The following is a 53,482-nucleotide window of genomic DNA, read 5'->3' on the forward strand; positions in this document are numbered from 1 at the left end:
GTCATGGTCGCGTACGAGGCGGGGCTCGTCGTTCCGGGGACCACGCCCTGATACCGGGGTAGGGGTAAGCCCGAAAGCGGGTACCGGGGTAGTGGCGCCAAGACGGTTCCCGGGGGCGATGTTTCCCGGCGTGGTTCCGGAGATCGTTTCCCCATGGAGTTCTCAAGAGGTCGACGCGCCGACCCGGCGCTGATCGTCGTCGGCGGAGCGATGACCGTATGCGCCCTGGTGGCGCTCGGCTGGTGGATCGCGGATCTGCCGCTCGGCGTCGATTCGGCGGTGTACCGGGCAGGCGGGTTCGCGGTGGTGGAAGGGGAAAGTCTCTATTCACCGCTGCGGGCGCTCCCCGAATGGGCGCCGGAGCTGCCGTTCACCTATCCGCCGTTCGCCGCGCTCCTGTTCACCTCGCTGACCGCGTTGCCCACCCAGCTGTGCTGGGGCCTGCTGGCACTGGCGGCCGCGCCGTCGCTCTACCTCGCGCTCCGGCCGTTCGCCGACCGGGCTCACCTGCCGCTTCTGCTGCTCGGCGCCTTCGCGCTCCAGCCGGTGTGGCAGACCATCGGCCTCGGCCAGGTCAATCTCGTGCTGATGGCCGCCGTGGTGACGGACCTGCTCCTCCTGCGTGATTCGCGCTGGCGCGGGATCACGATCGGGATCGTCGCGGCCGTCAAACTGATCCCGCTGATCTTCATCGTCCATCTCCTGGTGGTGCGGCGTACCGCCGACGCGGCACGCGCCTTGGCGGCCTTTCTCGGCGCGACGGCGTTCGCGGTGGTCGTCCTGCCCGCCGACTCCGTGCGCTTCTGGACCTCGGCGATCTTCAACGACCATTTCGCCGAGATGAAGGGCTGGGTGGGAAACCAGTCTTGGCAAGGATTCGTCGCGCGGACCGTCCAGGAAGGACGGACGGCCACGATGCTGATCGTGGTGTCCGGAGTGGCGTTCGCGGCCGTGTCGATGTGGCTCGTGCACCGCCTCCATCGAGCGGGTGACGACCGAGCAGCACTGCTGGTCACGGCGGGATGTTCCCTGCTGATCAGTCCGATCTCCTGGACTCACCACTGGGTGTGGGTGGTGCCCGCGATCGGCCTCCTCGCCGCCCGAGGACGTCGCGGGGCGGCGCTGATGGCCGCCGTCCTGTTCACCGGGTGGACGGTGGCCGTGGTGCCGGGCGGCGGGGGAGCGGAGCGCGACTGGAACATCGCGGAGGCCTTGATCGGCAACGCTTACTTGATCTGCCTTCTCCTCCCGGGACTCACCCGCCTACCCCGGCGTATAACGCTATATACGCCGGGGCGACGCGTGTTATTCGTCCGCGTTTGGCGCGTTTTCTCGCCCTTCTCCCGTGTAGAACAGAAGAAACGCGAGGATGCCCGCGATCCCGGCGACGACGCAGACGCTGTCGGCGACATCGGTGCCGAAGGCCGTCACGATCGGGCCGGAACCGACGACGATGCCGAGGGTTTGCCCGGCGACGACCACGAAACCGCCGACGAGGAACGCGAAGAGGCAGACGCGGGTCGCGGCCAGCAGAATCCGATACACGGTGATCACGCTCCAGGGAGCCACAGCAGGCCGACGGCCATGAGGACGCCGAACAGCAGGGTGGGCAACAGGTAGTAGAGGACGACCGGGACGAAGATCCGGACCGGGTTGATCTCGGCGATGCCCGCCGCGACGTACAGCGGGGCGGCGCCCGGCGGTGAGCATCCCTCCGAAGACGCCCACACGAGGATCGCGGCGAAGGCGACGTGCGGAGGGATGCCGGCGGCGGTCAGCGCGGCGAACGCCACCGGGCCCACGGCGGCGACCGTGGACGTCGTGTTGAGCGGTCCGGCGACGAGCACGATGACGACGCCGACCACGATGGCGGCCACCAGCGGGGAGACGCCGGTGAGCCCTTCCAGGTAGGGCTTGAGCTGATCGTCCAGGCCGAGTGTCTTCAGCACGTTCGACGCGGCGAACGCCGAGATCATCGTGACGCCGACCAGGCCGAGCTTGGGGCCGACCGTGCCGAAGAGATCCCACCACTGTGCCCGCCCCTTCGGCAGCAGTTTCCGTTCGACGAGCAGGCCGACCAGCAGCATGACGATCGGCAGCCAGATGAGCAGTGGGATCGCGTCCGGGGCGTCGACGCCGATGCGGGCCGAGACGAAGTCCGCGGTCGGCGGGGCGGTGAGCAGGATGGGGACGGCGATCGAGCCGAGGACGACCAGCGACGGCCATCCGACCTTGAACGACGCCCGCAGCGGATGGATGTCCTGCGGCTCCATCGCTTGCACGCCACGGCGTTTCACGATGACGTAGGCCATGATCAGCCGCATCCCCACCATCCACACGCCGGTGACGAAGATCGTCGGGACGATGTCGCCCGCGCTGAGCACCGGCAGCACGGTCGGGGCGGCGAGGAGGATGAAGAACGCGCCGCTGAAGGGGAAAGTGGCGCCGACACCGGCGTTTCCGGACAGGACCAGCGCGGCGGTCTCGCCGCTGGCCTTGGACCGTTTCATCCAGGGGATGGTGATCGACCCGACCGTGGCGACGATCGCGGCGCCGTTGTGGGCGACCGCGCCGAACAGTCCGGAAGCGACGGTCGCCGCGTAGGCCGAGCCACCCCGGCGGCGGCCGAGGAACGAGCTGAGGATGTCGACCATGCGCTGCACCAGCCCGGTCCTGGTGAGCAGCTCGCTGACGAAGACGAACGCCAGCGCGGCGAAGGTGATCTCGGACTTGAGGCCGTCGAGGAGGCTTTCCCAAGCGACAGCGAAGAAGTCCGTGCCCGCGAAGGCGGCGGTGACCAGGAAACCGACGACCATCGCTTCGCCGATGTTGCGTTTGAAGATCGCGTTCCACACGACGATGGCGGCGATGAACGCGACCAGCGCCAGGATCGCGTTCACGCGCGGATCCGGGATGTGCCGCCGGTGACGAGGCCCGCGTCGCGGTAGGCGGCCGTCGCCTCCGGGCTCGCGAGGAAACGCAGCAGGTCCGCGGCTTCGGACGGGGCCGCAGGGCCGAGTGCGGCCGAGAGTTCGCTGTAGTGCTGGGCCCCGTCCGGAAGCGGTCCGACGATGCGAGCCTGCGGGACGAACTTCAGCTCGCTGAGCTGCTGGACCGCGAGATCGGCCCGGCCGTCGGTCACGGCGAGCGCGGTGAAGCCCTTCTCCACGATGGTGGCCCGCGCGTTCACTTCGTCGGCGATGCCCAGCTCTTCGAGTAGCCGGGCGAAGTAGATGCCACTCGCGCCGCTGCGGGAGTACGCGACGGATCGGGCGGAGGTGAGGGCCGCGCGAAGGGCGTCCACCGTGCCGATGCCGGGATCGTCGAGTTCCGGCGCGGTCGCGATGCCGATCCCGCTTTTCGCCAGTACGACGCGGGATTCGGCGGTGACCGCGCCGAGCGCCTCGAGTTCGGTGAAGGCGCCGGAGACGGCGATCACGACGTCGGGTTCGGCGCCCTTCTTGATCTTCTCGACCAGGATGGTGGTGGGGTCGTACGTGACGTCGACGTCGACGCCGTGCTTCTTCGTGAACGCGTGCAGCAGCACGTCGTCGAGTGCCTTCTTGACGGAGAGGGCGGTGAAGAGGCTGATCATGGGGTGTCCCTTCGGGCGGGTGGGGAGTGGAGGGCGTCGCGCTGACGGTCGGTCAGCGGCCGGGCCGGACGGCCTCTCAGGAGCAGGAAGATCTCCGCGGTGTGCTCGAGTTCTTCGAGCGTGTCCAAGGCGGTGTCGAGGTTCGTCCCGGCGACGACCGGGCCGTGGTTGGCGAGCAGCAGCGCCGGATGGCCGACGGCGGCGCGAGCGATCGGCTCGGCGACGCCGGAGTCGCCCGGCGGGTGGTAGGGGAGCAGCGGGAGACGGCCGACCCGCATCGCGAAGTACGCGGTCAGCGGCGGGATGGCGTCGTCGGGGTCGAGACCGTCGAGACACGAGACGGCGGCGGAATGGGGCGAGTGGGTGTGCACGACCGCGTTGTCGGAAGGACGCTGCCGGAGCACGGTCGCGTGGAAGAAGGCTTCCTTCGACGGCGGTGGTCCGGCGAGGTGGTTTCCGTCGGCGTCGATGACGGACAGATCGCCCGGTCGCACCGTGCCGAGGCAGGCCCCGGTGGGCGTGACGAGGATCTGCTCGCCGTAGCGCACGGAGATGTTGCCTGTGCGGCCATGGGTGAGGCCCCGGTCGTAGAGGGATCGCGCCGCGGCGATGACGCGTTCGCGGTGGAGCCGGTCGGTGCTCATGAGCCGGACGCCGTCGCGAGGAGGTCCAGATCGCCGAAGTTGCCCGACTTGAGCAGCAGGGCGGACCGGTCGTCGCCCACGGGGTGGATCCACGGCACGCCGGGCGCGGCTTCCGCCCCGATGACGCCGCCGTGGACGCCGAGTGCGGTGACGATCGCGCCGGAGGTCTCGCCGCCGGCCGCCACGAGCCGGCGCACCCCGCGTTCGACGAGTCCGACGGCGATGAGTCCGGTCGCCTTCTCCAGGATTTCGGCGGATCTCGCCACGCCCAGTTCTTGGTGGGTGCGTTTGAGATCCGCCGGGCTCGACGACGAGTAGACGAGCGGTCCGGGTGCGGTCTGGGAGTCGTACCAGGCGAGTGCTTCGGCGGCGAGGCCGTCCGGATCCGGTGTCGCCACCGGGTCGAGCCGGTACGCGGGGCGGCCGAGACTCGTCATGACGGCGATTTGTTCGAGCGTTCGTGCCGAGCAGCTTCCGGACAGGACGGCGGCCGGGCCGGTCGGGGCGGGCGCCTCGGTGACCGGAGGGCCGGTGGAGGCTCGCGCGGCCGCGAGTCCGGCCGCGAGACCAGCCGCTCCCGCGACGAGGGGCGAGTTCACCGTGACCCGGCCCAGCAGCCGCAGATCCTCTTCGGTGAGCGCGTCAACGAGCACGTAGCCGCTCGTGCCGTCGACCGCCGCGCGCACGGCGGTTTCCCCGCGCCGGACGACGTCGTGCGTGATCAGAGTGACCGGGGTGTCGGTCTGCGCCCGCAGCAGCCGGGGCAGGTGCGAGTCCGTCATCGGGGTCGCGGGATGGTCGCGCATGGGCGATTCCGCGAGCAGGGTGCCGCCGACGAAGAGGTGGCCCTGGTACTGCGTGCGCCCGTGCTCCGGTGAGCTCGGAGTCATCACGACACCGCCGGGCGGCGACGCCTGCGACAGCGCGTCGAGCACCGGGCCGATGTTGCCGCGTGGCGTCGAGTCGAAAGTGGAGCAGTACTTGAAGTAGATCTGCTCCGCCTGCCGGGTTCGCAGCCACCGCAGCGCTTCCAAGGACGCCGAGACCGCTTCTCCGGTCGGGATCGCGCGGCTCTTGAGGGCGATCACGATCGCGTCGTGCGGTGGTGTCGCCTCGTCTTCGGGTGGTACGCCGAAGAACAGCAGGGTGCGTAGTCCGCCCCGGCGGAAGGCCGCGGCCACGTCGGTCGCGCCGGTGAAGTCGTCGGCGATCGCGCCGAGCGTGCCGGTCATTCCCCGATCACCGCCTTCAGTCTCGCCGCGGCGCTGCGGGGTCCGGACACGACCGGCACGCCGAGTTCCGCTGACAGCTCCTGCGCAGCGGGGGCGAGGGAGTACTGGGCGAGCAGGACGAGATCCCATCCGTCGGCTCGCGCCCGGCACGTTTCGACGAGCCTGTCCGGTGCGAGCACTCCGCCGACCTCGACGGTGATCCCCTTGTCGCGTGCCGCCTGCTCGAAACGCGCCGTGGAGTCACTCAGCGCCGAGGCCAGCGAAGCGACCACAAGGATGCGGGTGTGACCGCTGGAAAGCGCGTCGTCGAAGGCCGCTTCGTCGGGCGCGAGAAGCGGGACCGGCGCGTCGACCTGCTTCGTGACCTCGCCGTAGAGCGAGCACGTGAGCAGGACGCCGTCGGCGCCGCCGGTGACCGCGTAGTCGATGAGGCGGCGCATCCGGTCGTCCAAAGCGGCCGTGCGGCCGTCTTCCCCGACATCGGCCAGGAGCCGGTCGTCGAGGATGTTCCATGGCCGGGCCTGCGGGAACCCGGCCGCCAGCGCGTTCACCGCCGGCGGGATGGCGGCCGGTGTGGCGCTGATCAACGCGATGCGTGGGCTCATCGGACCTGCTCCTCGATCCAGTTCAGACCTGCTTCGGTGCTGGTGGCGGGCTTGTACTCGCAGCCGATCCAGCCGTCGTAGCCCTCGGACTTCACGGTGTCGAAGACGTCGGCCCAGGGAATGTCGCCGGTACCGGGTTCGCCCCGGCCGGGTGAGTCGGCGATCTGGAGATGGGCGGCGCGGGGCAGGAACTCCCGCAGTGCCGTGACGACGTCCTTCTCGTCGATGGAGGCGTGGTAGACGTCGAAGAGCAGGGCCACGTGGGGTTCGTCGATCGCGTCGGCCACCGCTGCCGCGTGTGCCTGGTCGTCGAGGAGGAAGCCCGGCGCGTCCTGTTTGTTCTGTGCCTCCAGCAGTAGACGGACGCCGCTGTCGCGAGCCTGATCCGCCGCCCAGGCGATGTTCGCGACGTACTGCGCGAAGGCACGGTCACGGGAGACATCGGCGGGCCGGATCCCGGCGGGCAGGTGCAGGAAGGTGCTGCCCAGTGCCACGGCGTACTCCAGGCCGAGCTCCACTCCTGCGCGGAATTCGGCCGCACGGCCGGGCAGGCACGCGTAACCGAGCCGTTCCGGGGAGCCGGGTTCGCCGGTGGGGGAGTTGACGAGGATCTGGGTCAGCCCCGCGTCGGCGAGGCGGCGGACGAGCGTGGCGGCGGGGAAGGGGTACGGCGAGGCGTACTCGACGGCGGTGAAACCGGCGGCCGCGGCCGCGTCGAAGCGCTGCTCGAAGGGCAGTTCCGTGAACAGCCACTTGAGATTGGCGTCGATTCGGAGTCCATTGTGGAGGATCATCGGCGGTATCCGGGGTTGACGAGGTTGCCGGGAGTGCTTCCCCGCAGGACGTCGATCACCTGCTGGGCGGCCATCAGGCTGGAGCGGGACCTCGCCTGTTCCGTCGCCGCGCCGATATGCGCGGTCACCAGGACGTTGTCGAACCGGCGCAGCCTGTTGTCGAGTGGCAAGGGCTCCTCCGTGAGCACGTCCAGGGCCGCGCCCGCCAGCGCGCCGTTCTCCAGCGCGTCGGCGAGGGCTTCCTCGTCCACCACTTCTCCGCGTGCCGTGTTGATCAGGAAAGCCCCGGGTTTGACCTTCCGCAGCGCGGACGCGTCGATCAGGTGACGGGTGGAGTCGTCGAGGAAGATGTGCAGGCTGAGGAAGTCGGCCTCGGCCAGTACTTCGTCGAAGGTGCGGGCTTCAACGCCGGTCTTCGCCAGGAAGTCCTGGTCCGGGTACGGATCGTGGGCGACGACCCGCATCCCGAGCGCCAGCCCCAGCCGGGCCACGGTCTTGCCGATCGAGCCCAGCCCGATCAGGCCGAGCACGGCGCCGTCGAGTTCCCGCCCGCTGCGCTGCTCCCAGTGACCCTCCCGGACGCTCGCGATGTTCTGCGGGATCAGCCGGGCGCAGTTGAGCATGAGCGCCAGGACGTGTTCGGCGACGGAGCGGCGGTTCGCGCCCGGGGTGTAGGTGACGGCCACGCCGTGGCGGGTCGCCGCGTCGAGGTCGATGTTGTCGTAGCCGACACCGCAGCGGCCGAACACCTTGAGCCTGGGCGCGGCCTCGATGACGGCGGCGGGGAAGGCGTCGGTGCCCGCGACGATCCCGTCGGCCTCACGGACGAGGTCGGCCAGGGGAGTGCCGGTGGCCTCGCGCTGCGCGGGGGTGGTGAAGACGGTGTCGAAACCCGCGTCCGAGAGCAGCTTGTCGACCTCGCCGCCGGGCTTCAGATACGAGGTCGTCACGAGTACGCGCATGGTCATCCGGTTCGTTTCTCCTGTTCGAGGCTGCCTGTTGGAAATACTATAGGATTCGTGTCAATACTATAGCCAGGCAAGATCGAGTCGATCCGGCGCGCGGGATATCGTGATGCGACTAAGGAGGGACCTATGACTTCCCCGCGGAGGTCCGGACGACTGCCGCTCGCCGACCGGATGTACGAGGTGCTGCTGGGGCAGTTCACCGACGGCCGATGGTCTGCGGGCGAGCCGGTGAACATCGGCGCGCTGTCACGGGAACTCGACGTCAGCCAGACGCCGCTGCGGGAAGCGCTGGCGCGGCTGGAACACACCGGGCTCGTCCGCCGCGAGGCGCTCAAGGGCTACCGGGTCGCCCCGCTGCTCACCGAATTCGAGCTGGTGAAGCTGATGGACGCGCGGCTGGTCCTCGAACCCGCGCTCGCCTACGAGGCGGCCCGCCGGACGACGCCCGAGTTCCTCGAAGAGGTCTTGGAGAGTGTCGACGACCTCGCGCGGGCGGCCACCTCGCCGGACACCGCCGCCTTCAGCGCGTACTGGACCATCGACGAACGATTCCACCTGCTCATCGCCGCCCAGGCGGACAACCCGTTCCTGGAGAAGGCGTACCGGTCACTCGGGGGACAGGTGCAGCGGTTCAGGTTCTTCGCGAAGCTCGGCTCGGCCAGGGGAGCGCCCGGGCTGGCGGCGGAGGAGCATCGCGCCGTGTACGACGCTCTGGTGGCGGGGGAGCCCGACGAGGCGGCCGCTCGGATGCGCCGGCACATCGAGAACGCCAAGCAACGCGTCCTGGAAGACCGGAAGTCCGTCGAGGCGGCGGAACTTCCGACCGGTCGCTGACCTTCTTCAAATGTATAACGCCCTATACGCTAGGGCTGGTTTCAAAAACCGCTTACTCCACAAAGAAATCCCGCTACGACGTGGAGAGCCCGAGGAAGAAAGTCCGGATGTCGTCGGCCAGGAGGTCCGGCACTTCCATCGCGGCGAAGTGCCCGCCGCGCTCGAACTCCGACCAGTGCCGGATGTCGTACAGCCGCTCGGCGAGTGGTCGCACCGATTGTGTGATGTCGTACGGGAACACCGCCACGCCGAGTGGGACCGGGCACGGTTCGGTGCCGCGCTGGGTCTCGTGGTGCAGTCGGGCGGAGGAGGCCGCGGTCGCGGTCAGCCAGTACAGCGAGATGTCGGTGAGCATCCGGTCGTCGCCGACCGGCGAGCGGGGATCCGTCCACTGTGCGAAGCGCTCGGCGATCCAGGCCAGCTGGCCGACCGGCGAATCGGTCAGCGCGTAGCCGATGGTCTGCGGGGTCGCGGCCTGCAGGGCCTGATACGGCGGCCGGTTCGCCATCAGCCGCCGCACCTTGTCCAGGCGGGCTTCGTCCTTTTCGGACAGTTCGACATCGGCGTCCGGCCGGGTCGGCAGGTAGTTGACGTGTACGCCGACGACCTGTTCGGGGGCCACCGTGCCGAGCGTGATCGAGATACCCGAGCCGAAGTCGCCGCCCTGTGCGCCGTAGCGCTCGTATCCGAGCCGGCGCATCAGCTCGGCCCAAGCTCGCGCGATGCGGGTGAGGTCCCAGCCGCGTTCGTGGGTCGGGCCGGAGAATCCGTAGCCGGGAATGGACGGGATGACCAGGTGGAAGTCGCGTGACAGCGGCTCGATCACGTCGAGGAACTCCAGGAACGAACCGGGCCAGCCGTGGGTGAGGATCAGCGCGAGGGCGTCCGGGTTCGAGGACCGGACGTGGACGAAGTGGATGTTCTGGCCTTCGATCTCGGTGGTGAAGTGTGGAAGCCGGTTGAGCTCGGCTTCGTGTGCGCGCCAGTCGTAACCGGTGCGCCAGTGCTCGGCCAGTTCCTTGAGGCGGGCGAGTGGAAAGCCGTAGTCCCAGCCGGCGTCGGTGACCTCGTTGGGCCAGCGGGTGCGGGACAGGCGGTCGTGGAGATCGTCGAGGTCGGCCTGGGGGATGTCGATGCGGAAGGGCTTGATCACGGTCTTTGCTCCCAGTGGTTGCCTAAACGTTTAGGCGACTAACGTTTGGTCTCCGAACGATACCGTAATCGTTCGGGCTCCCAACGATTGGTTAGACTCGTCACATGGAGAACTCGTCCGGAGAGCCGCCTGCCCGATGGCGCGGCCTGCCCAGCTGGCTGCTCACGCAGACCGCGAACCACGCCCATCGCCTGGTGACCGACGGGTTCTCCGCCGTCGACGCCCGGGGCTACCACTACCGCGTGCTGGCGACGCTGGAGGAGTACGGGCCCGCCAGTCAGGCGACGCTGGGTCGTCGCAGTGGGATCCACGTCAGCGAGATGGTCGCGACGATCAACGAACTCGCCGAACGCGAACTGGTCGAGCGCGCCCCGGATCCCGCCGATCGGCGGCGCAACGTCATCTCGCTGACCACCGCGGGGAAGCGGCAGTTGCGGAGACTGGAGAAGCAGCTGGCCGAACGCCAGGACGAACTGCTGGAACCGCTGTCACCCGGCGAGCGGGAGCGGTTCAGTGAGCTGCTGTCGAAGCTGCTGGATCACCACGATCGGCGAACCGGTGAAGGAGCCCAGACCTCGTGAGCGGCGATTCGGACTCTCTTGAGGGTGGCCCTAGGGAGCTATTGGCTTCCGGCTTCGGCTGATCGCGGGACCGCGGTCCGTGAAGGCCTCCTTGAGGGACTCTGGGTCCCTCAAGGAGGCCTTCACGGACTCGGCACACACGCTTTAGCCCCAGTAGCCCCACCAGGCACAACGATGGCGCGCGAAGGCCTTCCCCAAGTACATGAAGGCCCCCTTCCTTGCGCCTAGGTACAGGAAGGGGGCCTTCATGTACTTCAACCCGCCATCGCGCAAGAAGCGCCACAGGTCACGCAGTAGGTACCTAGTCCTTCAGGGGCCCGTGCACCTCAGGAGAAACCCTGGGCAGCCGCGAGAAAGGCCTGGCGGGCGTCGGAAGTGCCGTGCTGGGGCCAAAGGGCCTGAAGCGGGACGTGGACCGCCGGTTCCAGCCGCAGGACGCACACGGCGCCGCCTGCCGCCGGTCCGGGTGGCGCGGTCACGAAGGCGACGCCTTCGGTGTCGAGTACGGCGGTGACCGGCGGTGTTCCCTGGATGGGGTTGCGACGCACGCGCGGCTCGAATCCCGCGTCACGGCAGAGGTTGACGAGCAGATCGGTGTATCCGGAGCGGCCGGGTTGTCCCCAGACGGTGATGTCCTCGTCGGCGAGGTCGCTCAGCTGGAGGTCGTCGCGTCCGGCGAGCCGGTGGCCCGCCGCGACGGCGACGTTGAGTGGCTGCCGGATCAGGGTGGTGCCGACGAGGCCGTGTGCGAGGTTCAGTGCGCGGCCGAGGCCGAGATCGAGCTGTCCGCCGAGTAGTTGTGCGACGAGTTCGTCGGGATAGCGCTGGTTGACGTCGATGATCAGCCCGGAGTCGGGCTGGTGCTTCCGGAGCAGGGCGGTGACCTCGTCGCCGGTTACGGCGGGAGTGTGGCCGACGCGGAGTCGTTCCGGTTCGCTCCGGCCGATGCGCCGGGCGCGCTGGACGGCGGAGTCGGCGATGCCGTGCAGGAGGTGGGCGTCGGCGATGAGTGCCTGTCCGGCGGGGAGGACGGTGACGCCGGTGGCGCTCCGCTCGAGCAGGGGGACGCCGACTTCCCGCTCGAGCGTGCGCACCGAGGTCGACAGCGCCTGCTGGCTCAGGTGCAGCCGGGTCGCCGCGCGGGTGAAGCTGCCTTCTTCGGCGACGGCGATGAGGTGGTTCAGCTTGTACAGGTCCAGGCCCACCTCGAGGTTCCCCTTCGTGTCCGGTCCGCGGTGTCTCGGTCAGCGTAGGGGTCAGCGTGTGGTGTAGCCGCCGTTCGGGAACATGGTCTGGCCGGTGAACCAGCCGCCGTCGGTGGCGAGGAACCGGATGATCGGCACGATGTCCTCGATCTTCGTGAGGCGTCCGCCCTTGGCCTGCGATTTGTGGAACTCAACCCGTTCGGGCGTTTCCTGCGGGTAGAAGAACGGGGTGTCCATCGGGCCGGGGGCGACGACGTTGACCGAGATGCCGCGGTCGGCGAACTCCTTGGCGGCGGCCCTGGTGAAGTGCTCCAGCGGGGCTTTGCCGCCGGCGTAGGTGGAGTAGCCGTCGGTGAAGGCCGCCAGGAGTGAGGTGCCGAGGCTGATGATCTTGCCGTTGTCGGAGAGACGTCGTCCGGCTTCCTGGATGAAGAAGTAGGCGGCTTTCGCGTTGACCGCGAACATGCGGTCGTACTCCTCCTCGGTGGTTTCGAGGATCGGTTTGCGCAGGACCATGCCGGTGGTGTTGACCGCGATGTCGGCGCGGCCGAAGTTGTCGATCGCGGTGTCGAAGAGGCGGCGGACGTCGGCGACCGTGGTCAGGTCGCCTTGGACGGCGACGGCTTCGGAGCCTGTGCCGCGGACGGCTTCGACGGTCTTCTCGGCGTCGGCCGCGGAGGTGTCGCCGTGGTAGTGGACGACGACTTTGGCGCCGGCTTCGCCGAGGGTGGTGGAGAGGAGTCCGCCGAGGTTCTTCGCGCCGCCGGCGATGATCGCGACCTTGTCGCTGAGGTTCTGTTCGCTCATGGTTCCGACCGTAGGAGCCGTGGGCGGGGGCTGGGAAACACAAGATCGGGGTGGGTCCACAAGCCTGGTTTGTGGCCTTCCCCACCTGGGTTCGAGCTGTGAATCTTCGGGATCGAACGGCGAAATGACCTCACATTGTGGACACTCTGATCGTGCTTCGAGAAGTCGACGACCTTGATCAACCCGCCGTTCCCGGGACGGCGCCCCGGCAGGGGCGTCCGGCGCGTGTGTTCGAGAGACTCCTCGACAGACTGGCCTGGTCGCCTTACCCGAGGGCGATCGCGCTGTATCTGGTGATCCGCACGGCGAGTGTCCAGTTGCTGGATCTGCTGGCCGCCCGGCGCGGTGCGACGCTGACCGATCGGCTGACGGCGTGGGACGGTCAGTGGTATTTGCGGCTGGCGGTGCACGGGTACGCGGATCTGCCGGGGACGCTGGACGCGGCGAGGCAGCCGTATTCGGACGCGCCGATGGCGTTCTTCCCGTTGTATCCGAAGCTCGTCGGCGCGGTGATGTGGCTCGGGTCCGACGTCGTGACGGCGGCGCTGACGGTGTCGGTGATCGCCGGTCTCGTGCTGGCGTGCGGGCTGATCCGGATCGGGCGGGCGGTGTCGCCGGATCGGGGTGACCGGACCGGGTTGCTGCTGGTGGCGTTGTGGGCCGGGGCGCCGATGGCGATCGTGTTCTCGATGGCCTACACGGAGGCGGTGTTCTGCGCGTTCGCGGTGTGGGCGCTGGTGGGGGTGCTGGAGCGGCGCTGGATGCCGGCCGGGTTGTGCGCTTTCGGGGCCGGGTTGTCCCGGTCGACGGCGGTGGTGCTGGTCGCGGTGGTCGTCGTGGCGGCGTTGATCGCGGTGTTCCGGCGCACCGAGAAGCGCTGGTGGGCGTTGGCGGGTGCGGTGGTCGCGCCGTTGGGGGTCGTGGGTTACCTGGGGTTCGTCGCGTACCGGACGGGCAGCTGGACCGGTTGGCAGGACATCGAATTGCGGGGCTGGAACACCGAGTTCGATTTCGGGGCGGAGACGGCGGATTCGGTGCTGGCGCGGTTGACCGGGGACGAGTCGGTGTTCAGCACGCTGACGGTGTTGCTGCTGCTGGGTGCGGTGGCGTTGGCCGTGGTGGCGGCGTTCATCCGGGTGCCGTGGCCGTTGACGCTGTACGGGGTCGGTGTGCTGTTGCTGGCGATCGGGACGCGGGGGCTGCCGGACGCGAAGATCCGGTTCATCCTGCCTGCTTTCCCGGTGCTGATCCCGATCGCGATCGGGTTGTCGAAGCGCCGGACGGTGACGGCGGTGGCGGCCGCGGCGGCGTGGGTGGTGCTGGGCGCGTGGTTCTCGGCGCATGCCCTGACGGCCTGGCGGTACGCGATCTAGGCCGGACTCTCGCGGGTGGCGTCTAGCTTGCCTGCCGGGTGCGGTGGTCGGCGACGTGGACCCTGGTGGCGCAGCGGGTCGAGCAGAAGCGGCGCCGGCCGTTGCGGGAGACGTCGACGTAGACGGTTTCGCAGCCTTCGCGTGAGCAGACGCCGAAGCGATCCGGGGCGTCGCAGACGAGGTGCGCGAGCCCGCCCGCGGTATAGGCGCGGACCCGGGAGACGGTGCCGGCGTGCGCGTCGACGTAGTGCAGGTGGGGGGCTTTGCCGTCGTGGGTGGAGATGTAGGGCTTGGACGCGGAGTCGTGGAGCAGCGCGTTGACCAGGTCGACGCGTGTGGCCGGGTCGGCTTCGAAGACGTGCCGGAGTCTCCGGGTCCAGGCGATGATCTCGGTCGATTCGTGTTCCTCGACGGCGGGGACGGTCATGCGGTCCTTGAAGATCGCGGTCAGGGTGGCTGGTCCGGCCGTGTCGCCGAGATTGACCAGTTCGGCGGCGATCTGCGCCGCCGCTCCGCCGTAAGGGTTGAAGTGCATTGACTCATTACAGCACGATCGGGGCATGGAAGCGAACATGTGCCCGCGGTGCGGGTGGCCGCTGGCGGAACTGCCGGGAAGCGTGCCGAACAACCACCGGGTGTCTCAGGGCAGGCTCGAGTACGTCCGGTGTCTGTGCGGGAGTTGGCTCACGCGGGTCGACGGTGTCGTGATCGGGGCGACGAAGTCCCAGCTGGGGCAGGCTCAGCTCTGACGGTGGCGCGCGTCGGCGAGCAGCTGCGCGAGCGCGTGCACGGGGGAGGTCTCCAGCTTGTGCCGGTGCGCGTCATAGCGGTCACGGGTGGTGCGGATGTCCGCGTGGCCAAGCAGGTCCTGGACCTTCTGTACCGGGACGTCGTTGGCCAGCAGCAGGGTGCCGGTGGTGCGCCGCGCGGTGTGCGGGGAGATGGTGTTCGCTTCGGCGAGTCCGGCGGCGCGGGCCTGTGCCCGCAGGAGGAACCAGACATCCCGTTGCGCCAGCGGTTTTCCGCCGGGTTTGGTGCTGTCGTAGCGGTGGGGCATGGTCGCGAGCAGCGGCCCGGTCAGTTCGCCGGGGCGGACTCCGGCGCGGGCGGCGCGCAGGTCGAGGTAGCGGTGCAGCGGGTGCAGGGCCGCGGGTACGAGCGGGACGAAGTCGCGGTGGCCGCCCTTGGCGGTGTAGCGCAGGATCGTGTGCCCGGCGTCGGTGTCGAGGTCGCGCACGGTCGCGGTGGTCAGGCCGGAGACACGCAGGCCGGTGTAGAACAGGATCGCGACGACGGCGGCGTCGCGCCAGGACGCTTCGGTGTCGTTGGTGCGGGCCCGGCTCTCCATGTGGTTCAGCAGTTTCGCCGTCGACTCGCCGCCGAGGGCCGGTAGCGGCGGGGTCTTGCCGGTTTTGGGCCGGTTGACCGCGGAGACCGGGTTGCGGTCGGCGATGTCGTTGGACTGCAGGTACCGGTACCAGCTGGAGATGCCGGCGAGAGTACGCGCGACGGTGGAGTCGGCGGCGGGCCGGGGCAGGCCGTCCTTGCCGGTGACGGTGAGGGTGTTCTTCCAGGCGTCGACGTCGGCGCGGCGGGCCGTCAGCGGGTCGAGCCCGGTGCGGGCGCACCAGCCGAGCCAGGCGGAAAGGTCGGCGTAGTAGGCGCGGCGGGTGTGGTCGGTCTTGTCGGTCTCGAGCCAGAGCGTGGTGATGTGCCGGATCGCGTACCGGTCGAGCGGGTCTGCGGGCGGGAGCGCGGGAAGCAGCGCGACGGCTTCGGCGAGGATCTGTCGCCGGTTCTCGGCCCTGGTCTCCGGCAGCCGGGCCGTCGGTGTTTCCGGCGCGGTGGGCACGAGTTCGGCGGACATCGTGATCATCCTAGGCCGTCGTCCGCGACCTGTCTCGTTCCGCTATTGACAGGGTCGTAATCGGCCCCATATTTTTCTTTTCGTCACGTCGATGACTACTGGGGATTGGGGGAACCACAATGAAGGCCGTTCGTTTCTTCACGCGTTCGATGCTGCGCAGCATTCGCAGTAAGGAGTCGGGCTGGGTGATCTACTACATGGATTACTGAGTCTGAATGTTTTCGGTTGCGGCGGCGGTCTCGGGATCGTCGCCGCAACCGTCTTGTTCTGGGGGAATCATGCACACGATCGCCGAGGGCGTCCCTGGTGGTTTACTGGCCGATCCGCTGCGTCATCTCCTGACGTGGGATCGGGCGGGGAAACCGCCGGTGGTCCTGTTCGAACCGGGTCGTCATCTGGTCTCCGACGCGGAGATCGTCCGTACCGTCCTCGCGAGCACGACCGAGCCTTTCGAAGCCCGTGCTGCCACGCTGGGTGCGGTCGCGGACTGGATCCCGGGTTCGGAGAAGAGCCGTCCGGTGAACGCCGCCATCGCGCGGGAACTGGACGGCGTGCTGCGTTCGCTGCCCAAGGAGCAGATCGCCGAGGAGTTGCGGGCGTCGATGGGTGGCGAGCCTTGGCCGTCGGCGGTCTCGGATCTGTACCTGCGGTTGTTCGGTGATCGGCTGCTGCCGGATCTGTCGCCGTCCGCTCGCAAGGCGCTGCACCGTGCGCTGTCGTTCTCGAACCGGCGTGACCGGGACAAGTCCGCCGTTCTCGCGCTTCGCCGCCGGATCGCGCACAGCCGGGCGGAGGCCGCGCTCTACCGGTGGGCGTCGGATCGGGACGGCGACACGGGTTTCCAGAAGGCCGTCCACGACACGGTCAAGTCGATGGACGACGTCGCGCTCGTGCTGCACGGCCTGATCGGGGCGCTCTGCCGGGCGACCGCGATGGTCCTCTCCTGGTGTGTGCTGCTCGACAGCGGCTGGCGGCTCGGGATGCCCGCCGGTGCGACGCTGACCAGGGAAGAACCGCGCGATCCGGTGGAGAACCGGATACGCGAGGCGTTGCGGTTGTGGCCGACGGCCTGGCTGATGTCCCGGAAGGTCACCAGCCCGGTCGAGGTCGGCGGAGTGGCGTTGTCGCCCGGAGAGCGGCTCTATCTGTGCACTTTCCTCCTGCACCGTGATCCGCGGGTGTGGAATGACGCCGACGAGTATCTGCCCGCGCGGTGGGAAAATCCGCCAGACGGGTATAAAGCGGTCTATCTTCCCTATGGTTTCGGGGCGGCCGCGTGCGTCGGTTCGCGTTTCGTGAACCAGGCGACGGCGCGGGTCCTGGAATGCTGGGATGAATTGCCGGCCGCGAAAATCGAGCTGCGGAAAGAGAATCCGGTGCTGGGGCCGATTCTGGCCCCGCCGGAATTCCGGTTCGCCGCCGCTCAGGTGTAGTAGCCCTCCACGGGGACGCGGGCTTCGTCGTACAACGCCGGTCCTTCGAGCCGGACGGGCGGCGCGGTGGACGGCGGCTTGAGCGCGGTGACCTGGTCGCCGGAAAGGGCGAACACGACGCGGCCGAGGCCGGAGCGCTCGATGGCGCCCTGGCACATCCCGCACGGCTGGCAGCTGGTGTACATCGTGGTCGCCGCGGCGACGGCGGGGTCGAGTTCGCGTGCGGCCCAGACGGCGAGTTTCAGCTCCGGGTGCAGGCTGATGTCCGATTGCGACACCGAGGTGTTGTGGTCCTCGGCGAGCACCGTGCCGTCGGGGCCGACGAGGAGCGAGCCGAAGGGCGGGTCGCCGTCCGTGCGGGATTTCGCGGCCAGTTCGATGGCGCGGCGGAGGAACTTTTCGTCTTCTTCGGTCATCGTCGGTCCTGTTCGGTTCGGTAGCGGCCCAGTTCCCAGTGTGCGGCCACGGTCGCCAGCGCCTGCCAGGCGGCTTCCGGGCGGAGAGTCTCCTCGGGGTCACCGGAGAACGGGTCGAGGACGACCGTCTCGGCGCCGAGGTGGCGTAGCCGGTCGAGGTCGTCGACGATCTGCTCGATCGTGCCTTCCCCGGCGAGGCGGCCGGGTCCGGTGACCGGACGGCCGGTGATGTTCAGCAGGATCCGCGGGGTGAACGCGGGGACGGGCCGGTTCTGCGCGTCGGCGATGGTCTTGACCCTGGTGAGCGCTTCGGTGAGCCAGGGGAGGGTGGCCCGCAGCGGATGCCAGGCGTCCCCGACCCGGACGGCTCGGCGGATCCCGGCGTCGCTGTTGCCGCCGACCCAGATCGGGATGTCACCGGCGCGGTAGTCGGCGTCGTCGGCCCATGCCTTCCGGACGGCGTCGAGATGGCCGTCGGTCAGCCGTCCGCGTTTCTCGAACGGGACGTCGAGCGCTTCGAACTCCTGACGGGCCCAGCCGGACGCGACGCCGAGCACGAGCCGTCCGCCGCTGAGCTGGTTCAGGTTCGCGGCCATGCGGGCGATCAGCAGCGGATGCCGGTACGGGACGATGAGCACGGTGGTGCCCAGCCTGATTTCGTTCGTCACGCCGGCGAGCCAGGACAGCGTCGTGAACGGTTCGTAGAACGGCGCCGGGTACTGCTCGGCGACGTCGGGGGTGATGGCGACGTGGTCGGACACCATGAGCAGGTCGTAGCCGAGGCCTTCGACCGTGGTGGCCCAGCCGCGGAGGATCCCGGGGTCGGTCCCCGGTCCGAAATTCGGGACGTTGACACCTATTCGCACAGGTCAAGGCTATCGGCGGGACGGGTACCCCGGGAAGAGATCTTTCCCGGCGTACGGGCACTTCCGCCGTGGATCTGCCGGTATTCTGCCCCGATGGCCGAGACTCTCGACGCGACCGACTGGGCGATCCTGGTGGAGCTCCAGAACGACGGGCGGCTTCCGCTCACCGAGCTGGGGAAGCGGGTCAGCTTGAGCGCGTCGGCGACGACGGAGCGGGTGAAGCGGCTGGAGTCGGCCGGGGTGATCACCGGCTACCGCGCCGAGGTCGACCTGGAGAAGGCCGGGTATGTGGTGCTCGCGGTGGTGCGGCTGAAATATCCGGGCAGCAAGCACGCGCCGTTGCACAAGCTCCTCGCGGAGCGGACCGAGATCCTCGAATGCCTCCGCACGACCGGTGACGACTGCTATTCGCTGAAGATCGCGGCGCCGTCGATGGGACGGCTGGAGGAGATCGTCAACGAGCTCGCGCTGTTCGGGAGCACGAACACCAACATCGTCTACAACCAGACGTTGCGGTATCGGGGGCCGCAGGGCCCGTGACCGGGCACGGGCCCCGCGGACGTCACTGAAGCCCTTCACCCTCCCCGAACCACCGGCGCAAAGCCGTGAGCAGCCCTTCCTCGTCTTCGCCCGCCCACGCCACGTGCCCGTCCGGCCGCAGCAGCACCGCCGGTACCTCGAGTTCCTCGCTGACGTCGACGACGTGGTCGACCCGGTCCGCCCAGCCCCGCACCGAGAGCGCGCCGGTCTGGTCGAGCAGCAGGCCACGACCGCTCCGGGTCAGCCCGTAGAGATGGCCCCGCTTGAGGTCCACGTCCCGCATCCGGCGGCCGAGCAGCTCGTGCCCGTCGCCGAAGTCGTAGCGGATCGCGGTCGCGGTGATCTTCTCGGTCAGGAACCGGCTCACGTCCTCGAATTCCATCAGTTCCGCCAGCAGCCGCCGGACGGCCTGGGAACCCGGATCGAGTGACATCAGCTGCATCTGCGCGCGGGTGTTGTCCAGTACCGCGGCGGCCACCGGGTGCCGTTCGGTCTGATAGGTGTCCAGCAGGTCTTCCGGTGCCCAGCCGTTGACCGCTGCGGCCAGTTTCCAGCCGAGGTTGAAGGCGTCCTGGACACCGAGGTTGAGCCCCTGCCCGCCGACCGGCGGGTGGATGTGCGCCGCGTCGCCCGCGAGGAACGCGCGCCCTGCCCGGTAGCGCTCGGCCAGCCTGGTCGCGTCGCCGAAGCGGGAGAGCCAGCGCGGCGAGTGCACGCCGAAGTCGCTGCCGGCGACGGCTTTGAGCTGCCGTTTGACCTCGTCGAAGGTCGGCGGGATCCGGGGATCCTCGGCCAGTCCTTCGGCGGGCACCCCGACCCGGTACACGCCGTCGCCGATGGGGGAGAGACCGAACCGCAGCTGGGTCTTGCGGACCTCGGTCATCACGGCGAGCACCGTTTCCCAGTCCTCGGTCAGTTCCATCTCGCCCAGCAGCGTCTCGGCGGTGGCGGGCTCGCCGGGGAAGCCGATCCCGAGCAGCTTGCGCACCGTGCTGCGGCCGCCGTCGCAGCCGACGAGGTAGCGCGAGCGCAGTGTCGTCCCGTCGGAGAGTTCGACGTCCACGCCGTCCTCGTCCTGGCTCAGGCCGACCAGTTCCCGGCCGCGCCGGAGGTCGACGCCCGCCTCGGTGGCGTGCTCGATCAGCAGGCGGTCGGTGACGGTCTGCGGAATGCCGAGGATGTAGGCGTGGGCGCTGTCCAGCGGGGGCGCCGATTTCGGGATGCCCGCGAAGGAGCCGCCGACCGGGTACTTGGTGCCGTGTTCGAGGAAGCGCTCCAGCAGGCCCCGCTGGTCCATCACCTCGATGCTGCGTGCGTGCAGGCCCATGGAGCGCACGACCTTGGTCTGCTCCGCGTCCTTTTCCACGACGACCACCTGGACGCCGTGCAGTCGCAGTTCGGCGCCCAGCATCATGCCGGTCGGTCCGCCACCGGCGATGATCACGTCGATCAAGAGTTCCCCCGATTGTCGAGTTCGTGTTGTCCGGCGGGAGATTCTGCGGCACGACAGGGGTCTTGCCGCAAGCCCCCGGGTGCGCTATACGTTAGAAGTGGCAGGGAGTGTCGATCTCCCTGCTTTCGTCATTTCAGTCCGCAGTGGACGGACAACCCCCCGTGCGAAGCAGTGCGCTTCACCAAAGCTGTACCGAACATGTTCGTTACGAACATGTTCGGTACAGTGGTCGCATGACACCCGAGAAGAGCCGCCGGGAACGACCGGCCAAACCCGCGCTGACCCGCGACGGCATCGTCGCCGCCGCGGTCGCGATCCTGCGGGAGGAAGGCCTGCGGAAGGTCACGATGCGCCGCCTGGCGCAGGAGCTCGACACCGGCGCGGCCTCGCTCTACGTCTACGTCCGCAACACCGCCGAGCTGCACGCGGCGATCCTGGACGAACTCCTCGGCACGATCGCCCAGCCGCCGCCGGAAGGCGACTGGCGCGACCGGCTCGAACAGCTGCTCACCGGCTACACCTCGACCCTGCTCGAGTACCCCGGCCTCGCCCTGTCCGCACTGGTGGCCCGCCCGAGCGGCGAGAACTACCTCGGACTGGTCGAGAACCTGCTCGCCCTCCTCGCCGAGGGCGGCGTGCCACCCGAGCGGCGCGCGTGGGGGATCGACATCCTCCTTCAGCACGCGACGGCGACCGCGGCCGAACACGCCGAGCAGGACTCCCCGGACGACTGGGACGCGCTGGCCCGTGCCGTGCGGGACGCCGACGAGACCACCCACCCCCAGATCGCGGCGCACGCGGCCGACCTCCTCACCGGACGGCCAGAGCAGCGGATGTCGTGGGGATTGCGCGTGCTGATCACCGGAATCACGCACACCGGCCTGCCACCCGAAAGGAACCCGACATGACCACACACCACCCCATCGCGATCATCGGCGCCGGCCTCGGCGGCCTCACCCTCGCCCGCGTCCTGCACGTCAACGGCATCGAGTCCACGGTCTTCGACCTGGACGCCTCACCGTCCGCACGGGCACAGGGCGGCATGCTCGACATCCACGTCGAATCCGGACAGTCGGCGCTCCGGGCCGCCGGACTCCACGACGAATTCCGCTCGCTCGTGCATCCCGGTGGCGAGGCCCTGCGCATCCTCGACCGGCACGCGGTCGTGCACCGCGAGGAGACCGACGACGGCGACGGCGGGCGCCCCGAAGTCGCCCGCGGCGACCTGCGCGACCTGCTGATCGGATCCTTGCCCGAAGGCACCGTGCGCTGGGGAGCCAAGATCACCGGCGCACGCGCGCACGGCGGTGGCGGACACGAGGTCACCCTGGCCGACGGCACGACGTTCACCACGGACCTGCTGATCGGCGCCGACGGCGCGTGGTCCAAGGTCCGCCCGCTGGTCTCGGCCGCCGAGCCCGCTTATGAGGGCATCTCCTTCGTCGAGGTGCACCTGAACGACGCCGAGAACCGCCACCCCGCGAGCGCCGCGCTCGTCGGAAGCGGCATGTTCTTCGCGCTCGGCGAGGCCAAGGGATTCCTGGCGCATCACGACACCGCCGGCAGCCTGCACGTCTACGTCGCGATGAAGACCGACGAGGACTGGATCTCCACTGTCGACTTCAGCGACACCGCCTCCGCGAAAGCCGCCGTGCTGGACCACTTCGACGGCTGGGACGCCGGCCTGCGAGCGCTGATCACCGACGCCGACGGTGAACTGACCCCACGGCCGATCCACGCGCTGCCCGTCGGCCACCGCTGGGACCGCGTCCCCGGCGTCACCCTTCTCGGGGACGCCGCCCACCTGATGTCGCCGTTCGCCGGCGAAGGCGCCAACCTCGCGATGCTCGACGGCGCCGAACTCGGCCTTGCCCTCGCAGCTCACCCCGGCGCCCCCGAAGCCGCTCTCAGCGCGTACGAGACGGCGCTGTTCCCGCGCAGCGAGGCCTCGGCGGCCGAATCGGCCGAAAGCCTCGTCCTGTGTTTCGCCGAAGACTCGCCGAAGCCTTTGCTGGAACGGTTCGCGTCCTACCGTTGAGGCAACCATCGCGCGGCGCCGGGCGTGAACCCGGCAGACGAGCTAGGGGGAACAGTGGCGACGGGCGCACTCAGCTTCGAAGAGATCGCGGTGACGAGGAGGTGGCTGGCGAAACGTGGCGTGGAGGTGGTGACTCCGTCCAGGCTGCTCGCCGCCCGGGTCGGCCCCCGCCTGAGCCGGGCTGTTCCCGGCCGGTTCCGCCGGCTCGCCGCCGCGGCAGCGGTGGGCGTCCTGCTGGGCATCGCCTACGGGTTCTTCGACTTTCGCGACGGCGAGGCACCGGTCAGTGTCTACCTGTGCTTCGTCGGTGGTGCCGTGCAAGTCGCGCTCTGGTGGTCGTACCAGCGCCGCGAGCGGGAACTGGGCCCGCTGCCGGTGATGGATCGACGGTCCGGGCGACGACCGACGGCCCTTGGGATCCTCGGCGGCTGGTACGCGTCCTCGTTCGTGATCACTTTCGGCGGCGGCGTCGCTCTCGCCCTCGCGGTCTACCTGAGCACCCCGGCGAAGGCGAAGGCATACGGGGCGGGCTGGCTCCTCGCGCTCGCCTGGACCGCCCTGTGCTGCTCGGTGATCCTCCTCGGCACACTGCGGCGGCCCGTCCACGCCGAAGACAGGGCCTCGATGGCCGTCGACACCGAGCTGCGCGTCATGGACAGCCAGGCCGCGATGCCCGGCGTCTACGCGGGGGTCGTCCTGAACGACCCGCTTCTCGGCGACGGACCTCCCGCCGAATTCACCGGCTGGCTCATCGCCTACGCCGTACTCGGCGTGGGGACGACAGTGCTCGGTCTCTGGCAGCATCACCGCCGTCCCGCGTTGCCGCCCGGTGACTACGCGACCCCGGTCGGCTGCGAGCGCCTGGCGTAGGCGCGGGCGGCGCGGGCCCTGTCGCCGCAACGCACGGAACACCACTGACGCCGTCCATTGCGCAGGAAGAACCGAGTGCACGGCGGCGACCCACAGGCGGCGATCCGCTCCGCGTCCGGCCCGGTCAGCAGGTCCGCGGCGTTCGCGGCGAGCGTCGCCAACGCGTGCTCGACGATCTGGGTGACCGGATGCGAGGCCGTGCGGTACAGCCCCCGCACGGGGTCCCAGCGCAGAAGTTCCGCGGTCGGGGCCTTGCTCAGCGCGTCGTTGACGGCGTCGAGGGCGCTTTGCGGAGCCGGATCCGCGCAGGACCTCGCCGCGAGCAGCACCCGGACCTGTTCACGCAGCGAACGGACCAGGCCCGCGCACATCTCCCGCAGACCGGCGTCGACCGGGGCGAGCCCGTGCGTGGCCAGCCAGTCCGCCGCGGCGGCCGGAGTGCCGAGGAAGTCGGTGAACTGGCCGCCGGGCAGCGCGAGGGTGGTGTTGGCGAGCGCCAGTGCGACGTACTGCTCGGCGCCCGGGGCAGGGGGAAGGGCAGCGGTGTCGTCCACGTTCTCATGGTAGGTGCTGGGTTCAACCATGAGAAATCCTCACGGAAGTGGTTGCACTCTTCCGTGAGGTCTGACTAAGGTCACTCACGGAAAGAACAATACCTATCCGTGAGGTGGAAGATGACCCAGATCAGCGAACAGCTCTCCGTCCAGGTCATCGGCGGGCCGACCGCGCTGATCGAGTACGGCGGCCTGCGGTTCCTGACCGACCCGACCTTCGACGAGCCCAGCGACTACGCGGGGCCCGACGGCAGGCCCGGTCTCACCAAGACCGCCCCGGCCTCGGTGAAACCCGCGGACCTCGGCCGTGTCGACGCAGTCCTGCTCTCTCACGACGAGCATCCCGACAACCTCGACAACTCCGGCCGCCGATTCTTGGCCGACGTGCCACTGACCCTCACCACGCCCAGCGGCGCGGGCCGGCTGGGCGGCACCGCGAAAGGGCTGGCGACCTGGGAGACCGTCGAACTCGGATCCGTGACCGTGACCGCCGTGCCCGCGCTCCACGGACCGGAAGGCGCGGAGAAGATCACCGGCGACGTCGTCGGCTTCGTACTCACCGGCCAGGGCCTGCCGACGGTCTACGTCAGCGGCGACAACGCCTCGCTCGACGTCGTCCGGCAGGTCGCCGACCGGTTCGGCCCGGTCGACACCGCCGTGCTCTTCGCCGGTGCCCCGCGACTGAAGCCGGTCTTCGACGGCGCCCTGCTCGTCCTCGACAGCGCACTGGCCGCGGAGGCGACGCGAATCCTCGGTGCCCGCACGGTCGTGCCCGTGCACATCGACAGCTGGGGCCACTTCACCGAAGACCGCGAAGACCTGGTGGCCGCGTTCACCTCCGCCGGTCTGGCCGATCGGCTGCGGTGACCCATCTCCGGTGTGGCGGCGCGTGATCGAAAACGCGGCTACGTTCGGAGGGGCATGCCGACGAGGAAGGAAGCATCCCCATTCCCGCCACCACACTCAGCATCCCCACACCGGACGGTCAGTCCGACGCCTTCGCCGCATGCCCCGACGAGGGCGGGACGCATCCGGGCGTCCTCCTGTATCCGGACGCCTTCGGTCCACGACCCGTTCTCTGGGAGATGGCCCGCGAACTGGCCGGACACGGCTACTACGTACTCGTCCCCAATGTCTTCTACCGGCACCGCCCGGCGCCGGTGTTCGACCTTCCCGAGCAGATCACCGCTGAAGACCGGCCGGTGCTCTTCGGCCAGATCATGCCCCTCATCGAGGCGCACACCACCGAACGCGCCCTGAGCGACGCCGGCGCCTACCTCGGCTTCCTCACCGCCCAGCCCGAGGTGAGCGCCGGGCCGGTCGCCACGATCGGCTACTGCATGGGCGCCGTCCTCGCGATGCGCACCGCGACAGCCCACCCGGACAAGGTCGCCGCCGTCGCCGGATTCCACCCCGGCGCCCTGGTCACCGACCAACCCGACAGCGCCCACCGGCAGATCCCGAGCCTCACCGCGCAAGTACACCTCGGCCTCGCCGAGAACGACATGACACCCGAAGCGATCACCGAGATCAGCCACGCGTTCGACGCCGCCGGTGTCGGCTACAGCTGCGAGATCTACCCCGGCACCGTCCACGGCTTCACCATGGCCGACACCGACGCTTACGACCCGGCCGGATCGAAGCGCCATTGGGAACGGCTGCTGCCGCTTCTCGGCAGCGCGCTGACCTAGACGGCACCGGCACCTGCTTTGGTAACGCGAATCTGACGTGCTGCTGGACGTCATCGGGGGCACCGGACCGGCGATGCGCCTTTTCGAATTCCGATAACCCCGCTTGTGCCATATTGGGCCATATGCCGATCAGTCCCGAAAGCCTCGCGGAAACCGACTACGACGCCTTCGCCGACGCGTATGCGGCCGAGAACGAGACCAGTCTCATGAACGCCTACTACACGCGGCCGGCGATCCTGGAGCTGGCCGGAAACGTGACAGGCAGGCGAATTCTCGACGCGGGCTGCGGAGCGGGCCCGCTGTTCGAGGCACTGCGCGACCGGGGCGCGATCGTGACCGGCTTCGACTCCAGCGCGAAAATGGTGGAGCTGGCCCGGAAGCGGCTGGGCGCGGACGCTGCTCTTCAGGTCGCCGACGCGGGTAGCCCGCTTCCGTATCCCGACGCCGCGTTCGACGACGTCATCGCCGCTCTGGTGCTGCATTACCTGGAAGACTGGACCGCGCCGCTGGCCGAGATCCGGCGCGTGCTGAAGCCCGGCGGCCGGCTGATCATGGCCGTCAACCATCCGACCATCTTCAAACTGCTCCACCCCGAAGCCGACTACTTCAAGACCGTCCAGTGGTCCGAGGAGTACACCTTCGGCGGCCAGAAAGCCGTGCTGACGTACTGGCACCGGCCACTGCACGCGATGACCGACGCCTTCACCGCGGCAGGATTCCGGACGACCGTCGTCAGCGAGCCCTACCCGGCACCGGGTGCTCACGAGCGTTTTCCCGAGGAACTCGCGGGCAAGACCGCGTTCATAGGCTTCCTGTTCTTCGTTCTCGAAGCCGTATGACAGGACGTGGCCTGTCCGGCTCACCGGACAGGCCACGTCGTCTTTCTCAGCTCAACACTGCTTCGTGGCGCCGCCGTCGCTGAGGTACGCGTCGGCGAACCAGCCCGCGGTCTGCGTGCCCGCGATACGCCCCCACGTCCAGGTGTGTTTCCCGCCGGCCTCACCACCGGCCGTCCAGCAGTGGTAGTAGATCAACGTGCCCTTGCTGACCTGTCCCGGCGCGGCACAGCTGGTGTGCGGGCCGGTCCGGTAGCGCAGGTCCGTCTTCGCCCTGCCCTCGCCGCTGTCCTTGTTCGAATGCGAATGGCTGCAGCTCATCGTCTGGACCGGCTCGGTCTGGGCGCCCGCGGGCGCGGCCCCCGCCACGCCGCCGGCGCCGAGCAGCGTCGCCGCGGCGACGCCCGGCAGTACGAGCAAAGTTTTCCGAAGCAAGTTCCTCATGATGTCCCCTCGAAACGGTCGGTTATCCGTCCGCTCGAACGTATGGGCCGGGGGAGCACGGCTCCAGACCTTTCGCTCTGCCGAAAAGGTGGCGCTGACCAGGCAAAACCCTCTCAGATGGCCGCTGAGCGCCTAACTCTTCCCTCCTGGTGTCTTCCGTTCGGCCTCTGGCGCCTCCCCGCGGGCCCTTCGCGCCGTCATTCGATCCCACTTCCCGGGGTACTCAGTCATAAGGGGCATTATCACGGTGCATCCATCCGAGTTCAGTTTCGCGCATCGCACGCGCGAAACTAGATACGCGTATCGCGTAAACGGGCAAAACGGACTGGCGATCCCGTGAATACGAGTGAAAGATGAGGACGATGGGGAAGGACGACGTCGGCGGGTGCCGCGGCCGTCAGTTGGCGCTCGTCGTCCTGCTCGCGCTTGTCTCGGCGTGCGGGCCGGAGGGGCATGCGATCGACCCGCCCGCCGTCGCGGCGCCGTTTCCCTTGCTCGGCTCCGCGAGCGACTTCTACGTCGACGAGGACAATCCGGCCGCTGTCTGGGCGCGCTCTGCGCCGCCCGGGCCCGAAGCCGACCTCATTCGCGAGCAGATCGCCTCACGCCCAGCCGCCCAGATCGTTCGCGCACCGGACCAGGTGAAAAAGGCCGGTATCGGGGAGGCGCCCGCCTTGGTGGTGATCCGAGTGGACGAGGGGTGTCCGACCGGGGCGGCGATGATCCTCGGGGCGCTCGCTCGGACCACCGTCCTTCTCGATGTCTCCGACTCACCCTCACCGGCGGACGCTGCGGAGAAGATCGCCGCAGCGGGGCAAGATGTGGACGGATTCGCGGTCAACGTTCGTGGCTACGCCGACGAGACCACCGCGACCGCGACGGCGAGCGCCATCCGGCACCGCCTACTGGCCGCCACCGGCAGGAACGACTACTTCATGGTGGCCGACAGCAGCCGCGGTGGAGCCCCGACCACCGGGGACTGCAATCCGGCCGACGCCCGTGTGGGACAGAACCAGGTACTGCGGCCCGAGCGCGACAAGCTGCAACTGCTCTGGCTCACCACTCCAGGCATCTCCGACGGACCGTGCGGAGAGGCTCCCGCCAGTCGTGCCGGTGAGTTTGTCCCGGCACTCGCTTACGCACTCGCGAAGCGCCCTGATCTCGGCCGGGTCAGGGAAGGACTTTCCCGAGCTTGTCCAGACCCTCAGTGATCCCGTCTTCGATCCGCCGGTACGTGTCGGCGCCGGTGACCAGGCTGTCCGCGATACCGCCGACAGTTTCCACGCCCGCCGTCAGCCGATCACCGGCCGCGGTGAGGTGCTTGGTCATCGTGTCGCTGAAGGTGGCTGCGGCGGGAACGTCGCCGAGCAGCCGCGCCACCAGTTGCAGCCGCGACACGGCGCCGGCCGCGCCGCTCAACGTGGACGTCGCCCCGTCCAGGACGCCTGCGGCGCCGACCAGTGAGTCGGGGTCGGTTTCGTATCCGGCCTCGCCGGGGGAGAGCGCGCCGTCCGGGTCGAGGCCCAGCTCGTCCAGGGAGATCCTCGTCAGCTCGGGCTCGTCCCACTTCTCGCCCGGGTTCTTCTGGTAGCCGTAGGCGCCGGATTCATGTGCCAGCACGATCTCACCGTCGATCTCGACCGCTTCCTCCACACCGTGCGAGTCGTAGCCGTCTTCGTTGCCCGGCTCGCCGCCCTTCAGTTCGATCTCTTCGCGATCGTTGAAGTCGTACCACTCCGGCGTCCGGTCCTGCTTGTAGAACTTTCCGCTGTGCCCGTCGGAGGAGGAGAAGATGAACTCGTCGTCGCGCACCACGACACCCTGGACGTTGTTCGGTGTCTCGATCGGCTCTCCGGCCCTGTCCGGCTCGGGTGAGCCGTTCTCGCCGACGGGGATTTCGTAAAGCCGGTTGTTGGCGTAGTCGCCCACGAAGAGCTTGCCTTGGGCGTAGGTGACATAGCTGTGTGCGGGCGTCGGAACCACGTCGATGGCGTTGACCGGCTTGCCGCTGTCCTGCGCGGCGTCGAGTTCGGCCTTGTCGTAGACGTACACGTGTTCGTTGGACGACACCCAGACGTATTCGCCGTCCGTCGCGACGCCACCGGTATGCGTGGGAGCGTCTACCTCGCCGTTGCCGTCGAGATAGACGCTCCCCGCTTCCTGGCCCGTCTCGTAGTCGACGTAGGTCAGCCTGCTCGGTGTCAGCTCCGGACCGAGCGGGATGTCGCCGGACCCATCTCCGTCGCCGTCGTGGTATGAGCCCACGAGCAGGTTCTTGCCGTCGTAGGCCAACCCCTGAGAGATCCATGGTTGCCCGGGGTTGACGCCGCTGATGTCGGCATTCCCGTCGCTGTCCCAGCCGCCGCCGGTCGTGGCCGCCAGCGCGTTCAGCTTGCCTTCGTAGGTCTGCTGCGCGGCCGTCAGAGCGTGGACGGTCTTCATCGCGATCTCCGGTGCTTCGAGGAGATCGCTCAGGCCGAGCTTCCGCCACGGCGCGATGGCCGTCTCCGCCGAGTTTCGGAGCGCGGAGTACGCCTTCGCGGCGCCTTTGACAGCCGCCTCCGCAGTGCTGAGCTGGGCATACACCTCGGCGAGGTTCTGCGAGGACTCCTTCGCTTTGCCGACGAACTCCGCCGACGCCGTACCGCGCCAGGACCGCGCCGCTCGCAGAGTGCCGTCGGAGATCCCGTCCGCGACGGTCTGCAACGACTTCTTCGCGTCGGCGATGGTGGCGCCGACCTCGGCGATGCCTGCCGCGTCGCCCGAGGTGAGCTTGGCGTAGAGCGGTTCGGGATCCAGGAACGGCATCGGCTTCTCCTCGGGCAACCCCTGGTCAGGGTGGGTCGTGCGCGTTCAGACGCCGCCAGGCGGACACCGGTTCCCGCGCATCACCCACCCCGCCACCGCTCAGGACAGCATGCCGCCGTCCACCCGCAGGACCGTGCCGGTCACGTAGGAGGCTCGGTCGCTCAGCAGCCACGCCGCGGCCTGGGCGATCTCCTCGGGTTCGGCCACTCGCCCCAGCGGGGTCTGGGCGTTGAGCTGCTCCAGAATGCCCGGCGAGCTCTCGACCCACTCGTTGAACATCTCGGTCATCGTCGTGCCGGGCGCGACGGCGTTGATCCGGATCCCCTCCGGGCCGTAGGTGGCGGCCGCCGAGGCGGTGAGGCTGTTGACGCCGCGTTTCATCGCGCCGTACGCGGGGAGCTCCGGGTTGGCCATCAGGCTGCCGACACTGGTGTTGTTGACGACGGCCCCGGTCTTCGCGGTCGCCCGGATCGCCTCGATCTCGGCGACCATCGCCAGCCACGGACCCTTGAGGTTGACCGCGTAGATGCGGTCGAAGTCGGCTTCGGTGACCTGGTCCATCGGACCGGGAGGCACGTTCGTCGCGCCGTTGTTGAAGGCGACGTCGAGCCTGCCGTGCAGTTCCACGGCGCGGTCGACGGCCGCGCGGACGCTCGAGGCGTCGCCGAGGTCGCACACCACGTGGTCCGCGACGCCGCCCTCCGCGCGGATCTCCTCGGCTACGGCCTTGAGCTGGGATTCGGTGCGGGCGGCGAGCACGACCCGCGCGCCCTCCCTGGCGAACAGCCGCGCGGCGGCGGCGCCGATACCGCGGCCGGCACCGGTGACGAAGGCGACCTTGCCGTCCAGCAGGCCCGGAAAAGTTGTTGTCGTGGTCATGGCACCGAGACTTCACCCGCTCTCGGTGGCTATCCAGGCATCGGCGGTACCTGGCTGGCGTACCGGCATCGTCCACACTGGAGTGGTGGACAGAGGACAACTGGCGGACTTCCTGCGCAGCAGGCGTGAGCGGATCGCCCCCGCCGACGTCGGCCTTCCCGCCGGGCCGCGCCGCCGCACGCCTGGCCTGCGCCGCGAAGAGGTGGCGCAGCTGGCGTTCATCTCGACCGAGTACTACACGCGGCTGGAGCAGGCCCGCGGTCCCCGGCCGTCTCGTGAGGTGCTGGCCGGGCTGACGAGGGCGCTACGGCTGTCGGACGCGGAACGCGATCACCTGCACCACCTGGCAGGCGCGCCGCCGGGGCCGCCGCCCGGCCCGTCCCGGGAGGTCCGGCCGAGCATTCTCGCGCTGTTGCACCGTCTTCCGCAGGCGGCGGCGATCGTGCTCTCGGCGACCTACGACGTGCTCGCCTGGAACGACCTCGCCGCGGCCCTGATGGAGGACTTCTCCGCCCTGCCACGGCGTGACCGCAACCTTCTGCGCCGCGCGTTCCTCGGGTCCCGACGGGAGGGAAGACGGCTTTACGGGGCATCCGACGCCGACGAGTTCTCGGCGAGCGCGGTCCGGAACCTCCGCGCCGCCGCCGGCCGCTACCCCGACGACCCCGAGGTCACCGGGCTGATCCGGGAACTCCTCGACGGCAGCGAGGAATTCGCCCGGTTGTGGGCCGCGCACGACGTCTGCGCCGCGCCGACCCTCTGCAAGACCTTCCGGCATCCGGTGGTGGGCCCGGTCAGCGTGAACTGCGACGTCCTCGACATCAGCGACCGCGACCAGCAGCTCCTGATCTACACCGCCGACCCCGGCACGCCGTCGGAGAACGCGTTGCGGCTGCTATCGGTCGTCGGGACGCAGCGGATGGACGCCCCGCTCTGAGCGCTTTGTAGGTTCCCTCGATACCAGTGGATCGATCCTCAGTGCGATCGCCAGCGCGAACCTGCCCGCCGGATCGTCGATCGTGCCGCCGAACAGCGTCCGCAACTGCCGGATGCGATACCGGACGGTCTGGACGTGGACGTGTAGTTCGACACCGATCGCCTGAGGCTGATCCGGCCGCGCGAGCCACGCCGCGAGGGTCGCGGTGAGCCGTTGCCTCGCCGGTTCGGGCAGCCCGGCCAGCGGGGCGAGGACCTCCTTCGAGAACTCGGCGGCGAGTTCGGGATCGGCGGTCAGCAGCAGGTCGATGCGGTGATCGGTGGTGTGGACGAGGGGGTCGCCGCCGAGGGCGCCGGTGCGGGTCAGCCGCCACAGCGCGCTCGCCCGGCGGGCGCTGAGCGCGGCCGAGTGAAGCGGCACGACCGGACCCACCCCGGCCTGGTCCTCGCCGAGCAGATCCCGCAACCGGCCGAGGTACCACTCGACCCGGTCGGCGGGCATCACCACGGCGGTCAGGTCGTGGTGACGGCCGATCAGCACCCGTCCCGGCATCCGGTCCAGCAGCTGCGGGGCGACATCGGCGCTGGTGACGGCGATGACGAGACGGCTGGGCAGTATCCACGCGGCCTGGCTCGCGGCGTCGTCGAGCACGTCCCTGGCGGCGGCCGGTTCGGTCAGGAGGAGGCCGAGGAGCCGGTCCCGCCGCGCCTGCCCGGCCCGCGCGGCCTGTGACCGCGCTTCGGCGTACCCGTCGGCGGCCGCGGCCGAGAGTTCCGCGATGAAGGCGAAAAGCGCCTCGCCGAGTTCGACGATCGCCTGGGTCGGCAGGTCCACGGCCGGTGCCGCCGAGGTGAGCTGCCGCCAGACCCCCAGCGCCGCCGACTGGTAGAAGCCGAGCATCTCCTCGAGGCTGCGGCCGGCGGTGTGCTGGGCTCGGCCCTGCGCCCGGTAGACCTGGCGATCGGTGGTGATATCGGGATGGCCGATCTCGCTGAAGAAGGCGTGCAGGGCGACGTCGAGGGTGACTTGGAGGTTCGCCGCCGTCCGGTCGTCCAGCGGGGTTCGCAACCCGGCGCGGACCTGATCCATCGCGGCGGACGCGATCGCGGCGGTGTCCGGCTCCAGCCGGGTCAGCACCGAGGCGTCCAGCCTGCGCCATGGCTGTGCCGACGCCTTCGTCATAGAGGGAACCTACAAAACTCCGATCAAGAACGCGCGCCTCCGTTCTAGTGGTTTTCCCTTGTTCAGCGGACGCTGACCCGCAGCATTCGACGACGCATGCAGGAGGCGGCAGTGACACGTACGCGCTGGGGAAGACTCGCCCGGATCGCCGCGGTGGCGGGCACCGCACTGACCCTCGTCGGAATCGGGACACCGGCACTCGCCGCGGCGGAACGCCAGGTGTACGTGGCGATGGGCGACTCGTTCTCGGCAGGCTCCGTGGTCCTGCCACAGTCCGATCTGCTCACCTGCGCCCGGTCCGCGATCAACTACGCCGGTCTGCTGGCGAAGCAGATCGACGTCGACGAACTCCGTGACGTCACCTGCGGCGCCGCGACCACCTCCCATTTCACCAACCCGCAGAAGGGCATCATCTCCGGCACCAACCCGCCGCAGTACGACGCGCTCTCGGCCGACACGACACTGGTGACCGTCGGGATCGGCGGCAACGACATCGGGCTGGTCGGGCTCGCGACGTCGTGCGTGAACCTGCTTCCCGTCGGCGCCTCGTGCAAGGCCGCCAACACCACGGGCGGGGTGGACAAGTACGCGACCAAGATCGACGCCTTCGCCGCGACCTACGGAACGGTCATCGAGCAGATCCGCCAGCGCGCGCCGCGGGCCGAGATCGTCATGGTCGGCTACCCGACCGGCATCAAATCCGGCGGCTGCTGGCCGCTGGTCCCGGTCCTGCCGCAGGACGCCGACTACATCCAGGCCAACATCGACCGGCTCAACGCGCGGATGGCCGAGCAGTCCGCCGCGCACGGCGCCAAGTACGTCGACATCCGGACGCCGAGCATCGGTCACGACGCGTGCCAGCCGATCGGCGTGAAATGGATCGAAGGGCTCATCCCTTCGGTGGTGAACAACAGCTTCGCGCCGCTGCACCCGAACGCCGCCGGACTCGCGGCCGTGGTGCCCAGCATCCGCAAGGTGCTGTAGCGAAACACCTCGTGAGTGGCGATGTCACGTGACTGGACGGACGACACACGTGATCCGGCGGACGACACGCGTGACTGGACGGACGACACGACCGCGGCCGGGCTCCGCCACGAGCCGTCCGTCCAGTCACGCGCGTCGTCCATCCAACACGCGAAACCGCAGGCACCTCCGGTGCTTTCGGTGGGCCGGCGTCGAGTTCCGACGTCGTGAAGGGTCCCTTTGAGACCTTCTACGTCTCAAAGGGGCCCTTCACGACATGCGATACCGGCTCACCCGCCGTGCGATCAGGCGGTCGGTGCCCAGTACAGGAGCCGGTTCGGGGAACCGGAGCCAGGGTTGGTCACCTTGCCGGGGGTCGCCGCGTTGATCAGCGCGGTCGCCACCTGCGCGGGGGTGGCGGACTTGTTGTTCTGCAGGAACCGGGCCGCGACGCCGACCACGTGCGGGGTCGCCATCGAAGTGCCGCTGATCGTGTTGGCCGCGGTGTCGCTGGTGTTCCACGACGACGTGATGTTCGTACCCGGCGCGAAGATGTCCACCAGGCTGCCGTAGTTGGAGGAACCGGCGCGCGCGTCGGTGTTGGTGGCCGAGCCGACGGTGATGGCCTGGGTCACGCGGGCGGGGGAGAAGCCCGAGGCGTTCGAGTTGGAATTCCCGGCGGCCACGCCGTAGGTGACGCCCGCGGCGATCGACCGGCGGACGGCGTCGTCGAGGGTGGTGGAGGCGCCGCCACCGAGGCTCATGTTGGCCGCGGCGGGTTTGACGTGGTTCTTGGTGACCCAGTCGATGCCCGCGATGACACCGGCGGTGGTGCCGCTGCCGGAGTTGTCGAGCACGCGAACGCCGTAGACCGTGGCGGCCTTGGCGATGCCGTACTGCGAACCGGCGATGGTGCCGGCGACGTGGGTGCCGTGACCGTTGCCGTCCTGCGCGACGGCGTCGTTGTCGACGAAGTCGTAGCCGTTGCGGGCACGGCCGCCGAAGGTCTGGTGGCTGATCCGCACGCCGGTGTCGATGACGTAGACGTGCACGCCCGCGCCGGTGCTGGTGTAGCTGTATTTCTTGTCGAGCGGGAGGTTGCGCTGGTCGACGCGGTCGAGGCCCCAGGACGGCGGGTTGGTCTGGGTCGCGTCGGCGTGGAAGACCTGGTTCTGCTCGACGGATGCCACCGAGGGGTCGGCGGCGAGCCGCTTGGCCTGCCGCTCCGACAGCGTCGCGGAGAAACCGTTGAGGGAGCTGCTGTAGACCTGCTCCACCTTGGCGCCGAAGCGGTTCGCCAGCGTGCCCACGACGCCGGTGTCCTTGAGGGTGACGATGTAGCTGTTCGGGATCGCTTCGGCGGATCCGGCGGCGAGGATCTGTCCTTCGGCGGCTTGCGCGGGCGCGGCGGTCACGCTGATCGCCACTGCGACCGCGCTCGCCATTCCGGCACGGGACAGCCAACGCGCTTGTCTCGTCTCTCGCATGTTCGTCCTGTCGTTCGCAGGGGACCGGCCGGTCAAGACCACAGCGGCGGAAACGGTCCAGCTCGACCGCATGGGACGGCACCTGCCGAGGCCCACGAAGATCGAGGTTATTGAGCGTTTGACCTGCCCGATATCGACTGAACGGAGCAGGACCCCACCTTCGTCTGGCGGCCATTGGCGGGGGGTGCCCTGCCCGGAAAGTGCATCTCGGTCCCGCCGTACCCTGGACGGAACACCCTGCCGAGCATCTGGAGCCCGAACCACCGTGCCAGCCCTTTCCAGCCTGCGAGCCGACTGCGAGAACTGTTTCGGCCTGTGCTGTGTCGTCCCGGCCTTCGCGGCGTCAGCCGACTTCGCGATCACCAAACCGGCGGGACAGGCGTGCCCGAACCTGCGCGAGGATTCTCGGTGCGGCATCCACGACAAGCTCCGCAAGAAGGGCTTCACCGGCTGCACGGTCTACGACTGCTTCGGCGCGGGACAGAAGGTCTCCCAAGTCACCTTCGACGGCGAGGACTGGCGGAAAGCGCCGAAGACGGCGAGGACGATGTTCGCGGTTTTCCCGGTCGTGCGAGATCTGCAGGAACTGCTCTACTACCTCACCGAGGCGGCCTCACTGTCGACGTCCGCGCCGATCCGTGACGACCTGGCCGGGATGATCGACCGGACGGAGCGGATGACGCTGGAGACACCCGGGGTGCTGCGGACGCTGGACGTCCACACACATCGGGGCGCGGTGAACGGACTGCTGGTGCGCGCGAGCGAACTGGCCCGTGCCGAGGTGCCGGGCAAGAAGAAGGACCGGCGCGGTGCCGACCTCATCGGTGCGAAGCTCAAGGGTGCGAACCTGCGCGGAGCGCTGCTGCGCGGGGCGTACCTGATCGGCGCGGACCTGCGGGGAGCCGATCTCCGGCAGGCCGACGTCACCGGGGCGGACCTTCGCGACGCCGACATCCGCGGTGCGGACTTCCGCGACGCCCTCTTCCTCATCCAGTCTCAACTGGACGCGGCGAAGGGCGACGCGACGACGAAGCTGCCGGAGTCGCTCTCCCACCCCGCGCACTGGTAACCCCGCGTTTCGTCCTCTGAATGCGGTAGTTCGCGATGCCAACTACCGCATCCAGAGGACGAAACGCGAAGGGGGAGCAAAGTGCGCATCGGGTGAGCGGTTTGCCTGCGAGACTGGGCCCATGCGTGCCGATCGCCTGGTGGCCACCCTCCTGCTGATGCAGGCCCGTGGCCGCGTCACGGCTTCCGAACTGGCGGACGAGCTCGAAATCTCGGTCGCCACCGCCCGGCGTGACCTCGAAGCGCTGTCCGCGGCGGGCGTGCCGGTGTATCCACAACCCGGCCGGGGCGGCGGCTGGTCGCTGATCGGCGGCGCGCGGACCGACCTCAGCGGACTGTCCGCGTCGGAGGCACAGGCGTTGTTCCTGCTCGCGGGTCCGGCCGCGTCGATCTCGCCCGAGGTCAAATCCGCGCTGCGGAAGCTGGTCCGGGCCCTGCCCGACACCTTCCGCGCCGACGCGCAGGCCGCCGCGGACGCGGTCGTCATCGACCCGTCCCGGTGGGGCGAACGCGAGAAGGAACGACCCGAACTGCTCACCGTGCTGCAGGCCGGGATCGTCCGGCGCCGCAAAGTCCGGTTCGGCTACGCGAAAAAGGGCGCGGAACCGGTCGAGCGGGTCGTCGATCCGTGGGGGCTCGTGGACAAGGACGACAGCTGGTACCTCATCGCCGGCACCGAGAAGGGCCAGCGCACCTTCCGCGTCGACCGCATCTCCGACGCCGAGGTCAGCGACCTGCCCGCCGGGCGCCCGGACGACTTCGAGCTTTCCCGGGCATGGGAGCAGATCGTCGACCGGGTCGAGCAACGGCGTTCGGGGCTGGACGCGACCGTGCTCATCGCCGAGCGGCATCTGCCGATCCTCCAGGACCACTTCGGACGGCAGGCACGCGTCGAGGAGACGCTCGACGACGGACGTGTGCGGGTGACGGTGTCGGCGCCGGTGGCGTGGATGATCGCCCAGCAGCTCGCGGGCTGGGGCTCGATGATCGAGGTGGTGGGCCCGCCGTCGGTCCAGGAGGAACTCGCGCGGATCGGCGCGGAACTGGTCGAGCGCTACGCGGCCCCGGTGCGGTAACCCTGCGGACTGACCCCGTGTTCGCGTTTGAACGCGGTGCTGAGCGCGAACGAACTGCCGTAGCCGACCTGCCGGGCGACCGCGCCGATCGTGACGTCGGGGTGCTGCCGCAGGAGATCCGCGGCGAGCGCGATCCGCCAGCCCGCGAGGTAGGCCATCGGCGGTTCACCAACGGCGGCGGTGAACCGGCGCGCGAACGCGGCCCGCGACACTCCGGTGTCGGCGGCGAGGCTCGCCACGGTCCACGGTTCGGAAGGCTTGTGCTGCAACAGTTTCAGCGCGCGCCCGACGACGGGGTCGCTGTGCGCGCGATACCAGGCGGGCGCTTCGGCGCCGGGCCGGTCGAACCAGGTCCGCAGCGCGGCGACCAGGAGCAGATCGAGCACCCGGTCCAGGACGGCTTCCTGACCGGGCGTGTCCTTGACGATCTCCCCGGCGAGCAGCGGCACGAGCGGGTTCTCCCATTCCTCGTCCCGCACGACCAGCAAGGACGGCAGCGCGTTGAGGAGCCGTTTGCTGATCTCGCCTTCCAGCGGATAGGTGCCGGTGAGCAGCACGACGGGGCCGTCCGGGTCGCTGCCCCAGGTGCGGACGCCGAGATCGGACAGCCCGGTGAGGTGCCGTCCGTCCGGGGTCAGGCATTCCTGTCCCGGCAGGATCATCGCCTGCGGCGGCGTCGCCGGGTCGTCCGCGACGAGATACGGGTCCGGGCCGCGGGCGATGGCGATGTCGCCGGTGCCGAGGCGGACGGCGTCGCCGTGATCGGGAACGACCCAGGAATCGCCGCGAACCTGCGCCATCACCGTCAACGGTGCCTCGTCCTCGACGCGCAGCGACCACGGCGGGGTCATGACCGACTTCAGCAGGAAAGCGCCGCGGGCACGAGGTCCGTCGAGCAGACCGGCGAGGGGATCCATGCCGAGAAGTGTAGACGATGAAACATGCAAAAGAGCCTTTGAACTATGTTCCGTCTCATCTTCAGCCGCTTGACTAAGGGCATGACAGAGACGAAGAACAACGAGACGGTCCTGGTCCTCGGCGCTACCGGCAAGACCGGGAGCCGCGTGGCGCAGCAGCTGACCGAGCGGGGGATCGAGGTCCGGAAGGCCTCACGGCCGACCTTCGACTGGGACGACCGATCGACCTGGACCGCCGCGGTCACCGGAATCGGCGCCGCCTACCTCACCTACTACCCGGACCTCGCCTTCCCCGGTGCCGCCGAGGCGATCCGCGACTTCTCGAAGCTGGCTGTGGACCACGGCGTCCGGCGGCTGGTCCTGCTGTCCGGCCGCGGCGAGGAGGAAGCCGTGGTCAGCGAACAGGGTGTGCGGGACTCCGGTGCCGAGTGGACGGTCGTGCGGTCCAGCTGGTTCGCACAGAACTTCAGCGAGCACTTCCTGCTGGAACCGGTACTCGCCGGCGAGATCGTGCTCCCCGCGGGCCACGTGACCGAACCGTTCATCGACGTCGAGGACATCGTCGACGTCGTCGTGGCGGCGCTGACCACCGACGGGCACAGCGGCCAGGTGTACGAGCTGACCGGGCCCCGGTTGCTCGGTTTCGCGGACGCGGCGGCGGAAATCGGCAAGGCTTCGGGGCGAGAGGTCCAGTACATTCCGGTTTCCGCGGCGGAGTTCGCCGCGGGAGCGGCCGAGCAGGGCGTGCCGGAGGAGGAGATCGAGGGCCTGACCGACCTGTTCACCCGAGTCCTCGACGGCCGCAACGAGTCACTCACCGGTGACGTCGAGAAGGTGCTGGGCAGGCCCGCGAGGGACTTCTCCGACTACGCCGCGAAAGCCGCGGCCACCGGGATCTGGAATCGATGAGACGAGCGGGAATCGGAAGGGAGGCGACAGGAATGGCGACGCTGAGCGAGATCGTCCTGATCGCGGCCGTCATCACGGCGGGGTTGATCGCGGGCTTGTTCTACGCCTACACGTGCTCGGTCATGCCGGGGCTGGCGCGGGCCGACGCCCGGACGTACGTGACCGGGATGCGGGAGATCAACGTCGCGATCCTCAACGGCTGGTTCGCGTTGAGTTTCGGCGGTGCGCCGCTGCTCGCCGCGGTGGCGGCGGCGCTGCACTTCCGGTCGGAACTGCGGCCCGCGCTGCCCTGGATCATCGCGGGATTCGTCCTGCTGCTGGTGATGCTGATCGTGACCATGGCAGTCAACGTGCCGCTGAACAACGCGCTCGAAGCCGGTTTCGACGGCGACAACACCGACTTCGAGGCGTTGCGGGCGAAGTTCGAGGGGGTCTGGGAACGCTGGAACCTGGTCCGGACCTTGGCCGCGATCGGTGGCTTCGGTGCTCTGGTCGGCGGGCTGATCGTGCACGTCCGCGCCTGAGACACGTCAGGAAAGGGTCGTTCAGGACGAAAAACGTCTTGAACGACCCTTTCCTGACATCCGGTCAGGCGTCGAGTACCTCCCGGAGCATCAGCCGGAGCCTGTCGTCGTGGACACCGCTCTCGTCCCGTTCCGGCTCCGAAGACGCGTTCAGTCCGGCGCCTTCCCGCAGTTTCTCCGCGCCGACCGCCTCTCGCCGGATCCGGTCGGTGGCCCGGTTACGCGCCGCCGTGGTCAACCACGCGCCGGGTTTCGCGGGAACACCGTCGCGAGGCCAGGTGCGCAACGCGAGCACGAACGCCTCCTGGAGGCATTCCTCACGCCCGGGTGATCGCGGCGTCGAGGCCGGAGGTCACCGGATCAGCCCTTCGAGCAGCGGAACGACCTTCTCCGGTGGCGGGTACGCGGTGACCTCGTCCCGCAACCGCGTGGCCGTGTCCCGATAGGACGGTTCCCTCAGCACCGTGGTCACGGCGTCGCGGATGTCCTCCGGCGTCGCGGCGATGACGTCGAGGACGGTGCCCAGCCCGAGTTCGGTGACACGGTCGGCGTTGTGGGGCTGGTCGGCGCCCATCGGCAGCACCACCATCGGGAGCCCGTGGGCGATCGCGCCCAGCAGGCTGCCCGAGCCCCCGTGGGTGAGCGCCGCGTCGCAGTACGGGAGGACGTCGTCCTGCGGCAGGTACTTCGCGAGGTGGATGTGCTCCGGCTGGCGGCCGAACTCGGCGGGGTCGATGAGGTTCCCGACGGTCACCACACACGTCGCCTCGACCTCCCGCAGCCCGGCCAGCGCCCGGGCGAACAGATCGCCGGATTCGGTGTTGAAGATCGTGCCGAGGGTGAAGTAGAGCGCCGGGCGGCCCTCGACGTGCCAGTCCGGCGCCGGACCACGACCGGGAACGGGACTGTGGAAGGGCTGTGCGGTCGGTGGGAGCGGGAACCGGGGATCTCGGAAGCTCGCGGGGAACGGTGAGAGCACGAGATGGCGGTAGGCCATTTCGAGGTCCCGCTGCGGGGAAAGCCCGTGGGCGGCCCGGACCTCGTTGAGCGCGTCGTCGACAAGGCCGGGGCGGATGAGGACACCCGCCGCCATGACCAGGACGGTCGCGTGCGGGAGACCGAGCTTCTCGGCGGCGATCATCGCACCGTGATCGGCTTCGTCGCAGACGAGCAGATCGGGTGCCCAGTCCGCGCAGAGCGCCAGGACGTCGGCTGCCCGCAGGGGTGCGGCGCGGCGGACGAAACCGTCGCGCAGGTCGGCGTCCTCACGGTCCCTGTCGACGGGGAGCAACGAGCGGCGGGAGCCGTCGCTGCCGAAGTTCGGGCCCGACGGGAACGCGGGGAAACCGGCCGCCTCGACGATCGGGACCATCAAAGGCTCGCCGGTGAACGCGATCGTGTGACCCGCGTCGGCGAGCGCGCGGGCGATCGGCAGAAGCGGCCGGAAGTGACCGTTGCCGCCGACAAAGGTGAACAAGACACGCATGCGGTCGACCCTAATCGGCGGGACCAACGGTTTTCCCGGCGTTGCCTCGCTTCCCGCCCGGCGGGGCAGCGCTACCCTGCTGCGGTGATCGATACGGACGCCGACGAGGTCCGGCTGTGCGCGCTGGAAGGCTGTGAGAACCCTCTGCCCCCGCCCGCGGTGGACGCCGAAGGGAAACGCAAGGGCGGCAGGCCCTCCGCCTACTGCGGTAAGACGCACGCCGACGCCGCGTCGCGCGCCCGGCGGGCGGCCGCGGTGGCGAGCGTGGCCGACCCGCTGCTCGAGGTCCGCCGGATCGCCGACGAGTTCACCCCTGCCGCGGCGTCGCTCGTGGAACTGCTGGACGCGATGCGCTCGCGGTTCGACAACGCCGCCGAGGCGGCGCTCGGGCGGGTCACCGAAGCCGAAACCGACGCGGCCACGGCCCGCCGCGAGGCCGAAGACGCGCACCAGGCGGCGGCGAAGGCGGACACGGCGCGTGCGACCGCGCTGGCCGCGTCCCGGGACGACAAGATGGCCAAGGCCAAAGCGGAACGCGCCGCCGAACAGGCACTGAAGGACGCGGAGGAGACCCGCCAGCGTTCGTGGACCGAGGTCGCCGCCCACGAACGCGCCCGGGGCGCCGCGGAAGCCGCGACCGTGGCGGCCGAACGCGCCCGCGACGCGCTGGTCTCCGATCTCCGGACGCTGCGCGAGGACTTCGCGGCCGTGCGAGCGGAGAAAACCCGGCTGACAGCCGAGCTCGGCGAGCGGGACACGGCGTTGGCGCGGGCGGTGGCCGAACTCGAACCCTTGCTGGACCGGCTCGACGAGGCGAAGGCCAGGGCGACGGTGTCCGAAAAGGACTGTGCTGCCGCACGCGAGGAATCCGCCGCTCTGCGTGGCGATCTGGACCGCGTCCGCGCCGAGCTCGCCCAGGAGCACACGGCCCGCAGCCTCGCCGAAGCCCGAGCGACCGCGCTGGCCGAGGAACTCGAACGGGCACAGGCCCGTGCCGCCGCGGACCAGACGCGATACGACGACGTCGTCCGTCAGCTGGCCGAACTCGCCCGGCCCCCGGTCGCCGAAGAAGCGGCCACCCCTTCCCGCGAATCGCCTGTGGAGGCGTCCGAGCTCAAGTAGAGTCCCGCTGACCTATCCAGGGTTGGGGGCCACGGGCTGTGAGCGGATACGAGGTCGAGATCGGTCAGCTGCGGACTGCGGCCAAGGCGGCGGAATCCGCCGCGGACCAGGCCAGGGCCGTGGAACCGGGCAGCGGCCTGGACGCGATCGCGACGGCATTGCCAGGTGGCGAGGCCGCGAAGAACGCGCCCACGCTGGCGTCGACGTTCACCGAGCGCGCGAAGGGCTGGGCCGGCGAGATCGACCGCTGGAGCGAATCGATCACGACGGCCGCGAACACGTACTCCGAGAACGAGAAGTCCGCGGAGGAGGCTTTCGGAGGATGACGGTCGGCTACGACGACGTCCGCAAATGGGACGCAGATGCGCTCGAGGCGACGGCCACCAACCTGAGTGGGCGGCGGGACAAACTCATCGGGCTGCAGGACGAACTCGACGACGCCAGGAAACTGCCCGATTGGCACGGCCCCGCCGGCGAGCGCGCACGCGGTTCGCTGGGCGATACGCGGAACAAGGCCGAGATCCTGATCGCGGGACTGTCCGCCGTCGAAAATGCCCTGCAGAACGCGTCTGACGAGGTGACCGCGCTCAAGACCAGGGTCGCCAACAACGACTCCCTCGCCGGCACCTACCAGTTCCGCATCGCCGCCGACGGCGCGATCGTGGACGACAAACCCGCCGACCCTCCGCCGAAGTCCCGCTTCGAGGCCGAAGAGTACGCCGAGGCCCGGCGGCACCGCGAAACCATCAGGAAGCAGCTGGAGCAGGAAACCAAGGCGATCCTCACGGCGGCGAACAACATCGACGCCGCCCTGGCCAGGGTGATGCGACTCGCACAGGACGGCGAGATCAGCGACCACGGAGCGACCACCCTCGCCGGCGCCAAAAAGGGTGGGGAGATCGACGCCAAAGTGGTCGAGATGGAGCAGTCCCTTCGCGAAGCAGGGCTGCTGAGCGGGCCACCCGCGTCCGGCCACTACCGGCAGTGGCTCGAGAACGCCGTACGCCGGGGCGTCTCGATCGACACCATCAAGAAGATCGCCGACGAACACGACATCACGCCCGAGGACTTCAAGGTCCTCGACGGCATGGAAGAGATCCGCGAGGACGAGGACGGCGACGGGACCTTCAAGTCGTACTTCCTGATGCCGACCGACATCTCCGGGGACGACGCCGCCAAGGCGGTGCGGATGACCTACATCATGAACGCGGGCACCGACTACGGCACCGAAGGCGAGAAGACCGACTTCGCGCCGACCCCGTACGGATCCGAGGAACTGCGACGGATCACCGACCGGCAACGGGAGAACTCCTGGAGCTACGACGACGACGTGGGCTTTGTGCACGGCAACGGCGGACGGCTGGCGACCACCCCGAACGGCATGATGATGGGCCTCGGCGGGAACCTCATCCAGGACCAGTTCAGCCAGCAAGGCGGAACCGCCTGGGGCGACACGTTCATGCTGAACATCGACGACCCGAAGGATCCGGCGCAGCAACTCCGAGAGGTCGCGAAGTCGGGCCACGCCTGGTACGAGGGCGACAACGGCGCGTCCCAGGGTTCGCTCGACCTGGACCGGCTGCTGCACCACGAGGAGCGCCACTCCCAGCAATGGGCGCGCGAAGGCTACACCGGCTTCCTCGCCTCCTACGCGTGGGAGCAGGTCACCGGCGGCAACGAAACCGAGGAAGACGCGGGACTCACCGATGGCGGATATCACTAGGGGTTCGCGCGTCGCCTGCGCCGCCTTGCTCGTACTGGCGGCGACCGCGGCGTGCGACACCAAGGCACAGTTCGCGCCGTCGCTGCCGCCGGAGGCCGGATTCCGCGTGGAAGACGGCGTCGTGCTGAAACTGTGGACGGGCACCCCGTGCGAGGGCGTCACCAGGTTGCGGCTGACGTTCGACTCCGGCACTCGAGAGAGCACCGAGCAGGTGTGGACCGCGCCACAGCCGGGGGTGCGCGTCGAACGCCTGGACCTGCTGAAAACGTCCGGAGAATCCTCCCCGGACACCGGCGGCCTCCAGGTCCGGACACCGCTGCCCGCGGGTTACGACTGGACCAGGGCAGGCTCGATCACCGTCACCGTCGACGGCCCGAAAGCTTATGGTGCCAAGGCCGACGTCGCCCAGGTGCTGCGCGAGTCGGCCCAGCATCCGTCCGGGAGCTACCTGTTCGGCCGGAGCGGCTGGATGGACGCGTCCGACGTCGAACGCGAGAACGGAAAGTCGTTCCTGACCGTCTGCACTCCCGACCCGAAGTGACGCCGCGACCACCGGAGCCGAGCATGGGCACGCAGGAAAGTACTTCGCGGACGGTGCTCCGGCGCTTGGTGCTCGGCGCGTTCGCCTGCGTCGCCGCGGTGATCGTGCTGCTCGTCGGCCGCGCGGTGCTCAGCGCGACCGGCTTGTCCTCCGACCCGCACGGCTACGGGATGTTCGCGGGGATCCTGTTCACCGCGGTCCTGACCCCGGTCGCGCTGGGGCTGTGGCTGCTGTACCGCTCACTGCGACGACGCGGCAAGTGACCTTCACGCGCTGCCGCCTCGGCTCGGGCTGAGCTGCGATCCCGACCCACCCGCCCTAGGTACTGAGAACACACCGCCTCAGGACGGCAATTCGGTCCCCGAGGTGCCGGAGCCGCCGTTCACCAGCTGTTCGACCCCGTCCAGGATCCGCGCCAGCCCGAACCGGAAGGTGTGCAGTGGCGCGCTCGCCGCACCGTGTGTCTCTCCGGCCGCCTGCCCGACCCGTGCGGCGAGCGGGAACAGTCCGGCGTCGGCTTCGGGGATCTCCGCCAGTACGGGTGCGCTGGCCGTCCACCACTCCATGTCGGTCAGCCCGGACCGCCGCACGAGACTCGCCGATTCGACCGAGCCGCGCGCGATGCCCTGGACGAATCCGTTGACCATCGCCACCACGGCGTCCATCTCCAGGTCGGTGAGCCCGATCGCGTCGACGGCCTTCAGTTCGCGTTCGTGTTTGGCGAAGGTGTGCGGGCCGAGGGGGAGGCGCCCGGTGGTGAGCTGGAGCATCCACGGATGCCGGTGGTACAGTTTCCAGGCGTCCTCGGCGAGGATCGTCATCGTGACCCGCCAGTCGTGGCTCTCCGGCGGATCGGTCAGTTCGCCGTGGACCCGGTCGATCATCAGGTCGAGCAGTTCGGCGCGGCCGGGGATGTAGGTGTAGATCGTCATGGGGGAGACGCCGAGCTTCTCCGCGCCCCGGCGGACCGACAGCGCGGTGATGCCCTCGGTGTCGGCCAGTTCGATCGCGGTGGTGACGATCTCGTCGACGGTGAGCTTCGGCTTGGGGCCGCGACGGGGTTTCTCACGCACACCCCAGAGCAGTTCGATGGTCCGCCGTGGATCGCCCGTGCCGGTGTGGTCCGCGTCTGTCATCACGTTCTCTCTACGGTGTACAGAGTTGTGTTATCCTGAACTGTACACCGTACAGAGATTGGGGTTGAGTGGCGTCTCACGACGGTTTCGGCAGTGTTGTTTTCGAACCGAAGAATCCCCCTCGGACCAGCGGATTCGTTTTCTGGAACGCCGACGGGGGCACGCCGGGAGCCGGGGAGGTGACAGTCGCCCTCCCCGAGATCGTCACGGTGCCGTGCGTCCGGCTCCCGATGGCCGAGGCGCTTCCCGCGCTGCTGCGGCTTCGTGAGAGCGACGATCCCTCCGCGCGGTTTTGGGGCACAGCGGCCACGGCGGCGTTGAAGCTCGCCGAGGCGGGCAGGCTGCTTCCCGGGCTCACGGAGTCCGATGTGGACGCCTGGCGCGCGGGTCCGCTGGAACCCGCCGACGCCGCTTGGCTGCGCGAGCTGTCCGAAGCGATGCCGGCCCGGGCACGAGCGATCCCGGGCGAGGGAAACCTGCTCCCCGGGCGGTATCCGTTGCTGCGCGCGTTCCTCGACGCCGTGGCCGACACCCTTCCCCGCACGCCCGCGGCCGCGCAGGCGGCGGGCGTCAAGGCGTTCGCCGCCGCACCCGCCCACCGTCTTCCGCAGTTGCGGGACTGGGCGGCCGAGGTCGCGGCCGGGCTGGACTCCGGGGTCCGGGTTTCGGTGCGGGTCGAGGCACCGGGCGACGACTTCACGACCGGCCGCTTCAGCGGGGTCGTCCAGGTGCACAGCCTCGCCGACCCCGGTGTCCTGATCGACGCCGCCGCGCTCTGGTCGGGTGACGACCGGTTCGGTCCGCGAGCGCGGATCGACGTCATGCTGGCCCTGCGCCGCGCCGCGCAACTGTGGCCACCGCTGGAACCCCTGCTGGGCGCCGCGGTGCCCGATGAGGTGGTGCTCGGCGACACCGACATCACCGAACTGCTCACCACCGCCGCGCCACTGCTGGCCACGGCGGGTATCGAGGTGCACTGGCCCGCCGGTCTCGTCCGTGATCTGAGTGCGAAGGCCGTCGTCGGCGGCGGTGCCGCGCCGCCGGACGACCTCCCGTCCTTCTTCGCCGGGGGCACGCTGCTGCAGTTCGACTGGCAGCTCGCGCTCGGTGGCGCGCCGCTCACCGCGGCCGAGATGGACGCGCTGGCCGAGGCACACCGCCCCGTGGTGCGGCTGCGTGATCAGTGGGTGCTGGTCGATCCGGCGCTGGCGGCGAAGGCACGTGACCGTGCCCTGAAACCGCTGACACCGATCGACGCGCTCGGTGCCGCCTTGAGCGGGACGGCCGAGGTCGACGGTGAACGCGTCGACGTCCTCACCGACGGCTGGCTCGCCGCGTTGCGGGAGCGGCTGCTCGCGCCGCCCGAACCGCAGGCACCGCCGCGAGGCCTGGCCGCGACCCTGCGCGACTACCAGATGCGCGGCCTGCAATGGCTCACCGCCATGACGTCGATCGGGCTCGGCGGCTGTCTCGCCGACGACATGGGTCTCGGCAAGACGATCACGCTGATCTCGCTCCACCTGCATCGCGCGGACGGCCCGACCCTCGTCGTCTGCCCGGCCTCGCTGCTGGGGAACTGGGAACGCGAGATCACCCGCTTCGCCCCCGGCGTCCCGGTACGCCGGTTCCACGGCACCGAACGCTCGCTCGAAGAACTCGGGAACGGCTTCGTGCTCACGACCTACGGCACCCTGCGCGTCGACCCGGAACCCCTTGGCGGTGTCCAGTGGGGATTGCTGGTCGCCGACGAGGCCCAGCACGTCAAGAATCACCGCTCCGGCACGGCGAAGGCGTTGCGGACGCTGACGTCGTCGGCGCGGGTGGCGCTGACGGGCACACCGGTGGAGAACAACCTCTCCGAACTGTGGGCGATCCTGGACTGGACGACGCCGGGGCTGCTCGGCACCATGGCCGATTTCCGCCGTGTGTGGGCTAAACCGGTCGAGTCCGGAAAGGACCCCGACGCCGCGGAACGGCTGTCCCGGCTGGTCCGCCCGTTCCTGTTGCGACGCCGCAAATCCGATCCGGGGATCGCGCCGGAACTGCCTGCCAAGACCGAGACCGACCGGCCGGTGACGCTCACGGCCGAGCAGGCGGCCCTGTACGAGGCCACGGTGCGCGAACTGATGGCCGACATCGCCGGCAGCGAGGGCATCGCGCGCCGCGGCCGGATCGTCAAGCTGCTCACCGGGCTCAAGCAGATCTGCAACCACCCCGCGCAGTACCTCAAGGAGCCGTCGGACGCGGTGCTGGACGGCCGGTCGGGCAAGCTCGAACTGCTCGACGAACTGCTGGGCACGATCCTCGCCGAAGACGGCGCGGTGCTGGTGTTCACGCAGTACGTGGCCATGGCGCGGCTGCTGGAACGTCATCTCGCGCAGCGCGGGATCGGCACGCAGCTGCTGCACGGCGGCACACCGGTGCCCAAACGCGAGGACCTCGTGCGCCGGTTCCAGGCCGGTGAGGTGCCGGTGTTCCTGCTGTCGCTCAAGGCGGCGGGGACCGGGCTCAACCTCACCCGCGCCGATCACGTCGTGCATTACGACCGCTGGTGGAATCCCGCGGTGGAGGATCAGGCGACCGACCGCGCGTACCGGATCGGGCAGACCAGGCCGGTGCAGGTGCACCGGCTCATCGCCGAGGGCACGGTCGAGGACCGGATCGCGGCGATGCTGAGGGAGAAACGCGCGCTCGCCGACGCGGTGCTCGCCGGCGGCGAGGCCGCCCTGACCGAACTGACCGACGCGGAACTGGCCGATCTGGTCGAGCTGAGGAGTCGCCGATGAGTACGCCCGACGATCGCGTCCGCGGCTTCCCCGCCTTCGGGCGACAGGGCGGCCACGGCCAGTTCGCCCGCTCGTGGTGGGGCCGCGCGTGGATCGACGCGATGGAGGACACCGCGCTGGACCTGCGGCAGCTCAAACAGGGCCGCAAGTACGCCGCGGGGGGCCGGGTCGGCCCGATCACGGTCAGCCCCGGCCGGATCGCCGCCGTGGTCGACGACCAGGAAGGCCAGTACCGCACCGAGGTCCGCCTCGCGGAACTGACCGAGGACGAATGGGACCGGTTCCTCGACCGGGTCGCCTCCCGTGCCGGGCATCTCGCCGCGCTGCTGGACCGGGACATGCCGCATGACCTCGTCGAGGCCGCCGACGACGCCGGGGTGCATCTCCTGCCCGGCATCGGCGATCTGGACCCGGACTGCGACTGCCCCGGCTGGGAGCTGCCGTGCCGCCATGCCGCGGCGCTGTCGTTCCAGGCATCGTGGCTGCTCGACGCGGATCCCTTCGTGCTGCTGCTGATGCGGGGCAAGGGGGAGCGGGAACTGCTCGACGAGCTCCAGCGGCGCAACGCGCCCCGGTTCGTGCGTACCGGGGACGACGGCGTCCCGGCCGAGTCGGCCTACGCCGATGAGCCGGGACCCTTGCCGGACCTCGCCGCGTTCGTTCCCGCCGGTGGCCCGACCGTGCCCGGGGCGCCCGATATCCCGTCGGAGACCTTCGCTCTGCTGGTCGCCAACGCGGGCCAGGCGGCCGGTGCGCTGCTGACGTCACAGCCGAAGCTCACCCGCAAACAGGACGCCGTCCGCCTCGCCGCCACTCGTCCGGAGGTCGCCGGCAGGCTGCGCCCGGCCGAGAACGGTGAGGACTTCGACCGCGCGGTGCTCGCCTGGCGGCACGGTGGCCGGGCCGGGCTCGAGGTGCTGGAGACCGCGTGGACACCACCGTCGCAGGCGATGGGCCGCGCGCGGGCCGCGTTCACCGAGGTGGTGGACGATCCCGGCCAGGGCCTGGACGTCGAACGTAACCACTGCACCGTCCACGGAACCGGGGTGCAGGTGCGGCTGGGCAAGGACGGGCTCTGGTACCCGTACCGGGATCAGTGGCCCGCAGGTCCGCCCGAAGCCGATCCGGGCGCGTTGTTCGCCGCACTGCTCGGCTGATCCCACTGCCGTCCTCGTCGCAGCTCGGCTAAGTGCGGCGAGGACAGGTGGAGGATCCGGTACCGGACTTCGTCCGACTCCGGAGCCTCGCCGGCCCACAGGCTGTAGCGGACCACCTGCCAGGTTCGCGGATCGACGGCCAGCGCGCCCGAATGCGCGCCGTCCTGCCGTAGATGTTCGCGCAGCCCGTCGAGAGCCTCGCCGAGGAACGCGGCCGGGTCGGTCTCCGCGGGGATGGTCACGACGTGCTTTCCCGCCGCGACCGGAGAAGCGCCGAACGCGGGCCCCTCCTCGAAGCCGAGCACGGTCCAGTGCTGCACGGCGGGACGCCCGAACGATTCGACGATGCCACTGAACGGCCCGCCGAACAGGAACGCGTTCATCCCGCCCTGGTCGTGCCACAGGTAGAACGGCGAGTACTGGTTGAGCGTCGAGCCGTCGACGCCGCGTTCACGGATCTCGTAGACATTCAGCCCGAGGCCGCCGAAGTCGTCCAGCAGATGCCCGCGTGTGGCGACGCGCTCGCGGATGATGCCCATGTCGTAGTCGGCTGGGAGGGTGATTTCGTACTGCATCGCATGCATGCCGTACATACTAGTAGGTACAGGAGGATTGATGTTCGACGTCGAAGACCGCGCCCGAGTGCGTGACGAACTGATCGCCGCGGCCCGCCGTGACGTGGACATCGTCGGCGCCGCCCTTGTCGGGTCGACTGCACGCGGCGTCGAGGACCGCTGGTCGGACCTCGATCTCGTCCTCCAGCTCGCCGACGACGTGGACGAGCCCGCGGTCGTCACGCGGTGGACTCGATTGCTCGACGACAGGTTCGGGGTCGCCGACACCCTCGACGTGATGTCGCGCGAGGGCGTGCGCTATCGGGTGTTCCTGCTCGACTCGTCGCTGCAGGTGGACCTGTCGTTCTGGCCCCGCGATCAGTTCCGCGCCACCGAGGACGGCTTCCGGCTCGTCTTCGGCCGGGCCAACGAGCCGACGAGCTCACCAGGCCCCAGCAGTGCGCAGGCGATCGGTATGGCCTGGCTCTATGCGATCCACGCCCGCGCGGCGATCGCCCGCGGACGGTCGTGGCAAGCCGTCATGATGCTCGACGAGCTCCGCGACCAGATCATCACCTTGCTGTGCCTGCGGTACGGCTTGAATCCCTGGCATGGCCGTGAAGTCGACCGCTTGCCCGTCCACGCGCTGGAGGCGTTGAGTGCCGGCCGGGCGACCTCGGTCGGTTTGACGGAACTCGAACGGTCTCGGCAGGTCCTGGTTCAGCACTATCTGACCGCCGTCGAGCATCACGATGCCGAGCGTGCGGTCGCCCTTCGTCGCGCGCTCGAAGAGCCCGTCACCTCTTGCTGAGCCGGATGATCCCCTCGCCACCCTGCACCGCGACGACGGCGATCACCTGCCGGTTGATCTGATGGACCATCCCCGCGGGTCCGGACACCGCCCCGCCCATCCCGCCGGACGCGGGAGCGAGACCCACCTTCCCGGCCTGGACCGCGACCGAAAGCGGACCGGCGCCGCCGTCGTTGGGGATCTGGTCACCGGTCCGCACCAGAACCTCGCACTCCCCGTCGGAGCAGGCCTTCAGATCCCGCCCGTCCGCCGCGACGAACGGCGTGCCGGACGGGGCCGCCGCCTCCATCCTCGGCCCGCTCCCGGCGGGAGGATCCGAACTCGCCGCGGCGAAGATCGGCGTCGGCTCGGCAGTCGCGCAACCGGAGGCGAGCAGCATCGCGGGGACCAGGAACAGGCATCTTCGGCGATCGACCATGACCGACGAACGTAGCCGACGTGCGGGCGTCTGGATGCACCCGAATTCCGCAATCCTGCGGCTGTTCGCAGTGCTCGCCGCCGGTCCGACCGGGGGAACCGACCGGACCGGCGCAGCACGTGGTCATGCGGGCACCGAGAGTCCGGAACCTCGGCGAATAGTGAGGGCTCCGGCTGCGGTGGATTCCAGGCCGGTCCGTGAAGGCCTCCTTGAGGGACCCAGAGTCCCTCAAGGAGGCCTTCACAGACCTCTCTGCTCTCGGTCGCTCAGACCTCGGCGCGGGCGATGATCGCCTTGGCGTCCACACCGGACGGAAGCGTCCCGAACGCGACACCCCAGTCGCCGCCCAGCCGCGACGCGCAGAACGCGTCGGCCACCGCCGGCGTCCCGTGCCGCACCAGCAGCGACCCCTGAAGGATCAACGCCATCGACTCGACCAGCCGCCGCGCCCGGTACTCGATGTCCGACAGATCCGACAGTTCCTTGCGCAGCCTGCCCACCGCGTCGTCCAGCCGCGCGTCGGCGCCGGACGCCTGCTCGACCTCCGCGAAGTACGCCGCCACCGATTCCGGTTGCTTCGCCATCGCCCGCAACGTGTCCAGCGCCGCGACGTTGCCCGAACCCTCCCAGATGGACATGAGCGGAGCCTCGCGGTAGAGCCGCGGCATCCCCGATTCCTCGACGTACCCGTTCCCGCCCAGGCATTCCAACGCCTCCACCGCATGGGACGGACCGCGTTTGCACACCCAGTACTTCGTCACCGCCAGCCCCAGCCGGCGGAACGCCTGCTCGTGCTCGTCGTCGGGCCGGTCGGTGGCCGACGCCAGCCGCATCCCGACCGTCGTCGCCGCCTCGGACTCCACGACCAGGTCCGCCAGCACGTTGCCCATCAGCGGTTGATCGACCAGATTGGCCCCGAACGCGCGACGATGCCGAGCGTGGTGGACGGCCCGCACGGCGCCGTACCGCATCCCCGACGCGCTCCCGACCGCGCAGTCGAGCCGGGTGTTGTTCACCATCTCGATGATGGTGCGCACCCCGCGGCCCTCCTCGCCGACGAGCCAGCCGATCGCGTCGTCGTACTCGATCTCCGACGACGCGTTGGACCGGTTGCCCAGCTTGTCCTTCAGTCGCTGCAACCGGATCCCGTTGCGCGTGCCGTCCGGGAGAACGCGGGGGAGCAGGAAGCAGGAGAGGCCACCCGGCGCCTGGGCCAGCGTCAGGAACATGTCCGACATCGGCGCCGAGGTGAACCACTTGTGCCCGACGATCACATAGCTGCCATCACCGAGCGGCCGCGCCGTGGTGGTGTTCGCCCGGACGTCGGAGCCGCCCTGCTTCTCCGTCATCGACATCCCGGCGATGAGCCCGCGCTTCGAGCTCGGCTCACGCAGCCCGAAGTCGTACTCCGTCGCCGCCAGCAACGGTTCGTACCGCTCGGAGAGCTCGGGATTGAACCGCAACGCCGGAACCGCCGCGTACGTCATCGAAATCGGGCACGTGTGCCCCGCGTCGACCTGGCCCCAGACGTACATCTTCGCCGCCCGGGCCGCGTGCGCGCCCGGCCGGGAATCCCGCCACGGCGCCGCGTGCAGCCCATGCGACACCGCGACGTCCATCAGATCGTGCCAGTGCGGGTGGAACTCGACCTCGTCGATCCGGTTCCCGACCCGGTCGTGCGTGCGCAGCACCGGCTCGTTCTCGTTGACCAGCCTGCCCCACTCCTGCACGTGCTCACTTCCGGCGAGCCTGCCGAGGGCGTGCACCTCGGCCACCGCCCAGCCCGCGTCCGCCCGCTCCAGCCCCTCCAGCAAGGCCGGATCGGCGGCGACGTCGTAGTCAGCCAGCGGCGGCACCTGATTGGTGACCTCATGAGTGCTCGGCATCGCAACCTCCCAAGGAACGCAGGACGAAAGTGCGCAGCCCGGACACCTCGTCCGCACTGCCGGTGGTCAACGGGCCTATCAGCACCTCGGCGGCCGCCCCGACGAGCGCCGCCGCGGTGACCTCCGCGTCCTGAGCGGGCAGCACCCCGGAGCGGACGCCATCGGCCACGTGCTCGGCCACGATGTCGCGGAAAGCGCGCCGGAACACCAGCCGCTCGGCCTCGATCGGCGCGTCGACGGGCTCGGCCAGCAGCGCGTACGCCATCCGCGGGGTCTTCAACGCCCGGCTCGCGAAGGTGTCGAAGACCGCCAC

The 53,482-nt window shown here is 69.5% G+C and carries 57 protein-coding genes and 1 pseudogene (2 of these 58 only partly in view); 29 read left to right on the forward strand and 29 right to left on the reverse strand.

The window, feature by feature from the left end; translation table 11 throughout:
• Positions 1–51, forward strand: partial view of a response regulator gene (locus ACIHAO_RS16650; protein ID WP_396558632.1) — the final stretch only. It extends 612 nt beyond the left edge of the window; the window shows 51 of its 663 coding nt (coding positions 613–663); the start codon falls outside the window, past its left edge; the stop codon is at positions 49–51.
• Between the two features lie 102 nt (positions 52–153).
• Positions 154–1,620: a glycosyltransferase 87 family protein gene (locus ACIHAO_RS16655; protein WP_396558634.1), complete on the forward strand. Its 1,467-nt coding sequence runs from the start codon at positions 154–156 to the stop codon at positions 1,618–1,620.
• Here the strand turns inward: ACIHAO_RS16655 and ACIHAO_RS16660 are convergent.
• From ACIHAO_RS16660 to ACIHAO_RS16690, 7 genes are read right to left on the reverse strand one after another with little or no spacing between them, the layout of a single operon-like run.
• Positions 1,551–2,900, reverse strand: a complete 1,350-nt coding sequence (locus ACIHAO_RS16660; protein ID WP_396558636.1) for a TRAP transporter large permease subunit — start codon at positions 2,898–2,900, stop codon at positions 1,551–1,553. The two genes, ACIHAO_RS16655 and ACIHAO_RS16660, sit on opposite strands and share 70 nt — an antisense overlap.
• Positions 2,897–3,595 carry a substrate-binding domain-containing protein gene (locus ACIHAO_RS16665; protein WP_396558638.1) on the reverse strand — a complete coding sequence of 233 codons (699 nt, stop codon included), beginning with the start codon at positions 3,593–3,595 and terminating at the stop codon, positions 2,897–2,899. The genes ACIHAO_RS16660 and ACIHAO_RS16665 overlap by 4 nt, the downstream gene beginning before the upstream one ends.
• Positions 3,592–4,239 carry a 3-oxo-tetronate 4-phosphate decarboxylase gene (gene otnC, locus ACIHAO_RS16670; protein ID WP_396558640.1) on the reverse strand — a complete coding sequence of 216 codons (648 nt, stop codon included), beginning with the start codon at positions 4,237–4,239 and terminating at the stop codon, positions 3,592–3,594. The genes ACIHAO_RS16665 and otnC overlap by 4 nt, the downstream gene beginning before the upstream one ends.
• Positions 4,236–5,471: a 3-oxo-tetronate kinase gene (otnK, locus tag ACIHAO_RS16675; protein WP_396558642.1), complete on the reverse strand. Its 1,236-nt coding sequence runs from the start codon at positions 5,469–5,471 to the stop codon at positions 4,236–4,238. The genes otnC and otnK overlap by 4 nt, the downstream gene beginning before the upstream one ends.
• Positions 5,468–6,076, reverse strand: coding sequence for a hypothetical protein (locus tag ACIHAO_RS16680; protein ID WP_396558644.1), 609 nt, complete (start codon positions 6,074–6,076; stop codon positions 5,468–5,470). The genes otnK and ACIHAO_RS16680 overlap by 4 nt, the downstream gene beginning before the upstream one ends.
• On the reverse strand, positions 6,073–6,870 hold the full coding sequence (locus ACIHAO_RS16685) for a hydroxypyruvate isomerase family protein (RefSeq protein ID WP_396558646.1): 798 nt from the start codon (positions 6,868–6,870) through the stop codon (positions 6,073–6,075). Before ACIHAO_RS16685 ends, ACIHAO_RS16680 begins: the two co-directional genes overlap by 4 nt.
• Positions 6,867–7,838: a phosphoglycerate dehydrogenase gene (locus tag ACIHAO_RS16690; RefSeq protein WP_396558648.1), complete on the reverse strand. Its 972-nt coding sequence runs from the start codon at positions 7,836–7,838 to the stop codon at positions 6,867–6,869. Before ACIHAO_RS16690 ends, ACIHAO_RS16685 begins: the two co-directional genes overlap by 4 nt.
• Positions 7,839–7,964: 126 nt before the next feature.
• On the opposite strand from ACIHAO_RS16690, the gene ACIHAO_RS16695 reads away from it, so the two are divergent.
• On the forward strand, positions 7,965–8,672 hold the full coding sequence (locus tag ACIHAO_RS16695) for a GntR family transcriptional regulator (protein WP_396558650.1): 708 nt from the start codon (positions 7,965–7,967) through the stop codon (positions 8,670–8,672).
• A 73-nt stretch (positions 8,673–8,745) separates the two neighbouring features.
• Here the strand turns inward: ACIHAO_RS16695 and ACIHAO_RS16700 are convergent, their stop codons facing one another.
• Positions 8,746–9,825, reverse strand: coding sequence for an epoxide hydrolase family protein (locus ACIHAO_RS16700; protein WP_396558652.1), 1,080 nt, complete (start codon positions 9,823–9,825; stop codon positions 8,746–8,748).
• A 104-nt stretch (positions 9,826–9,929) separates the two neighbouring features.
• Between ACIHAO_RS16700 and ACIHAO_RS16705 the strand changes: the two genes are divergently transcribed.
• On the forward strand, positions 9,930–10,406 hold the full coding sequence (locus tag ACIHAO_RS16705; RefSeq protein ID WP_396558654.1) for a MarR family winged helix-turn-helix transcriptional regulator: 477 nt from the start codon (positions 9,930–9,932) through the stop codon (positions 10,404–10,406).
• Between the two features lie 326 nt (positions 10,407–10,732).
• On the opposite strand, the gene ACIHAO_RS16710 is transcribed toward ACIHAO_RS16705, so the two are convergent.
• Positions 10,733–11,611, reverse strand: a complete 879-nt coding sequence (locus ACIHAO_RS16710) for a LysR family transcriptional regulator (protein WP_396558656.1) — start codon at positions 11,609–11,611, stop codon at positions 10,733–10,735.
• A gap of 51 nt (positions 11,612–11,662) precedes the next feature.
• Positions 11,663–12,418 carry an SDR family oxidoreductase gene (locus tag ACIHAO_RS16715; RefSeq protein WP_396558658.1) on the reverse strand — a complete coding sequence of 252 codons (756 nt, stop codon included), beginning with the start codon at positions 12,416–12,418 and terminating at the stop codon, positions 11,663–11,665.
• Between the two features lie 227 nt (positions 12,419–12,645).
• On the opposite strand from ACIHAO_RS16715, the gene ACIHAO_RS16720 reads away from it, so the two are divergent.
• Complete coding sequence (locus ACIHAO_RS16720; protein ID WP_396558660.1) at positions 12,646–13,791, forward strand: hypothetical protein; 1,146 nt, start codon at positions 12,646–12,648, stop codon at positions 13,789–13,791.
• Positions 13,792–13,813: 22 nt separating this feature from the next.
• On the opposite strand, the gene ACIHAO_RS16725 is transcribed toward ACIHAO_RS16720, so the two are convergent.
• Positions 13,814–14,326, reverse strand: coding sequence for a CGNR zinc finger domain-containing protein (locus tag ACIHAO_RS16725; RefSeq protein WP_396558662.1), 513 nt, complete (start codon positions 14,324–14,326; stop codon positions 13,814–13,816).
• 25 nt (positions 14,327–14,351) lie between these two features.
• Here ACIHAO_RS16725 and ACIHAO_RS16730 point away from each other — a divergent pair, with 25 nt between their 5' ends.
• Positions 14,352–14,540, forward strand: coding sequence for a hypothetical protein (locus tag ACIHAO_RS16730; RefSeq protein WP_396558664.1), 189 nt, complete (start codon positions 14,352–14,354; stop codon positions 14,538–14,540).
• On the opposite strand, the gene ACIHAO_RS16735 is transcribed toward ACIHAO_RS16730, so the two are convergent.
• Positions 14,531–15,658: a tyrosine-type recombinase/integrase gene (locus ACIHAO_RS16735; RefSeq protein ID WP_396558666.1), complete on the reverse strand. Its 1,128-nt coding sequence runs from the start codon at positions 15,656–15,658 to the stop codon at positions 14,531–14,533. The genes ACIHAO_RS16730 and ACIHAO_RS16735 overlap by 10 nt on opposite strands.
• A gap of 278 nt (positions 15,659–15,936) precedes the next feature.
• Between ACIHAO_RS16735 and ACIHAO_RS16740 the strand changes: the two genes are divergently transcribed.
• Positions 15,937–17,091 carry a cytochrome P450 gene (locus ACIHAO_RS16740; RefSeq protein ID WP_396558668.1) on the forward strand — a complete coding sequence of 385 codons (1,155 nt, stop codon included), beginning with the start codon at positions 15,937–15,939 and terminating at the stop codon, positions 17,089–17,091.
• Here ACIHAO_RS16740 and ACIHAO_RS16745 read toward each other — a convergent pair.
• On the reverse strand, positions 17,082–17,507 hold the full coding sequence (locus tag ACIHAO_RS16745; protein WP_396558670.1) for a nucleoside deaminase: 426 nt from the start codon (positions 17,505–17,507) through the stop codon (positions 17,082–17,084). The genes ACIHAO_RS16740 and ACIHAO_RS16745 overlap by 10 nt on opposite strands.
• Positions 17,504–18,373: an LLM class flavin-dependent oxidoreductase gene (locus tag ACIHAO_RS16750; RefSeq protein ID WP_396558672.1), complete on the reverse strand. Its 870-nt coding sequence runs from the start codon at positions 18,371–18,373 to the stop codon at positions 17,504–17,506. The genes ACIHAO_RS16745 and ACIHAO_RS16750 overlap by 4 nt, the downstream gene beginning before the upstream one ends.
• A gap of 93 nt (positions 18,374–18,466) precedes the next feature.
• On the opposite strand from ACIHAO_RS16750, the gene ACIHAO_RS16755 reads away from it, so the two are divergent.
• Positions 18,467–18,913 (forward strand): Lrp/AsnC family transcriptional regulator, encoded by a 447-nt coding sequence (locus ACIHAO_RS16755; RefSeq protein ID WP_125795890.1) that lies wholly within the window; start codon positions 18,467–18,469, stop codon positions 18,911–18,913.
• A 22-nt stretch (positions 18,914–18,935) separates the two neighbouring features.
• Here ACIHAO_RS16755 and rox read toward each other — a convergent pair whose 3' ends face one another.
• On the reverse strand, positions 18,936–20,366 hold the full coding sequence (rox, locus tag ACIHAO_RS16760) for a rifampin monooxygenase (protein ID WP_396558674.1): 1,431 nt from the start codon (positions 20,364–20,366) through the stop codon (positions 18,936–18,938).
• 233 nt (positions 20,367–20,599) lie between these two features.
• Between rox and ACIHAO_RS16765 the strand changes: the two genes are divergently transcribed.
• Genes ACIHAO_RS16765 through ACIHAO_RS16775 form a run of 3 tightly spaced genes read left to right on the forward strand, consistent with a single transcriptional unit; the run spans position 20,600 to position 23,274 of the window.
• Positions 20,600–21,274, forward strand: coding sequence for a TetR/AcrR family transcriptional regulator (locus ACIHAO_RS16765; protein WP_396558676.1), 675 nt, complete (start codon positions 20,600–20,602; stop codon positions 21,272–21,274).
• Positions 21,271–22,404 carry an FAD-dependent oxidoreductase gene (locus ACIHAO_RS16770; protein ID WP_396558678.1) on the forward strand — a complete coding sequence of 378 codons (1,134 nt, stop codon included), beginning with the start codon at positions 21,271–21,273 and terminating at the stop codon, positions 22,402–22,404. The genes ACIHAO_RS16765 and ACIHAO_RS16770 overlap by 4 nt, the downstream gene beginning before the upstream one ends.
• Positions 22,405–22,458: 54 nt before the next feature.
• Positions 22,459–23,274 (forward strand): hypothetical protein, encoded by an 816-nt coding sequence (locus ACIHAO_RS16775; protein ID WP_396558680.1) that lies wholly within the window; start codon positions 22,459–22,461, stop codon positions 23,272–23,274.
• Here the strand turns inward: ACIHAO_RS16775 and ACIHAO_RS16780 are convergent.
• Positions 23,238–23,858, reverse strand: coding sequence for a CGNR zinc finger domain-containing protein (locus tag ACIHAO_RS16780; protein WP_396558682.1), 621 nt, complete (start codon positions 23,856–23,858; stop codon positions 23,238–23,240). The two genes, ACIHAO_RS16775 and ACIHAO_RS16780, sit on opposite strands and share 37 nt — an antisense overlap.
• Positions 23,859–23,948: 90 nt before the next feature.
• Here ACIHAO_RS16780 and ACIHAO_RS16785 point away from each other — a divergent pair, with 90 nt between their 5' ends.
• The 3 genes from ACIHAO_RS16785 (at position 23,949) to ACIHAO_RS16795 (ending at position 26,358) form a co-directional block, all read left to right on the forward strand.
• Positions 23,949–24,695, forward strand: coding sequence for an MBL fold metallo-hydrolase (locus ACIHAO_RS16785; protein ID WP_396558684.1), 747 nt, complete (start codon positions 23,949–23,951; stop codon positions 24,693–24,695).
• A gap of 80 nt (positions 24,696–24,775) precedes the next feature.
• Positions 24,776–25,519, forward strand: a complete 744-nt coding sequence (locus tag ACIHAO_RS16790; protein WP_396558814.1) for a dienelactone hydrolase family protein — start codon at positions 24,776–24,778, stop codon at positions 25,517–25,519.
• 122 nt (positions 25,520–25,641) lie between these two features.
• Complete coding sequence (locus ACIHAO_RS16795; protein ID WP_396558686.1) at positions 25,642–26,358, forward strand: class I SAM-dependent methyltransferase; 717 nt, start codon at positions 25,642–25,644, stop codon at positions 26,356–26,358.
• A 51-nt stretch (positions 26,359–26,409) separates the two neighbouring features.
• On the opposite strand, the gene ACIHAO_RS16800 is transcribed toward ACIHAO_RS16795, so the two are convergent.
• Positions 26,410–26,799, reverse strand: a complete 390-nt coding sequence (locus ACIHAO_RS16800; protein WP_125795882.1) for an SH3 domain-containing protein — start codon at positions 26,797–26,799, stop codon at positions 26,410–26,412.
• Between the two features lie 362 nt (positions 26,800–27,161).
• Between ACIHAO_RS16800 and ACIHAO_RS16805 the strand changes: the two genes are divergently transcribed.
• On the forward strand, positions 27,162–28,010 hold the full coding sequence (locus ACIHAO_RS16805) for a hypothetical protein (protein WP_396558688.1): 849 nt from the start codon (positions 27,162–27,164) through the stop codon (positions 28,008–28,010).
• Here ACIHAO_RS16805 and ACIHAO_RS16810 read toward each other — a convergent pair.
• Both ACIHAO_RS16810 and ACIHAO_RS16815 read right to left on the reverse strand, forming a co-directional pair.
• Complete coding sequence (locus tag ACIHAO_RS16810) at positions 27,970–29,607, reverse strand: hypothetical protein (RefSeq protein WP_396558690.1); 1,638 nt, start codon at positions 29,605–29,607, stop codon at positions 27,970–27,972. The two genes, ACIHAO_RS16805 and ACIHAO_RS16810, sit on opposite strands and share 41 nt — an antisense overlap.
• Before the next feature lie 99 nt (positions 29,608–29,706).
• On the reverse strand, positions 29,707–30,486 hold the full coding sequence (locus tag ACIHAO_RS16815; protein ID WP_396558692.1) for an SDR family NAD(P)-dependent oxidoreductase: 780 nt from the start codon (positions 30,484–30,486) through the stop codon (positions 29,707–29,709).
• An 85-nt stretch (positions 30,487–30,571) separates the two neighbouring features.
• Here ACIHAO_RS16815 and ACIHAO_RS16820 point away from each other — a divergent pair, with 85 nt between their 5' ends.
• A complete protein-coding gene (locus ACIHAO_RS16820) occupies positions 30,572–31,423 on the forward strand; it encodes a helix-turn-helix transcriptional regulator (RefSeq protein ID WP_396558694.1) in 852 nt (283 codons plus the stop codon).
• Here ACIHAO_RS16820 and ACIHAO_RS16825 read toward each other — a convergent pair.
• Positions 31,382–32,605: a helix-turn-helix domain-containing protein gene (locus tag ACIHAO_RS16825; protein ID WP_396558696.1), complete on the reverse strand. Its 1,224-nt coding sequence runs from the start codon at positions 32,603–32,605 to the stop codon at positions 31,382–31,384. The two genes, ACIHAO_RS16820 and ACIHAO_RS16825, sit on opposite strands and share 42 nt — an antisense overlap.
• 111 nt (positions 32,606–32,716) lie before the next feature.
• On the opposite strand from ACIHAO_RS16825, the gene ACIHAO_RS16830 reads away from it, so the two are divergent.
• Positions 32,717–33,589, forward strand: coding sequence for an SGNH/GDSL hydrolase family protein (locus ACIHAO_RS16830; protein WP_233611765.1), 873 nt, complete (start codon positions 32,717–32,719; stop codon positions 33,587–33,589).
• 284 nt (positions 33,590–33,873) lie between these two features.
• Here the strand turns inward: ACIHAO_RS16830 and ACIHAO_RS16835 are convergent, their stop codons facing one another.
• Positions 33,874–35,055 carry a S8 family peptidase gene (locus ACIHAO_RS16835; protein WP_396558698.1) on the reverse strand — a complete coding sequence of 394 codons (1,182 nt, stop codon included), beginning with the start codon at positions 35,053–35,055 and terminating at the stop codon, positions 33,874–33,876.
• A gap of 265 nt (positions 35,056–35,320) precedes the next feature.
• Between ACIHAO_RS16835 and ACIHAO_RS16840 the strand changes: the two genes are divergently transcribed.
• Both ACIHAO_RS16840 and ACIHAO_RS16845 read left to right on the forward strand, forming a co-directional pair.
• Entirely contained in the window at positions 35,321–36,124 is an 804-nt protein-coding gene (locus ACIHAO_RS16840; RefSeq protein WP_396558700.1) for a pentapeptide repeat-containing protein, read from the forward strand.
• 121 nt (positions 36,125–36,245) lie between these two features.
• The gene (locus tag ACIHAO_RS16845) at positions 36,246–37,199 is read left to right on the forward strand and encodes a helix-turn-helix transcriptional regulator (protein ID WP_396558702.1); all 954 of its coding nucleotides are present in this window, start codon (positions 36,246–36,248) and stop codon (positions 37,197–37,199) included.
• Here the strand turns inward: ACIHAO_RS16845 and ACIHAO_RS16850 are convergent.
• Positions 37,178–38,116, reverse strand: coding sequence for an AraC family transcriptional regulator (locus tag ACIHAO_RS16850; protein ID WP_396558704.1), 939 nt, complete (start codon positions 38,114–38,116; stop codon positions 37,178–37,180). The two genes, ACIHAO_RS16845 and ACIHAO_RS16850, sit on opposite strands and share 22 nt — an antisense overlap.
• A gap of 81 nt (positions 38,117–38,197) precedes the next feature.
• Here ACIHAO_RS16850 and ACIHAO_RS16855 point away from each other — a divergent pair, with 81 nt between their 5' ends.
• Both ACIHAO_RS16855 and ACIHAO_RS16860 read left to right on the forward strand, forming a co-directional pair.
• Positions 38,198–39,025 (forward strand): NmrA family transcriptional regulator, encoded by an 828-nt coding sequence (locus ACIHAO_RS16855; protein ID WP_396558706.1) that lies wholly within the window; start codon positions 38,198–38,200, stop codon positions 39,023–39,025.
• Positions 39,026–39,057: 32 nt separating this feature from the next.
• The gene (locus ACIHAO_RS16860) at positions 39,058–39,549 is read left to right on the forward strand and encodes a DUF1772 domain-containing protein (RefSeq protein WP_396558708.1); all 492 of its coding nucleotides are present in this window, start codon (positions 39,058–39,060) and stop codon (positions 39,547–39,549) included.
• An 88-nt stretch (positions 39,550–39,637) separates the two neighbouring features.
• On the opposite strand, the pseudogene ACIHAO_RS16865 reads toward ACIHAO_RS16860, so the two are convergent.
• Together ACIHAO_RS16865 and ACIHAO_RS16870 are read right to left on the reverse strand one after the other, a co-directional pair.
• Positions 39,638–39,868 (reverse strand): annotated as a pseudogene (locus ACIHAO_RS16865) (sigma factor); the annotation flags it as partial.
• 33 nt (positions 39,869–39,901) lie between these two features.
• Positions 39,902–41,035 (reverse strand): glycosyltransferase, encoded by a 1,134-nt coding sequence (locus ACIHAO_RS16870; RefSeq protein WP_396558710.1) that lies wholly within the window; start codon positions 41,033–41,035, stop codon positions 39,902–39,904.
• A gap of 84 nt (positions 41,036–41,119) precedes the next feature.
• Between ACIHAO_RS16870 and ACIHAO_RS16875 the strand changes: the two genes are divergently transcribed.
• From ACIHAO_RS16875 to ACIHAO_RS16895, 5 genes are read left to right on the forward strand one after another with little or no spacing between them, the layout of a single operon-like run.
• A complete protein-coding gene (locus ACIHAO_RS16875) occupies positions 41,120–42,157 on the forward strand; it encodes a hypothetical protein (RefSeq protein WP_396558712.1) in 1,038 nt (345 codons plus the stop codon).
• A gap of 38 nt (positions 42,158–42,195) precedes the next feature.
• The gene (locus tag ACIHAO_RS16880; RefSeq protein ID WP_396558714.1) at positions 42,196–42,483 is read left to right on the forward strand and encodes a hypothetical protein; all 288 of its coding nucleotides are present in this window, start codon (positions 42,196–42,198) and stop codon (positions 42,481–42,483) included.
• Entirely contained in the window at positions 42,480–43,880 is a 1,401-nt protein-coding gene (locus ACIHAO_RS16885; protein WP_396558716.1) for a WXG100 family type VII secretion target, read from the forward strand. Before ACIHAO_RS16880 ends, ACIHAO_RS16885 begins: the two co-directional genes overlap by 4 nt.
• Positions 43,864–44,421 (forward strand): hypothetical protein, encoded by a 558-nt coding sequence (locus ACIHAO_RS16890; RefSeq protein WP_396558718.1) that lies wholly within the window; start codon positions 43,864–43,866, stop codon positions 44,419–44,421. Before ACIHAO_RS16885 ends, ACIHAO_RS16890 begins: the two co-directional genes overlap by 17 nt.
• Before the next feature lie 23 nt (positions 44,422–44,444).
• Positions 44,445–44,684, forward strand: coding sequence for a hypothetical protein (locus ACIHAO_RS16895; RefSeq protein WP_125801136.1), 240 nt, complete (start codon positions 44,445–44,447; stop codon positions 44,682–44,684).
• A gap of 78 nt (positions 44,685–44,762) precedes the next feature.
• Here ACIHAO_RS16895 and ACIHAO_RS16900 read toward each other — a convergent pair whose 3' ends face one another.
• Positions 44,763–45,557, reverse strand: coding sequence for a TetR/AcrR family transcriptional regulator (locus tag ACIHAO_RS16900; RefSeq protein ID WP_396558720.1), 795 nt, complete (start codon positions 45,555–45,557; stop codon positions 44,763–44,765).
• 68 nt (positions 45,558–45,625) lie between these two features.
• Between ACIHAO_RS16900 and ACIHAO_RS16905 the strand changes: the two genes are divergently transcribed.
• Together ACIHAO_RS16905 and ACIHAO_RS16910 are read left to right on the forward strand one after the other, a co-directional pair.
• Positions 45,626–48,343, forward strand: coding sequence for a DEAD/DEAH box helicase (locus ACIHAO_RS16905; protein WP_396558722.1), 2,718 nt, complete (start codon positions 45,626–45,628; stop codon positions 48,341–48,343).
• The gene (locus tag ACIHAO_RS16910; RefSeq protein ID WP_396558724.1) at positions 48,340–49,500 is read left to right on the forward strand and encodes an SWIM zinc finger family protein; all 1,161 of its coding nucleotides are present in this window, start codon (positions 48,340–48,342) and stop codon (positions 49,498–49,500) included. The genes ACIHAO_RS16905 and ACIHAO_RS16910 overlap by 4 nt, the downstream gene beginning before the upstream one ends.
• Here ACIHAO_RS16910 and ACIHAO_RS16915 read toward each other — a convergent pair.
• On the reverse strand, positions 49,437–50,084 hold the full coding sequence (locus tag ACIHAO_RS16915; RefSeq protein WP_396558726.1) for a DUF4865 family protein: 648 nt from the start codon (positions 50,082–50,084) through the stop codon (positions 49,437–49,439). The genes ACIHAO_RS16910 and ACIHAO_RS16915 overlap by 64 nt on opposite strands.
• A gap of 31 nt (positions 50,085–50,115) precedes the next feature.
• Between ACIHAO_RS16915 and ACIHAO_RS16920 the strand changes: the two genes are divergently transcribed.
• Entirely contained in the window at positions 50,116–50,865 is a 750-nt protein-coding gene (locus ACIHAO_RS16920; protein ID WP_396558728.1) for a nucleotidyltransferase domain-containing protein, read from the forward strand.
• Here ACIHAO_RS16920 and ACIHAO_RS16925 read toward each other — a convergent pair.
• The 3 genes from ACIHAO_RS16925 to ACIHAO_RS16935 all read right to left on the reverse strand — a co-directional run.
• Entirely contained in the window at positions 50,852–51,283 is a 432-nt protein-coding gene (locus ACIHAO_RS16925) for a hypothetical protein (protein ID WP_396558730.1), read from the reverse strand. The genes ACIHAO_RS16920 and ACIHAO_RS16925 overlap by 14 nt on opposite strands.
• 266 nt (positions 51,284–51,549) lie before the next feature.
• The gene (locus ACIHAO_RS16930) at positions 51,550–53,169 is read right to left on the reverse strand and encodes an acyl-CoA dehydrogenase family protein (protein WP_396558732.1); all 1,620 of its coding nucleotides are present in this window, start codon (positions 53,167–53,169) and stop codon (positions 51,550–51,552) included.
• Positions 53,153–53,482, reverse strand: partial view of a TetR/AcrR family transcriptional regulator gene (locus ACIHAO_RS16935; protein ID WP_396558734.1) — the 3' portion only. It continues 276 nt past the right edge of the window; 330 of the gene's 606 nt are visible here — the last part of the coding sequence; its start codon lies off the right edge, out of view; the stop codon is at positions 53,153–53,155. The genes ACIHAO_RS16930 and ACIHAO_RS16935 overlap by 17 nt, the downstream gene beginning before the upstream one ends.

Origin of the sequence: Amycolatopsis sp. NPDC052450 (assembly GCF_044547565.1) — a bacterium.
GTDB lineage: Bacteria > Actinomycetota > Actinomycetes > Mycobacteriales > Pseudonocardiaceae > Amycolatopsis.

What these genes read in the sequence shown, in the direction of transcription:
- ACIHAO_RS16655 (WP_396558634.1), top strand. Translation starts at nt 154, where the DNA reads ATGGAGTTCTCAAGAGGTCGACGCGCCGACCCGGCGCTGATCGTCGTC.
- ACIHAO_RS16665 (WP_396558638.1), bottom strand. Translation starts at nt 3,595, where the DNA reads ATGATCAGCCTCTTCACCGCCCTCTCCGTCAAGAAGGCACTCGACGAC.
- otnC (WP_396558640.1), bottom strand. Translation starts at nt 4,239, where the DNA reads ATGAGCACCGACCGGCTCCACCGCGAACGCGTCATCGCCGCGGCGCGA.
- otnK (WP_396558642.1), bottom strand. Translation starts at nt 5,471, where the DNA reads ATGACCGGCACGCTCGGCGCGATCGCCGACGACTTCACCGGCGCGACC.
- ACIHAO_RS16680 (WP_396558644.1), bottom strand. Translation starts at nt 6,076, where the DNA reads ATGAGCCCACGCATCGCGTTGATCAGCGCCACACCGGCCGCCATCCCG.
- ACIHAO_RS16685 (WP_396558646.1), bottom strand. Translation starts at nt 6,870, where the DNA reads ATGATCCTCCACAATGGACTCCGAATCGACGCCAATCTCAAGTGGCTG.
- ACIHAO_RS16690 (WP_396558648.1), bottom strand. Translation starts at nt 7,838, where the DNA reads ATGACCATGCGCGTACTCGTGACGACCTCGTATCTGAAGCCCGGCGGC.
- ACIHAO_RS16695 (WP_396558650.1), top strand. Translation starts at nt 7,965, where the DNA reads ATGACTTCCCCGCGGAGGTCCGGACGACTGCCGCTCGCCGACCGGATG.
- ACIHAO_RS16705 (WP_396558654.1), top strand. Translation starts at nt 9,930, where the DNA reads ATGGAGAACTCGTCCGGAGAGCCGCCTGCCCGATGGCGCGGCCTGCCC.
- ACIHAO_RS16715 (WP_396558658.1), bottom strand. Translation starts at nt 12,418, where the DNA reads ATGAGCGAACAGAACCTCAGCGACAAGGTCGCGATCATCGCCGGCGGC.
- ACIHAO_RS16725 (WP_396558662.1), bottom strand. Translation starts at nt 14,326, where the DNA reads ATGCACTTCAACCCTTACGGCGGAGCGGCGGCGCAGATCGCCGCCGAA.
- ACIHAO_RS16730 (WP_396558664.1), top strand. Translation starts at nt 14,352, where the DNA reads ATGGAAGCGAACATGTGCCCGCGGTGCGGGTGGCCGCTGGCGGAACTG.
- ACIHAO_RS16735 (WP_396558666.1), bottom strand. Translation starts at nt 15,658, where the DNA reads ATGTCCGCCGAACTCGTGCCCACCGCGCCGGAAACACCGACGGCCCGG.
- ACIHAO_RS16740 (WP_396558668.1), top strand. Translation starts at nt 15,937, where the DNA reads ATGCACACGATCGCCGAGGGCGTCCCTGGTGGTTTACTGGCCGATCCG.
- ACIHAO_RS16745 (WP_396558670.1), bottom strand. Translation starts at nt 17,507, where the DNA reads ATGACCGAAGAAGACGAAAAGTTCCTCCGCCGCGCCATCGAACTGGCC.
- ACIHAO_RS16755 (WP_125795890.1), top strand. Translation starts at nt 18,467, where the DNA reads ATGGCCGAGACTCTCGACGCGACCGACTGGGCGATCCTGGTGGAGCTC.
- ACIHAO_RS16765 (WP_396558676.1), top strand. Translation starts at nt 20,600, where the DNA reads ATGACACCCGAGAAGAGCCGCCGGGAACGACCGGCCAAACCCGCGCTG.
- ACIHAO_RS16770 (WP_396558678.1), top strand. Translation starts at nt 21,271, where the DNA reads ATGACCACACACCACCCCATCGCGATCATCGGCGCCGGCCTCGGCGGC.
- ACIHAO_RS16780 (WP_396558682.1), bottom strand. Translation starts at nt 23,858, where the DNA reads ATGGTTGAACCCAGCACCTACCATGAGAACGTGGACGACACCGCTGCC.
- ACIHAO_RS16785 (WP_396558684.1), top strand. Translation starts at nt 23,949, where the DNA reads ATGACCCAGATCAGCGAACAGCTCTCCGTCCAGGTCATCGGCGGGCCG.
- ACIHAO_RS16795 (WP_396558686.1), top strand. Translation starts at nt 25,642, where the DNA reads ATGCCGATCAGTCCCGAAAGCCTCGCGGAAACCGACTACGACGCCTTC.
- ACIHAO_RS16800 (WP_125795882.1), bottom strand. Translation starts at nt 26,799, where the DNA reads ATGAGGAACTTGCTTCGGAAAACTTTGCTCGTACTGCCGGGCGTCGCC.
- ACIHAO_RS16805 (WP_396558688.1), top strand. Translation starts at nt 27,162, where the DNA reads ATGGGGAAGGACGACGTCGGCGGGTGCCGCGGCCGTCAGTTGGCGCTC.
- ACIHAO_RS16810 (WP_396558690.1), bottom strand. Translation starts at nt 29,607, where the DNA reads ATGCCGTTCCTGGATCCCGAACCGCTCTACGCCAAGCTCACCTCGGGC.
- ACIHAO_RS16815 (WP_396558692.1), bottom strand. Translation starts at nt 30,486, where the DNA reads ATGACCACGACAACAACTTTTCCGGGCCTGCTGGACGGCAAGGTCGCC.
- ACIHAO_RS16825 (WP_396558696.1), bottom strand. Translation starts at nt 32,605, where the DNA reads ATGACGAAGGCGTCGGCACAGCCATGGCGCAGGCTGGACGCCTCGGTG.
- ACIHAO_RS16835 (WP_396558698.1), bottom strand. Translation starts at nt 35,055, where the DNA reads ATGCGAGAGACGAGACAAGCGCGTTGGCTGTCCCGTGCCGGAATGGCG.
- ACIHAO_RS16845 (WP_396558702.1), top strand. Translation starts at nt 36,246, where the DNA reads ATGCGTGCCGATCGCCTGGTGGCCACCCTCCTGCTGATGCAGGCCCGT.
- ACIHAO_RS16850 (WP_396558704.1), bottom strand. Translation starts at nt 38,116, where the DNA reads ATGGATCCCCTCGCCGGTCTGCTCGACGGACCTCGTGCCCGCGGCGCT.
- ACIHAO_RS16855 (WP_396558706.1), top strand. Translation starts at nt 38,198, where the DNA reads ATGACAGAGACGAAGAACAACGAGACGGTCCTGGTCCTCGGCGCTACC.
- ACIHAO_RS16860 (WP_396558708.1), top strand. Translation starts at nt 39,058, where the DNA reads ATGGCGACGCTGAGCGAGATCGTCCTGATCGCGGCCGTCATCACGGCG.
- ACIHAO_RS16870 (WP_396558710.1), bottom strand. Translation starts at nt 41,035, where the DNA reads ATGCGTGTCTTGTTCACCTTTGTCGGCGGCAACGGTCACTTCCGGCCG.
- ACIHAO_RS16885 (WP_396558716.1), top strand. Translation starts at nt 42,480, where the DNA reads ATGACGGTCGGCTACGACGACGTCCGCAAATGGGACGCAGATGCGCTC.
- ACIHAO_RS16890 (WP_396558718.1), top strand. Translation starts at nt 43,864, where the DNA reads ATGGCGGATATCACTAGGGGTTCGCGCGTCGCCTGCGCCGCCTTGCTC.
- ACIHAO_RS16895 (WP_125801136.1), top strand. Translation starts at nt 44,445, where the DNA reads ATGGGCACGCAGGAAAGTACTTCGCGGACGGTGCTCCGGCGCTTGGTG.
- ACIHAO_RS16900 (WP_396558720.1), bottom strand. Translation starts at nt 45,557, where the DNA reads ATGACAGACGCGGACCACACCGGCACGGGCGATCCACGGCGGACCATC.
- ACIHAO_RS16910 (WP_396558724.1), top strand. Translation starts at nt 48,340, where the DNA reads ATGAGTACGCCCGACGATCGCGTCCGCGGCTTCCCCGCCTTCGGGCGA.
- ACIHAO_RS16915 (WP_396558726.1), bottom strand. Translation starts at nt 50,084, where the DNA reads ATGCATGCGATGCAGTACGAAATCACCCTCCCAGCCGACTACGACATG.
- ACIHAO_RS16920 (WP_396558728.1), top strand. Translation starts at nt 50,116, where the DNA reads ATGTTCGACGTCGAAGACCGCGCCCGAGTGCGTGACGAACTGATCGCC.
- ACIHAO_RS16925 (WP_396558730.1), bottom strand. Translation starts at nt 51,283, where the DNA reads ATGGTCGATCGCCGAAGATGCCTGTTCCTGGTCCCCGCGATGCTGCTC.
- ACIHAO_RS16930 (WP_396558732.1), bottom strand. Translation starts at nt 53,169, where the DNA reads ATGCCGAGCACTCATGAGGTCACCAATCAGGTGCCGCCGCTGGCTGAC.